Below are 52053 nucleotides of genomic sequence, written 5' to 3' on the forward strand. Positions count from 1 at the left end.
AAGACTAAGTTCGCACCTTGAATTTTGCGCCACCTCCGTGAGGTGGGGAGGCCGGCCAGATGATTCTCAGATTTATTTAAGCGAATAATCCGTCCTTCTCTATTCAGCTATTCAAACCACTCCCCCCGCTCGCTGAAAGTGCGCCTGATCAACTCAACCAGCACCTGCACCTCCCCCACCATCTCCGACTCACTATTCACCGCCAACCAAGCCTGCAACCGCATTGCCTCGTCAAACAACCCCGGCAACGCCACCAACCCGCGATCAAACCGGCTCATGTACATCGGCAACAACCCAATGCACGCGCTGCAACGAATCATCTCCAGCATCAGCTCATAGGATTGCATCTGCACCACCCCAGCCAGCCGTTGTTCAACCAGCTCATTCCACGGCCGAAAGCTGTCGATCTGCCGATCGTGCTGCCATTGCACCAGCATGAAATCGGCGAGGTCATCCGGACTTTCCGGGCGTGCGGTGACGCGGGAGTAACGTTTGGCGATGTGCGGCTGATATTCCAGTTGTGCAAGGCGTTGCGGTTCGCTGGTGGCGAAGGTCGGGCCGGGGTGCGGGGTGTCGCCGTGGGCCAGCCACAGCACGATGTCGGCGCTGACGGCGCGCAGGGCCAGTTCGCTGTCGAGGGCGATGATCTCGAGGCGCACGCTGGCGTTGCGGCGCAGCAGTGCGATGAGGTCGCGGCCGAGGATGTCGTGCAGGATCGATTCGGCGACGGCCAGCCTGATCAAGGGTTGCTCGATTACCGGGAGTTTACGTTCGTGGGCCAGCGCGATCAGTTGCGCCTGCAATTGCTGGCCTTCGCGGGTCAGGCTGAGGGCGCTGCCCTGAAAGCTGAACAGCGCGCATTGCAGTTGTTGTTCGAGCTGCGCCAGCTGTTTGCGCAGCAGGGTCGAGCGCACGTTGAGGCTACGGGCGGCCTGCATGAAGCAGCCGCAACGGGCGCTGACCAGAAAATATTGGGCGACGTCGCCGTCGAGCGTCGCAGCCTGCGCCAGCCAGGGTTCGTCCTTGTCCCGGGGGTAGCGGAAATCGGCGCTGCTCTGTCGTGCTGCGGGTTCGGTGAATGACATCGATGACTCCCTGTCGATCTTTGTTTTGGTGTGCAGCGCTTAAGGTTTGCTCTCCAGCACCTTATTGAGCTCGGCCCCGTCGATACTCAGCGTCGCGGTATTGAGCATGCCGTCCAGATAGGCCTGGGCGATCTGTTCCTGACGCTGTGCCCGCAAGGCCTGGGTCAGTTGATCGCGCAACTCGTCGAGGGTCGCGGTGCGGGCCGGTTGTTGTTCGGTGAGTTTGATCACGTGAAAACCGGCGCTGCTTTGAACGGGATCGGAGACCGCACCAACCTTGAGTCGTGCCACGGCGCCACGTACTTCCGGCACCAGTTGCTGCAACGGTTGCAGACCGGTGTCGCCGCCGCGTTCAGCGGTGAGTCGATCCTGGGAAAACTCTTTGGCCAACGCCGCGAATTCCGCCGGGCTCGACTGGGCTTTCTTGCTCAACTCCGTCGCCTGTTTGCGCACAGCTTCAATATTCTGTGGCTCATTCACCCCAAGGAAAATCTGGCTGACCCGATACAGCGCCGGCGTCTGCCAATTGGCCTTGCCCGCGTCATACGCCTGCTGCAATTCGGCAGCGCTCGGGTAATCCGCCGGCACCTGGCTCACCGACTGCAAATAGTCGCGAAACACGATCTGTTCGGTGGCGGCACGGGTTTGTCGAACCACGTCCGGACGCTGCGCCCAGCCCTGGGCGTCGGCCTGTTCCAGCACGGCTTTTTCGGCCAGACGTGAACGAATCCAGCGCTCGAGCGCCTCACGATTGCCACGCAGTTGCTCGCGGGTCTGTGGCGGCACGGTTGCCAGCAGCGCCTGCAATTCTTCCGGCGAGACCTGTTGATTGCCCAACCGCGCCACCGCCGGCCCGGCATTCGCCGCAATCACCGGCGCCGGTTGCTGGGCGGCGACCGGGTCATTGCCCGGCCGCACCACCAGCGCCACGGCCACCACCAACAGCGCCACCGCAGCGGCGCTGATTACCATGGCAGGTTTTGTCACAGCGCGACTTCCTCTTGCTCAACCTTTGGTGCCTGAGCGGCAGCAGCGTTCTGGGTGAAATCACGCAGGTACACGATGAACTCCTGAAGCAGGCGATCCCACAATTCCAGGTTGCCGCGCAGGTGGTCATTGCTGACGCCCGCCGCTACCACCACGTCCATTTCCATCACCAGAAACTCGCCCTGCAACGACAACCGGGCAAACCGGCGGGTCGCGTTCCACTGCTCGGCCACACCGGCCGGCAATTCACCCTGCACGCGCAAGGCGCAGCTGAAGGTGAAGTCGACGTAGCTGCCCTGCTCCGCCACCGCCGGGTTGCCGAAACGCACGGCATAACCGATGCCCTGGCTGGCGCTGAGCAACTGGACGATGCCGTTCTGTTCGGTCTGGTTGACGCGGTAACCGGCGGCTTGCAGTACGTCGGTCAGAGATTGCGGGGATACGTGGGAGATCAATTGAGTCATTACTTCTTCCTTGTCCATGAGTCTTTTAATCAGTGCGCGATCGCGGCTTGCGGCGCATCGAATTGAGTCTTGTACAGTTCGTCGCCAAAGCCCTGAGCCAGTTCATCGAACTTGACCCGGGCGCTGCCGGCGAAGGGCTGGCGGATCTTCATCACCTCGGCCACATCGATGTTTTCGTAGGCGGTGAGAATCTGCTTGGCCACGCCGTACATCTGCTGATTCTTGACCGAACATTGCTGCACTTGTGTGTCACGTTCAGCCAATTGCGCTTGAAGCTTAGACCGTTCTGCCTCTTTGGCACGGGCCATGACCAACAACTTGTCATAGGCTTTCTTGAATTTGCCGGTCTGCTCGTTGCTGGCCGCGACTTGCGCCTGGGCCTGGCTGTGCAGGCTTTGCTGCTGCCCGGCCAGTTGCTCGGCGAGGCCTTTGGCCTTGGCCAGTTCGGTGGTCAATTGCTTGATTTGCGCCTGCGCAGCCTTGGCTTCGTTCTGCGCCGCCAGTTGCGCGGCGCTGGTCTGGGCCTGCTGGCTTTGCAGGGTTTGCAGCTGCTGGGTGGTGCTGCGCAACTGGGTGCGCAGGCGTTCTTCCATGCCTTCGGCGCTCGCCCCGGTGGCAATCAACATCCAGAGCGCAAGCCATAAAAAGCGGATTTTCATTACCCTCTCCCGGCGCTTAGAAGCGCGTGTTGATCTCAAGCTGCATGACGTCGATATCGAACGGCGCGCCATACACCGCTTCCGAGCTCAACCAGCGGCCGGTGGCGTAGACGTTCTTCGCCAGACCGTAATTGCCCCCCAGAAAGTAACCCTTGGCGTTGGTGCCGCCGAGGTGGAACGACGAGTCGTTGAAGCCGTCCGGCAAGGCGTCCGGCTGGATGTACTTGTAGCCGGCGAACAGGTTCCAGTCGCCCTGCTTCTTCAGCTCCAGCGCATTGCCGAGAGTGAACTGGACCATCCACGCATTGGCACCGCTTTCGATGTTGCCGTTGCTGTCGAGGTTGTTGACCAGTTGCCCGGCCGAACGCTTGCGCATGTCGCCTTCGTCGTAGCCGAGGTTGTGGATGTAGTTGCCCTGGCTGCGCAGTTTGAAGTCTTCCGGCAGGTCGGCGTCCCACACCACGTTGAGGTCCAGCAGGTTGAACTCGGACGCCAGGCCAACGAATTGCGGTTGCGGCGTGGTGGTCGGGTTGAGCGGGTTCGGCGTGATGTCACGCAGCAGGAACACGCTGTTGCCCTTCTGCATGAACGCTGCGCGGGTGCCGTCACTGTCGCAGCCGGGTGCGCCAGCCCACGGTTCGCAAGGGCTCGAGCGCTGGCCTTCGATGTCGTCGAAGCGGTAGTAGGCCAGCGCACCTTTCAAGCGATTGTTGCTGTTGATCGCCCATTTGGCGCCGATCTGCGCACCGTACAGCCATTTGTTGTCGCTTTCTTCCTTGTCGAAGCCGTTGCTGGTGGTGGTGTCGTTGGTGTAATCCACCGGGAACGCGCCGACGGTGCCGAACACGCCCCAGTCGCGGCTGAGCTTGTGGTCGAAAATCGCCGCCACGCCGTCGAAGTTCAGGTCGTTGGAATACAGCATGTCGGTGGACATGAACGGATTGGCGAAGCGGCCACCGGTCAGGGTCAGTTCATCCGACGGCTTCCAGGTCAGGTAACCCTGATCGAGCCAGATGTCCTTTTTCGAGAAGCCGCCGCCGAGGTTCTGGGTGGTCGACACCGGGTTGTTGTCCGAGCCGGTGCCGATGCGGATGCCGGCGGTCCATTCCGGCGAGATCACCGCTTTCATGCCCAGCCGGGCGCGCAGGCGGAACAGGTTTTCGCGGTCTTCGCGGGTGTTGAGCAACGGCGGCAACGCGGTGCTGCTGTTGGGGTTCACGTCGTACGGGCCATTGTTGTTGAGCTTGGCGAAGTCGACGATTTCGTTGCTGTTGCTGCCCGAGTAGTAGCGCGATTCGTCACGCAGGCGAATGTCGCCGTCGAAGCTGATGCGCGACGCCCAGTCCGGGAATGTACTGGGCGCCGCCCAGTTTTCCTGCTTGGCGGTGGCCATGACCTCGGCCTTGACCTGATCACGGATCTGGTCGCGCACCGCGGCTGGCACGTATTGCACCCGCACATCGCCCGGCGCGGCGACCGGCCCGGCGGCCACAGCGGTAGACGCCGCAGCCTGTTTGGCCTGGGCCGCTTCGTTCTGGGCCTGGGCGATCAGTGCGTCGGCCTTGTCCTGTTTCAGAATGCCCTGCTCGACCAGCAAGCGGATCAGATTGATCGTGGCGTTCTCCGAGGGCGCAGGCGCTGCCGCGGCCTGACCGACCAGGGTCGCGATGACCATGCCGACCGCCAGGGACAATCGATTCACGTTGGAAATCATCTGCACACAACTCCTTTTCATACAGCTTTATGAATTCGGTTAACCCGGACGCCGCCCTTGCAGGGACATGCGCACAGGCAAGGTGATGGAGGCCGGTGGCCGCTCGCTCAGATGCGGCGCGTTACGCAATGCGGCCAACACCTGACTGTCGATCTCGGGGTTGCCGCTGGACTTGATCAGCTCGACCCGGGTGATCTCCCCGACGCTGCTCAGCCACACATCGGCCTGCAGCGAAAACGCCAGGTTGCGCAGGTCGGGGTTCTCGCGCAGCAGCTTCTGGAAGGTGAACGCGAGGAACTGGCTGTAGGTGCCGTTGCCAAGGCGCCCACCGCCGGAACCGGCCATGCCGCCGCCCTTGCCCGCGCCGATGTTGAAGGCGTCGCTGCCGCTCTGGGCGTCACCGTCAATCTGCATCGGGTTGGCCAGGTCGTCCGCCAGCGATGGCGGTGCTTCTTCCTCAGGCTTGACCTCTTGCGGCTCGGGCGTTGGCTCGGGCTCGACGATTTTTTCCTCGACCGGGGTTTCCGGCTCCGGCGGTTTTTCCGGCGGCGGAGGTGGCGGTGGCGGCAACGGGATGATCGTCGGCACCTTCGGCGCTTCCCGGCGGATGCCGCTCATGTCGTTGGCCCACTGCCACAACAGGAATGCCGCGACGGCGCCCAACAGCAGCCCGGCGCCCCACTTCACGTAACGCAGTGGCGACTTCTTCACCGGCAAAGGCTCGATTGGCAGTTGTGCAGTCATCACTCAGCCCTGCGTCGGTTTGCCGGTAACGAGACCGACCTGGGACAGTTCGAGCCGGCGCAGCAGATCCAGCACTTCGATGACCTTCTGGTACTGCACCGTGGCGTCGCCGCGCACAATCACCGGGAAGTCCGGGTTCTGCGCTTTCTCGATGCGCAGGCGTTCTTCCAGCTCCGGCAAGGTCACCGGGTAGGCGTCAAGGAACACCTGGCCGCCGTCGTTGACCGAAATCGCCTTGGTCTTGGCCTCCGACAGCGACACGGCGGCGCTGGCCTTGGGCAGGTTGATCTGGATCCCGGAGACCTGCGCGGTGGCGGTGAGGATGAACATCACCAGCACCACCATCAGCACGTCCACCAGTGGCGTGATGTTGATGCTGTCCACTGCGGCATCTTCGTCATCGTCGTGGGAGGCATTTACGGACGCCATGTCAGTGCTCCTCAGGCCGGTACGGAGTGGTTGGCGTGATGACCACGCTGATGCGCCGCTTCACTGGACTGGCCTTCGCCATGCATCTCCGCCAGACGAGTGATGAACTCGTCGACGAACACGCGCATGTCGGCGCTGACTTCCTTGTTGCGGGTGATCAGGCGGTTGTAGCCAAACAGCGCCGGGATCGCGACGAACAGGCCCATGGCCGTGGCCAGCAGGGCTGCCGCCATACCCGGCGCGATGGCGTTGATGTTGACGTCGCCGGCCATGGCCGTACCGAGGAACACCACCATGATCCCCAGCACCGTGCCGAGCAGGCCGATGTACGGGCCGCCGGCGATGGCGTTGGACAGGGTCGAAAGTTTCGAGCTGAGCTGCTGGTTTTCACGGGTGCGCACGCCGTCCATCGAACAGCGGATGGCTTCGATGGTTGCGGCGGAAACGGACGAGGTATCGGCGCCCTGCTCGCGGCGGGTGCGGATTTCTTTCACCGCCACTTGATACAGGCGCCACAGCGGCGAGTGCTGCAAACGCTGGGCGAGTTGGGTGTCGTCGGCGAACATTTCCAGACGGGTGCCGACCTTGGCGAACTGCACGCGAAAATCTTCGTTGGCGGCGGTGACGCGACTGAGGGTGCGGTTCTTGCGCAGCATGATGATCCACGACTGGAACATCATCAGCACCAGCACCGCGATGATCACCCAGGCGTCCACCGGTACCGCGTTGAGCAGGAAGCCGAGGCTGCCGAAACCGAAGCCGGACTGTTCTTCATCGACGCCAAAGGCGACCAGTTTCGACTCGGCACCCTGGGAAGTGGCGTCGGCCAAAAGCAGCGGCGCCGGGCGGGCGACTTTCGACAGCCGCAACTCGTCAATGGCGCCTACGAACGGCTGGAAAGGACCTTCATGAAGATCGGCGCCGATGGCCATGACCGAATTGAAGGCCGGCATCGCCTGAGCCAGTGCCGCGCCTTCGCGACCGTTGATGTACAGCGTCACTTTCGCGCCTTCAGCGGTCACTGCGACGTGCTGCCATTGGCCCGGATTCAGTGGCTGCGTAGCGACGGCGCGCTGGCCATCGATTTCCACAAATGGCACGCCCTGATTCACACCAACCAGCAGGCTGTTGGAGCCTTCGCGGCGGGCCAGGATCAGTTGCTCGCCATTGGCCTGATCCAGACGCAGCCAGGCACTGAAGGTGAAAGCGCTGCCAGCGTTGTGCTGCAGCGACGGACTGGCCGGCAACAGCAGCGGCTGGCCGCTGAACTGCAAGGCACGCCCTACTACGCCGTCGATGGCGGCGCCGGTCGCGCTCTGCGCGGTGTTGCCGTAAGCGGTGGTGTCTTTCGCCGGGGTGCCAGTAGCGCCGTCGAAGTGATAGAGCGCGGTGTAATTCGGATCGAACGTCAGTTGGCCATTGCCGGTGGCCGGCGCCTTCTGGTTGCCGTAGTACATCCAGATGTCCTGACGCTGACCGCCCTCGACATTCGGCACATCAACCCAGATCAGCGCCATGCCCATCAGCGCGTCGAAGCTTTCGATCTGGTGGTTGAGCACGGTCTTGTCATCGGCGGCGACGAAGCGCAGGTCCGAGCCGTCCTCTTTTACGCCATCAAACGTGAAGTTGCCGGTGTGCAGGCGCACCAGCAGCGCGGTACGACCGAGGGCCTGATTGATCGCGGCGCCTTGCGGCGTGGTGTCGACGGCGATCTGTTTGCGGTAATGCCAGTCGTCCTGCCACCAGGCCTGAGCCGTGGCCGGGAGCACGAAGCCCAGGCAGATCAACAACGAAAGGAAAAGGCGCTGCATGGAAGTGCTCCTTGTTAGAAAGTGGCCTGAAGGTTGAAGTGCAGGCGCGACTCCTGTTTCGAGGTGTTCGGCCCTTCGAGTAGCGGATAGCCCCAGTCGAGGCTGCCGGACAGCCATTTGCTCAGGCTGGCGCGGGTGCCGAGGCCGACACTGGCCAGGGCGTAATTGGCGTCCTGGTCCGGCAGTTCGTCGCGCAGGTAGAGTTGCGCGCCTTCGGCGAAGGCATAGAAGCGCCAGTCCTGCATCCAGCCGCCGACGTATTTGGCCAGCGACGGTGTGCGCAGCTCTTCGCTCAACAGGAAGCCGTCATCGGCGGTGCGTTCGGCAGCCAGATAACCGCGTACCGAAGTGGCGCCACCGGCGGAGAATTGTTCGTTGGAAACCAGCGGCCCCGACGCCAGCTGGAACGCGGCTTTACTCGCGCTCTGCCAGTCGCTGTCGAAGGTCCAGGTAAAGTTGGTATCGCCCTTGAGCACGGCGAAACTCGGGTTGGCGCGGTAGCGTTTGTAGTCGAAGTCTTCGTCGGAACTGCCGTAGCCGAAGATGCTGCGAGTGGCCGCGACCAGGCTCAGGCCGAGGCCGAGCTGGCTCTTTTCGCTGTAGCGGTAGCCGTTGTAGGCAAAGGTGAACGGCGCGTATTTCAGCGGCACCTTGTCGCTCTCGCCGGACAGGGTCAGGCGTTCGTCGAAGTCCTTGAAATCAATGCCGGCCGACAGCGAGTTCGACCAGTTGCCGCTCGACGGGATCGTGTAGATCGCCGCTACGCCGTAGGAATGGCCCTTGCCGAGCACGTTGCTGCCGCCGATGGTGGCGACGTTACTGTCGGACTGGTAACCGGAGAACTGCACACTCCAGCGCTCGGTCAGCGGCGCGGTGTAGGAGCCCGACCAGACCTTGGCGTTGTCGGTTTCCTGGGGTGCGGTGAAGAACGTCAGGTTGACGCTGTGCCCCAACTGCCAGAGGTTGTTGTAGCCGAGGCTGGTGACGGTTCGCAGCTTTTCGGTGTCGGCGCTGTAGTCGTTGTTCAGCCCCACGCTGGCGGTCCACGGGTTCTGGTCTTCGACCTGCAGGTCCACGTCCATGGTGCCGGGGCGCTGGCCTTCGCGCACGAGCGGCATCACCTGCCGGCCCGGGGTCTTGTTGAGTTGCGCCAGTTCGCCCTGGACCTTGGCGAAGTCCGGCACCTCGCCTTCTTTCAGCGCCGGGACGTTGTCGCGGATATCCAGCGGCGAATAGTGTTTGGCGCCGACCACGCGGACCCGGCCGACCTTGGTTTCGCTGACTTGCAGGTAGACGATGCCGTCGGCCACGGCTTGCTCCGGCAGTTCGACGAACACCGATTGATAGCCGCGTTCCTGATAGGCCTTCTGCAGGGCATCCCGCGCGCCTTCGATGTCGCTCAAGGCTTTTTGCGGGCCGAGGAACGGGTACACCGCTTCTTCGATCGCCCGCGCATCGAGCACGGTGTTGCCGCGCACGAAGTATTCGTTGACGTCCACCAGACGCTGCGCCGCTGCGTTCTCGGCCTCATCGGCGAACGCCGGCTGCGCGCCGGCCGTCACCAGCAGCCAGCCCCACAGCGCCAGCCGTGACGTGAAAATCTGATCCACACTACCCCCTGAAATTCGCGATGACCTGTTGGCGCTCATGCGCCTTGCGTGTGCGTCAGTTACTGGCGTTCTTGATTGCTGAAGTGCTGGCCCCGGTGTGCTTGCCCAGCCAGGTGTGCAGCAGCGCGAAGTTCAGCGAGAACTCGGGCATTTGCAGCAGCGCGCCGCAGAACACTTCACCGATGATTTTCTGGATGAGCTGCACCGCACGCGGCTCGTTGAGCAGCGTGGCGATGTCGCGACTGAGGACGTTGAAGCTCCAGACTTTCTGGTTCAGGCCCAGGCCAACGAACCAGCGGAACAGCAGGTTGTAATTGAGCTGTTCGTAGAGTTGCTGCTCGCTGGGCACCGAATACAGCAGTTGCAGCAGCAGGATGTGCATGACCGTCTGCGGGGCGATCAGCATGCCGGGCCGGGCATTGAGGTCGTGCAGGAGATCGCGGTGGGCATCGAGCAAGTCATCGATCTGCGGGCGCAGCAGCACCAGCGAATGCCCCGGCGGAATGTAGCTGGAGACCTCTTTCAAGGCGCCCTGCCAGTCATCCTGCGACACAATCCAGACCCACGGCGCGCCGTAGCGATACACCGAAACCGGCTTCTTGCGCGCGGCTTCGACGATCTTCGACAGGCGTTGATCGAGTTCCTGCATGCCCACTTTCGAGTAGCGTTCCATAGTCCCCATTGCCTCACTCCCGGCGTCCCGCCTCGGCTTGTGAAAAGCGCCCCTCAGGGCCCCTCAAGCGCGTTACATAGGCATGACCGGACTGGCGATGTGCTACCGAACTTTTGTCATAAAAGCTTCATTACAGAAATTGATCGGGGAATTGCAGACACCACAAATACTGTGGGAGCTGGCTTGCCAGCGATGGGGTCAGGTCAGCAACATTTACTTGGCTGACACACCGTCATCGCTGGCAAGCCAGCTCCCACAGGGTTATGGGGTGTTTTCAGAAAAACATTCCGTCAGGTGTAGACGGGCCAAATGTCGACGATCTTGCCGCCACGCACCGCCAGCAAATCACCAAACTGCAGCAACACCGCCTCGGTCTGGGTCGGGCGCAGGAACACTTGATCCTCTACCGTCAAACCTACGGCATTCGAACCATTGACCATTTCCTGATTCGAACTGCGCCCGTAAATACCATTGCTCTGCAATCCGGGCGGTGATTCGAACTCGGCCATCCAGTTACCGCCGTAGATGAAAAAGGTCTGCCGCTGGTTGGTGTCCCACCACGAAAACAGCTTCGATTTGTCATCCAGCGCCGGGATGTTCACCGCACCGGTGCTTTTCAACACCGGCGTTGCGATGTACGTGGCAGGTTCGTGCTCGACCAGCGACGGCAGGTCGTAATGCGTCGGTTTGAGCATCGCCGTCCCCACCGAGACTTCGCTGCTGAGATTTTCGTTTTCATGCATGCGGTAACTCGGACTCCCCGCAGTGTTCAGGCACAAGCCGTCATGCCACAGCGCCGGGTATTGCTGTCGGGTGAAATCGACGCAGCGCTGATAAATCACCATCACCTTGGCGAACAGTTCCTCGGGCGAACCGAGAATCCCCGGCACGCCCATGCCCACGAACGGGTCGTAGCCCATGAACCCGGCAAACTCCAGGTGCTGCGGGTTGGCGGCGATCAGCGCGAGCATCGGCCCGAGCACGTTCACGTCACTGACGCCGCCTCGGTGCAGGCCGACGTCCAGCTCGATGTTGATCCGCATGCGCGTGCCCAAGCCCTGGGCCAGTGCGAGGTATTGCTGCAAGCGCTCGGGGTTGTCGATCAGCCATTGCAGTTGTTTCGTCGGGTCGAACGGGCCTTTGTGGGTTTGATAGAACAGCTCTGCCGAGCGTACCGGCAACGGCTTGCCGAGCAGAATGTCGGACTGCGGAAACGTCACCGCATCGTGATTGAGGAACGGCTGATGAAACGACATCAGCCGCTGCGTCCCAGCCCTTTGACCGATGTAGCTGAGCAGGCCCGGCGATGGCAATGACTTCTCCACCAACCGCAACTGCTTGCCCGCGCGTTTGACCGAGCGCATCACTACGTCGATGTTGTGGTCGAGTCGATCCAGATCGATCAGCAACACCGGGCGCATCGGGCCTTTGGCCTTGAGTTCGTTGTTCAGCGCCCGGAAGTATTCGCTGTAAGGCCCGCCGCGATCCCCCGGCCTTAACAACGCACCCACGCCCACCAGCAAAGCGCCAACACCCAAAGTCCCGAGCACGAAATTGCGTCGATTGACCGCCATCAGCTCACCCCCAGAATCGACGACAGATGCCCGTTGAGAAACTTGCCGCTCGGGTCCAGCGCTTCGCGTACCTGAATGAATTCCTGCCAGCGCGGATAGAGCGTTTGCAACGTGCGGGCATTGAGCGTGTGCAACTTGCCCCAGTGCGGGCGGCCGTTGTACTTCCAGAAGATCGGCTCGACGGCGGCGAAGAAGTTGTGGTGGTCCATCTGGTAATGCTGGTGGATCGATATCGAGCAGCTGTCGCGGCCTTCGAACATGCTCAGCGGAATGTCGTCGGCCTTGACGTAGCGGTACTCGATGGGAAACCAGGTGCGCAGGTCCTTGTCGCGGATCAGTTTGAGAATCTCCCGCAGGCAGGCCGGGCCGTGTTCGGCGGGCACCGAATATTCCATCTCGTTGAAACGCACGGTGCGCACGTTGGCGTAGATGTCGAACGAGTCGCCGACCCGGTCATCGAAACTCGCCAGATGCCGCAGACTGTTGAGCAGCGAACTGCGCAAGTTCGGGAAATCGCTGCCGTACTTGTCGATCTTCTCGATCAGGGTCACGAACTCGTTGCCACCCTCCTCTTCAGGCGGAATCGGTGGCGTGGGCGGGTCGGTGGTTTCGTTAAGGGCAATCGACAAGGCGTAGTCGGAATGGGTGACGACGAGCATTTCCCAGTGCTGGTTTTCGCTCGTGTTCTTGTCCAGGTCTTCGAGCAGTTCTTCGGTTTTGGCGATCCACTGGGTTTCCCGCAGGCGATAGGCCGGGCGGTTTTGCAGGCGGATTTTGGTGGCCACACCCAGCGCGCCGAGGGACACCCGGGCGGCGTTGAACACTTCGGGATGACGCTGGCTGTCGCAGTCCAGCACCTCGCCACTGGCAGTCACCAGTTGCATCCCGCAGACGTGTGCGGAATAGGACTGGAAGGTTTTGCCGGTGCCGTGGGTCGAGGTGGAAATGGCCCCGGCGAGGGTCTGGTAATCGATGTCGGCCATGTTTTGCAGGGCCTGGCCGATGTCCTTGAGCGGCGTGCCCATGCGCGACATCGGCGTGCCGGCGGCGAATTCGGCTTGCAGGGTTTTCGGGTCGTGGTCGAGCAGGCCGTTGAAGTAGCTCAGCGACAGTAACGTGCCGTCGGTGGGCACCAGCGCGCTGAAGGAATGCGCCGAGCCGACCGGGCGAATCTTGCCCGGTGCCTGCTGAATCACCGCCGTCAATTCGTCCAGATTCTTCGGCGCCACCCGCGCCGCCGGAAGGCAACTCTGCCCGCCCGACCAGTTGCGCCAGGGAATCAGTCGCGGCGCGCGCATCAACTGGCCCAGCGCCGGATTGGAGGCCAGCGCGCTGAACGCGCCGACGATGCTTGCCCGTTGCAACAACTGCCGGCGTGTCAGATCTATCGGCATGCCAGGATCCTTATTGAGGGAGCGGCTGATCGGCCATGAAGCCGATCAACTGAAGAAATTGTTCTTCCGAGCACTCGACGCACTGACCCATCGGTGGCATGCCGTTGTAGCCGTTGATGGCGTGGTCGAGCAGCGTGTCGGCGCCCTGCTGGATGCGCGGTTCCCAGGCCTTGCGGTCACCGGTCAGCGGCGCATTGGCGGCGGGGTTGGCGTGGCAGAGCTGGCAGCTGTTGGCGTAGATCTGCGCCAGCGCCGGGTCTTTGGGAATGGTGTTGTTGGTGCTGGCCGGGGGTTTGGGGTCTTCGCCGCAGCCAGGCAGCGTCATGGCCAACGCCAGTAATAATGTGAGTCGGATTGCCCGCATAACGGCCTCGCTTATTGTTGTGGTCACACCTTAAGGCAGGCGGGTCGGCGGGTTGAGGGCATTGCGGGACATTGAGGGGGGCAAACGGGGCCAGCCCATTACCTGAAGACGATCGTTCCCACGCTCCGCGTGGGAATGCAGCCCTGGACGCTCTGCGTCCGCTTGGAACGCGGAGCGTCCCTTGAGGCATTTCCACGCAGAGCGTGGGAACGATCATGGTGGATGCCCGCTCTGCTGTGCGGTTTCGCGTGACATTCGCGTGACATTTGCGGGTTTAAATTTCCGCGCATTCAGGCGTATAACCTGTTGAGACTTTTTGATCTGCATGCGGACATCAACACGGGGTAGCGACATGACCACAGCAAACATCCTTGGCAACCTGTTCCCTTCTGTCAGCGACATCCCGGAAAAATACCGCCTCGACGGTCAGGTCGAGCAACGCGAATACCTGGTCGATGGCGAGTTGCGCCGCTGGGACGGCCCGCTCGCCACCGTACGCAGCCCGGTCTATCTGCACGGCGATAATGGCGACGAACAAGTGATCCTCGGCAGCACACCGCTGCTGGACGCCGACACCGCCCTCACCGCCCTCGACGCCGCCGTCCGCGCCTACGACCGGGGCCAGGGCCTGTGGCCGACCATGCGCGTGGCCGAACGCATCCAGCACGTCGAGGCCTTCCTCGGGCGCATGCGCCAGCAGCGCGACGCCGTGGTGAAGCTACTGATGTGGGAAATCGGCAAGAACCTCAAGGACTCAGAAAAAGAGTTCGACCGCACCTGCGACTACATCGTCGACACCATCAATGCGCTGAAAGAACTCGACCGCCGCTCCAGCCGTTTCGAGCTGGAACAGGACACCCTCGGCCAGATCCGCCGCGTCCCGCTCGGCGTGGCGCTGTGCATGGGCCCTTACAACTATCCGCTGAACGAGACGTTCACCACGCTGATTCCGGCGCTGATCATGGGCAACACCGTGGTGTTCAAGCCAGCCAAGCTCGGCGTGCTGCTGATCCGTCCTTTGCTTGAAGCCTTCCGCGACAGCTTCCCCACCGGCGTGATCAACGTGATCTACGGCAGCGGCCGCGAGACCGTCAGCGCGCTGATGGCCAGCGGCAAGATCGACATTTTCGCTTTCATCGGCACCAACAAGGCCGCCAGCGACCTGAAGAAGCTGCACCCGAAACCACACCGCTTGCGCGCCGCGCTGGGGCTGGATGCGAAGAACCCCGGCATCGTCCTGCCGGAAGTCGATCTGGATAACGCGGTCAGCGAAGCGGTCACCGGCTCCCTGTCGTTCAACGGCCAGCGCTGCACCGCGTTGAAGATTCTGTTCGTGCATGAAGATGTGGTGGACATCTTCATCGAGAAATTCAACGCCAAACTGGCCAGCCTCAAACCGGGCATGCCGTGGGACAGCGGGGTTTCACTGACGCCGCTGCCAGAGTCAGGCAAGGTCGATTACCTGCATGGGCTGGTGGCTGACGCGCAGAGCAAAGGCGCCCAGGTGGTCAACCCGAATGGCGGCGAAGCGCGGGCCTCGTTCTTCTACCCGGCGGTGCTGTACCCGGTGACGCCGCAGATGCGCGTGTATCAGGAAGAGCAGTTCGGGCCTGTGGTGCCGATCGTGCCGTACCGTCACCTCGATACCGTGATCGATTACGTGCTGGAATCGGACTTCGGCCAGCAACTGAGCATCTTCGGCACCAACCCGGTGGCGGTCGGCCGACTGGTCGATACCTTCGCCAACCAGGTCGGGCGGATCAACCTCAACGCCCAGTGCCAGCGCGGCCCGGACACTTACCCGTTCAACGGGCGCAAGAACTCCGCCGAGGGCACGTTGTCGGTACACGATGCGCTGCGGGTGTTTTCGATCCGCACCCTGGTGGCGACCAAGTTCCAGGAACCCAACAAGGATCTGATCAGCGAAATCATTCGCGGGCGCGATTCGAACTTCATCGCCACCGACTACATCTTCTGAGGAGGAATCAGCGCTGAGCACTTTCAGCCCCCACCGTTGGCCGCCGCTGTTGCGGCGGATCCTGCGGCCGTTGCTCGACCCGTATCGACGTTATCGCCATGCTCGAACAATTCACGCGGTGCGGGTCGCGTTGGGGTTGCTGGCGACAATCCTGCTGACCACCGGCATCAATCTGCCCCACGGCGAATGGGCGTCGGTGACCATGCTGGTGGTGATCGGCGGTTTGCAGCATCACGGCAACATCGGCAAGAAAGCCGCCGAACGCGCCACCGGCACCTTGATCGGCGCCGGCGTCGGTTTGTTGATCGTGGCGCAACAGGCGTGGCTGGGCATGCCGTGGCTGACCTATTTTGCGATGGCAGTGGTCTGCGGATTTTTCTCGTATCACGCCATCGGCAAGGGCGGCTACACCGCCCTGCTCTCGGCCATCACCGTGTTCATCGTCGCCGGGCATGGCGACAACCCGATCACCGACGGGCTGTGGCGCGGGGTCGATATCCTGATCGGTATCGCCCTGGCCCTGGCCTTCTCGTTCGCCCTGCCGCTGTACGCGGTGTACTCGTGGCGCTACAACCTGGCCGATGCGCTGCGCGATTGCGCGACGGTGTACGGACGGATTATCGGCGGCCAACCGGTGACCGCCGACGAACACTTGAAGTTGATGAACCGGCTGAACGCGGTGATGGTGCAACTGCGCTCGCTGATGCCGTCGGTGTCCAAGGAAGTCAAAGTCTCGATGACCGAACTGGACGCCATCCAGCGCAACCTGCGCATGTGCATCAGCACCCTGGAAATCCTCGGCAACATCCGCCCGGACGCCAACGACCCCGACGCCATGACGCACCTGCAAGCGGCGCTCAAGGCCGAACACCGGCACATTCGCGTGCAATTGATCGGCATGGCCCGAGCGTTGAAAACCGGTGCGTCCGGTCGATTGGGACGCCCGGTGGAATTGCCGGACGCCAGCCTCGACACGCCGGTCTACAGCCCGCTGGACGGCTACCGTTTGCTGACCCGGCAACTGGCGGCCAACATCGGCGAAATGCGCCAGCGCCTGGCGAAGACTGCGCCGCGCTGGAACATCTGAGATTTACTGCGCGGCCAGGCGCCGCGCCTTGAAGCCCCAACCCTGTTGCATGCCGGCAGCGGCCAACAGGATCGCTGCCACGCCGATCCATTGCAGGGTTTGCAGTTGATGACCGAAGGCAAACCAGTCGACGAAAATCGCCGCAATCGGGTAGATAAACGACAGAGCGCCGGTCAATGCAGTCGGCAGTTTCTGGATCGCACCGTAAAGCAGCACGTACATCAGACCGGTGTGGACGATGCCCAGCGTCACCAGACTGGCCCAGGCACTTGGCGCCTCGGGCATTGCTGAAAAATGCGCGAATGGCGCGAGCAACAGCACGCCGGTGCAGACCTGGATCAGCGCAATCAGATGCGGCGGCGTGCCGGTCAGGCGCTTGATGATCAACGCAGCTATGGCGTACAGAAACGCCGCCCCCAGCGCCAGCGCGATCCCCATCAGGTAATCACTTCCGCCCTCGCCCTGCCCGCCGTGGGCACTGACGATGGCCAGCATCCCCATGAAAGAAATCGCCAGCCAGAACAGCTTATGCAGGGTGATCTTCTCGCCTAGAAATAGCGCTGCCAACCCCACCAACATGAACGGCTGCACGTTGTACACCGCCGTGCCGATTGCAATCGAAGCCCGTGAATAGGAGGCGAACAGCAGCACCCAGTTGCCGACGATTGCCACCCCGCTGAGCACCGCTAGCAGGAAGGTGGTGCGGGTCAGAATGCCGGGGCGCAGAAAGCCGAAGGCGGCGCAGATCAGCAGCAAAGTCCCGGCGCCGAACACGCAGCGCCAGAACACCACGTCCAGCACCGGTTGCCCGGACACCAGCACGAACCAGCCAATCGTCCCGGATATCAGCATGGCGGCGGTCATTTCAAATGAGCCGCGACGGATTGTTTTGTCCATCATCAATCTCCTTAATGTGTGGCAAAAGTATGCCAAGCGTGACCGGGGCTTCTCCAGCGCAAAAAGCAGGCTAAACTCGATTTCTACCTTTTTTATCGAGGGTGGTTTGCATCATTCGCCTAATGCGGGAGTTTTTGTATGACCGACGATATCGACCAGATCCTGATCGGGGCCTTGATGGAGGACTCACGGCGCTCGCTCAAGGCGCTGGCGCAGATCAGCGGGTTGTCTTCGCCGAGCGTGGCCGAGCGTTTGCGCCGCCTGGAAGAACGCGGTGTGCTCAAGGGCTACACCGTGGAGATTGACCCGAAGTGCTTCGGTTATCAGTTGCAGGCGATTGTCCGGGTGCGGCCATTGCCGGGGCAATTGCAGGAAGTCGAGCGGCAGATTATGTCGATTCCCGAGTTCACCGAGTGCGACAAGGTCACCGGCGAGGACTGCTTTATCGCCCGCCTGCATGTGCGCTCGATGGAACAGCTGGACACCTTGCTCGACCGGTTGAATACGTTGGCAGAAACCAATACAGCGATCGTCAAGAAGACCCCGGTAAAACGTCGATTGCCGCCGATGGCGTGAGCGGCGTAGATTGAGTTTTTTCCGGCGAAGGATTGGCGGCATGAAAATTCAGGCAACGATGCTGGCAGCGTTGATGCTGGCTGGGTGCGGGACGGTGCAGACCGTAGCGTTCAGTGACAAGCATTCCACGGAGCAGTTGAAAGCGAACAAATCCTACTGCGGCGCTGTACCGCGCATCTACAGCGGCGTGACGTACGACTTCTGCATGCTGCACGCCGAAAAGCCGGATGACGTCGATGCGTTCAACTACAAGAACGCGACGCCGGGTCTGCTGGTGGACGCGGCCGTGTCGGGAGTGCTCGATACGTTGCTGCTGCCCTACACGATCTACAAGCAACAGGCCGATGGCAGCATCGTGATCAATTGATCGCCTGCTCTCTTTTTCGCAGGCAACAAAAAACCCGCTTTCGCGGGTTTTCTGTTTATTGCAGTGCAGCGATCAGTCGTCGCGGCTCATGATGCCGAAGATCTGCAACAGGCTGACGAACAGGTTGTAGATCGATACATACAGGCTGATGGTCGCCATGATGTAGTTGCGCTCGCCGCCGTGGATGATGGCGCTGGTCTGGAACAGGATGCAAACCGAGGAGAACAGCACGAAACCTGCGCTGATAGCCAGTTGCAGGCCGCTGATCTGGAAGAACATGCTCGCCAGCGTCGCGCCCAGCAGGACGAAGAAACCGGCGGTGATGAAGCCACCGAGGAAGCTCATGTCCTTGCGGGTGATCAGCACGTAAGCCGACAGACCACCGAACACCAGTGCGGTCATCGCGAACGCGGAGCTGACCACTTCAGCGCCGCCCTGCATGCCCAGGTAACGGTTGAGGATCGGGCCGAGCAGGAAACCCATGAAACCGGTCAGGGCAAACGCCGACACCAGGCCCCAGGCGGAATCACGAAGCTTGTTGGTGAGGAAGAACAGTCCGTAGAAACCGATCAGCACCACGAAAATATTCGGGTAGCCGACCCGCATCTGCTGGGCCACGAACGCCATCACACCGCTGAATGCGAGGGTGAGCGCCAGTAGACCGTAAGTGTTGCGCAGGACGCGGCTAACCTCTAGCTGCTCAGCCTGCACGCTGTTGTGAACTGCGTAATCCTGTTCGCGCATGGCGACACTCCTGTTGGTTTGAAACGTTCAGTCGCAAAGATCATAACAGACGCTCTGTAACAAGCCATGCACAGAGTTTGACAGTGTGTTTCATTCAGGTATTATGGCGCCCGCAACGCAACGGAGGTGTGGCCGAGTGGTTTAAGGCAACGGTCTTGAAAACCGTCGACTGTAACAGGTCCATGAGTTCGAATCCCATCGCCTCCGCCATATTTGATACGACAAAGCCCTGATTATTCAGGGCTTTGTCGTTCTGGCGTTCTGAAAAATCTGCGGTCATCGAGATGCGTTCCATAACTATTCTGGACGCGTTCCATAACTATCAGGTTTTCACTCCCTTCTCCGGCGTCCTGCCGAACGTAAAACACTCTTCATGTAACACGGTTCTACGCTGGGTTCTTTCACGGAGGAAACCCAATGTCGAATTCAGATCTGCTCCCTTCCCTTCTCTTCAAAATCAACGAAAACCAGCTCGCCCTCGAGGCCGCTATTATGAAACTCACCCTATGGGTGGAGCAGCGCGGATCCGCCGAGGTAGCCGACAACGTTCGCAGCTCGCTAGCCGCGCTTGACCGGAATGAAGAATTCATCAAGATGACGCTGGCAGTGCTGATGACTCCCGAATGACCGGACCGCTCCGATCAAAAGCTGTCTTGATTTCATGCAAAGCTTGCCAAGGATAAATTCTCGCCTGGTAGAGCTTACAGGTCGGGTGGTGCTCAAACAGTTCTGATTTCGCGGCTTCAGGTTGCAAGGCGCCGCAGTGTCTGCACTCGACTGTGGAATTCGAAACCCGCCAGTCCGAATGCCAGTTCAGAAGTTTATCCAGAGGGGTCATTCCGTTTAACTCTCAGAAAACTGTACAAATTAAATTTAGCCGTACAGCTTTTTGTCATCAAGCCAGTGACGTCATTTCGACGATCAGCGGTTACAGCTCGTCGCTTCACCCTCGCCCACCTTGCGCGACTCGATTACTGTACATACATACAGTTTTTGTGCAGTGAATCCGGCTCTATGAATTTCGACCAAGCCAAATCCATACGGCTCCAGCGATGGCGCGCCACTCTAGACGATCACGAATTTCGCCTGCAAAACCCAGAAGGACACCGGGAAAGCCTCCATGAAATGGCCGAGGCGCTGCACGCAGAGGGCCTGATCGACCAGCTTGAACAGTTCGACATGAACGAGATGGCTGACGCTGCCTACTGGCACGCCGTAGAAGAGCTGCAGAACTCGCCAGGCCAATACCGAGGAGCATCGACCTACGACGTTGTACACGTCGACGACGGGAAGCTGCTGGCAACGATCAGCCGCTCGATCTTCAACTTTGCTACCGAAAAGCCGCGCGGTGCATCCCGAACCTATGACGGGAAGGTGTATTCAAGCCCGGAAGGAATCCACCTCAGCCTAGGAATTTCTCGGAATGTCGGCACGATCTCAGGGCTGACACTGGAAATGCATGGGCAGCGCTACCATTTGATCGAAACCGAACGAGTCATTCGAGGCGTCGACTACCAGCCCATTGATGATCCAGATGCCTACCGCGCGCTCGTTGATGCTGGACAGGTCGCTCAGGAAGAGCGCGATCTGCGTGCATTTGAAAAGGTGCGCCCTCACATCGAATCGGCAGTGTTCTGCACATGTCCGGCATGCCTCGATCGATTTGGCGCGCGCGATGACTGCCAGACCTGTACCGGAAAAGGTTTTGTGACAAAGCCAGCACCAGCGGGTCTACGCTGAAAGCTCATGCGAGGATCTGACAATGTGCGGACGACTCTCCCAGTACAGCGGCATTCACGACTTCGTAGCAGCGCTCAGCATGCCGAACGCCTTGATCAACTCAACCGGCGAACAACCCTTCGAGCGATACAACGCCGCACCGACCGCTCAGCTTGCACTCTTCCATCAGGAGGGCCAGTTCCTGCACGCCGATATGGTTCGCTGGGGATGGCGCCCGCACTGGGCCAAGGATCGCGCCGCGCCGATCAACGCCAGGGTAGAGAAAGTCGCCCACGGCCCGTTTTTCCGCGCAATCTGGCCGCATCGGGCGATCATCGCCATCAACAACTGGTTTGAGTGGGTCGACGAGGGCGGGCCGAAGAAACAGCCGTACCTGATCAGGCATCGGGATCAGTCGCCAATTCTCTGCGCCGCCATCGGCCAATATCCGAACGATGAGCATGATCCAGGCGAGCATGACGGCTTTGTCATCATCACAGCCGACAGTGCCGGCGGCATGGTCGACATTCATGACCGGAGGCCGGTCGCCCTATCGCCAGATCTGGCCAGAGAATGGCTGGACCCGGCCACACCGAAAGAGCGCGCTGAGCAAATGGTGCTGCACCAGGGCGAGCCGACTGAGGTGTTTGAGTGGTTTAAAGTTGACCGGGCCGTGGGAAATGTCCGAAACCAAGGCCCGGACCTGATCGAACCGGTCGAATGATTCAGCCGCGCGACAATATTTTCAAGCGCTCCACCAGAGCCGCTTCAAAAATGATGTACAGCCTTTCAGCGTCGCCGGCGCGCAGAGCGCCGCCGGTTTCCAATCCCAGCACGAAGCCATCCGCACGTGCCCCAGCCTTCACCGCGATAATCATCGAATCGGCCCGGACAATTTCCGCCAGCAGCCGGTCCGCCTCTCGCTGCATCTTCTCGCCCAGCACCACGCCTTCCATATCGCTCACCATTACATTCATCTCGACATCCAATACATCACAGCGATTATCGCTGATACCCAGATGATCGTCAGTACTATTGAGTATCCAGCCAGCCGCTTGTCCATGGCACCGATTCATCAAAAGGAATCTAAATCATGGGTCAAGGTCGATCAGGTCGCAACTGTGGCTCCGAGCCACCGGTCAGCGCGCTGATATAGGCCTGACACGCCTGCAGCGCAATCAGTCCACGGTCGCCTTCGTCGGTGATGGCGACAATTCGTTGAGCATGCGCAGGGTCAAGTTCGGCTCGTACGGCTGCATGATCCACGCCGCCGGCGCCGGCGGAGGCAGGCACTGGGCAGCCACCGGTTGAACCCGCGTCGAGGAGGACTGACAGCCGCAGATCAGAAGTGGCAAGGCGATCGCGCAGAAGAGCCTGGTCTTTTTGAGCATTGGTCATTTTCTCGGTGTGGGTTTTGTCACTGGCCGCCAGCCGCTGCTCGAGCGCCAGCCGCTTGTCCTGCTCGGCCTGCTGCGCGGTGGCGGACGCCACAGCCAGTTGGTTGAGGGTTTCAGTGTGCAGCCGCGCCTGCTCCGCCAACTGCCCACCGTAGCGCCAGTTCTGGAACTGCCAGGCACTGCCGGCGCCGAGCAGCACCAGCGCGGCCGCACCGATCGCACGCCACGGCACAACCATCACGGGACATCCTTGAAGAAGAGGTGGCCGCCGAGCAACAGCGTCCGCTTTGCCTTCACCGCCCAACCGGGCGCGACCTTCATGCTGAGCGCGTAATAGTGCGTGGCGCCGCCGGTAGGATCCGGCACCTTGCCGTCGATCACCTGGTCGGCAGCGATCCGACACTGCGCCAGTTCGCGGAACGGGATCTCCCGCGCGCCACTCAGAAATGGATAGTTCGGGTCACCCTTGTTCCAGCAGCTGAACTGGTACGGCTTCTGGCACACGCCTGCGTACCCCTCACCCCACCACGAATTGGTCTTGCCGTCGAACACCCGGTTGCGAATCGTCCAGGCTACGGCAATCTTGCCGGCCGGCGATTCGCCGCGCGCCTCGCCCCATAGCGTACGCGCAAGAATTTCCCGATCTCGTTCGGTAACAGTCATCAGTTTTCTCCAGACAAAAAAATACCCGCTCGATGGCGGGTGTTCGATTGATGCTTTTTTCAGAACTCGTCGGGGGCTCGCGACATTGGCGCGGCCTCGATAACCGGGATGGGCGGTTCCGCCGGCCATGCTGGTGAAGTCGGCCAGGTTGGCAGTCCCGGAACCTTGCCCAGGGAAAACTTGTAGCCCTTCCACGCCTTGAGGCTAGTGATCAGCGCAGCCTGCTCAACCTCGTCGGCCGCCGTTGCCTCGCCTGCATCGATGCCATACCCCAGAGTGTCGACACGATCCTGAATTCTTGCGATTTGCGTAGCGGCTCGTGTGTTGCGTGCGGCAAGCTCAGATTTCATCTCTGCCAGATGTGCAGCCGACTGCGCTGCCGCCTTCATTTGTGCCGTCACCAGTTGCGACCAATCGACGCTTCCCTGCTGCTGGGGCCATTCGAGGGGAGCCGGCGCTGGCCCCGTTTCATCGGGCTCGAGCGGCAAGGGTCGGGGAAAGACGACATCACCGTCCGGCACACTCAGCAGCGGCGCCGGGAAAGCCTGCTCCGGGCTGTAATTGCTTGGGTTCGGCAGCAACAAGGTCAGTCTGAGTTGACCGCTCTTCCTTTCGACATCGCCGACGATCCATTCGGAATCAATCGCCCCACGCGGCAGCGTGTCGCCTTCGCCCACGCCTGAAAAGTCGAACGACTGTCCGTTCAGCACCATGGTGTCGCCGCGACACTTCGCATGCAGCGAGTCGTCACGCCGCTGCGGGATCAGCAAAATATCCATCAGAACCACCTCCCAACAACAAGAAATCGCATGTTGAACGTCTGAGCCATCGCGCCGTTACGGATGACGACATTGATTGAATTGGTGCCGTTCGGAATCGCGTTCGTCACGCCGTAATGGTCGTTCGAACTGTTCGGGCCGGCGGTTGCCGAGATGTTGAACTGAGCATTGGCAAAAGCGATTGGAAGCGTGAGCGTGACCACCGTACCCACGTTGTTCGCACCGATAACGCCAGTTGGGATGGACGCCGCCCCGCTCCAACAGATGAGCGTGCCATCGGCAAACTTCACCCATTCGCCACCAGCATTCGATTTGCGCTCAATGATCGATCCCGTAGGAAGACCACCGGACTGAGAGACGGTGCCCACCAGGTCTGCGGTGGCGGTGTACTTCAACCCCAGCGCTGTACGCGCATCACCGGCGGAAGTAGCTCCTGTACCACCCTGAGCGATAGATAATGCGGTGGTGAGGCCGAGCAACGACGTAATGTCTTCGTTTGCGCCTTTTTTGGCCCGGGCATTCATGCTCGCCTGCAGCTTGCCAAAGGCAGCTAGGATCGAGTCCGTGGCTACAACCGCTGTGGCGGAGGGCATCGAGAAACCATCGAGCACCACAGCCAGTACGCCGGCATTGGAGAGATATTTGTTGGTCGCGCCCTCCGGAAGGCCATCAGTGTCGGTCAGATCGAGAGAGTCCCGAACACCGGCCAGCGTGGCGACCGTGCCGAGCACGGCCATCACCCCGCCATACTGGTTGACGAGCGACCTTAACGCGTCTGCTGAGGCTTTGACGTAGCCCTGCATGGGGGCCAACGCATAGGTGCCTGCGGGATCGGTCACTCCCTGGTAGCTCGGATAAATCGACATCGATGTATCGCTGGCCAGGTTGATGACTTCGTACCAGCGCCCGTCCGGCCCTCGAAAGGCATCGCCCGTCCTGCTGTTGGAAATGAATGCAGTGTTGTTCCCGGCTACCACATTGGAATTTTGGACGACAGAAACCGTCCCGGTTTTGTACCAGGGCATCGATTTTTCTCCAGAAAGTGTTTGAGTCAGGCCAGCAATTTGGCGCAGAGGAACGGCCGGTGACCTTGGTCAATCCAGGCATTGAAGGCGAGGCTGTACATCATGATCCGACCGTTTGCGTAATCCACCCCAAGAGCACAACCGCCACCGGATCCTTCGTTGTGGCAGTTCATCGTGAAAGGGTTCAACGACACATACTCACCCGCCCCCAGACTTTTGTTGATGCCCCAAAAATACCTCCGTCCTACCGATAGCTGCTCCATACCGAGATAAGTCCAGTTACCAGCAGCGAACGTCACCACCACTGCCGGCGCTCCGCTGTCATAGACAAGCGCTGCGTTCTGGTCCCACAGGCGCAACCCGTAAGATGCCGTTCCCATCGAGGCCCAGGCAGCAACAAAATACTGCCCGCTTAAGGTGGAGTTTACGTTCGATGCCTTCATCGCGAATCCGGTCCAGTTTCCCGGGCCACCTGCGAACCAGACTGATATCGGTACCTGAATGCCGCCAGATTGATCCGGCCTTATGAAGACCAGCGGCGGGTCCTGACTCGTAATTGCTCTGGCAAAGGCCGCCGTCGCGGTATCCACCCCCGAGTAAGCTCCCTTCGTCAGCATGCAAAGCCTGGGCGCATCGGAATCGATTTGCACAAATGAATTGTCATTGATGCTTTGAAAGCCATAGCTCATGTGGCGTACCTGATGGCGTAAGCCTTGGCGACAATCCGACTGGCAACGGTGATTGCACTTGCGGACGGATTCTTGTTCCTGACGACAACCTGACCGGCCGATGGCGTGACATAGGGGTATGACTTGCTATTCCCTAAACCATCCGTTTCCGATGACTGCACATCCTGAATCCGGGTCGGGATGATCATGAACACGCAGTTCGCCGGGTTGAAGCCAGGAATGTTGAAGGTGTAAATGGTGGCGGCGCCACTGAAGTCGATCACACCCTGCCACAGCACCTGGTAAGTGAAGCTGTTCGTGTCCATGGCGAGCCGGCCGCTCTCGTCAAATACACGCAAGCCAAATAGAGCCATTTATTACCCCAGATAACCAAGACGGACGCGCAACACGTTGTTGGCGTCGTAGACCGAAACGTTCAGTGAGTTGATCACCAGCCGGCCCTGCCCTGGGACGATGCCGTTGATTTCCAACGTGCCGTCCTTGTTCAGAATCCAGCCCTGCAGGCCGGCGATGTAGTTAGTGGAACTGATGTAGTTGCCGATCTTGGCGTTGGTGATGGTGCCGTCGGCGATGAACGCCGAGTTCAGGAACGTCTGCCCACCCTGAACCGCGAACGGAACCGCAATGGCCCCGCCCGCGATTGTGTTGACGATGGCGAACCGATCGGCGCTGACCAGAAACTGGCTTTGAAGAACGCCGCTGCTGTTTTCAATTCCCAGCCCAATGCCTGCAGCGATGTACTGCCCCGTCCCGGAGTTGTACTGCATCTTCACCGACCAGCTCGCCGTGACCTTCCCGTTCACGTCGTTGATGATAGAGCTGTTCTGCTCGATCGCGGTCTGCTGCTGCCCGACCTTCGTGCTCAGTTGTGTGAGCTGCTGGGCGGTAGCCTGCTCGTTGGTGACCACCACTTCTTCGAGCAGCGTGATATTTGCCGAGTTCTCAGCAATCTTGGCGTCGAAGGTAGTGATTCTCCGGGCAGAAGCTTTGTTTTCCGAAGCTCTGACCCGACTCTCTTCGGCAATACTGGCGGTGCTGGTCCACCCTTTCAAAGCGTCCGCCAGTTCGCCCTCTCCGTCGTCATCTCGATAGGCCGCCCGCAACGCTTCGAATGCCGTAGCCTGGGCGGTGACCGCCCCGTCGAGCTCAACGATATCGGCGGTGTTGGTCGCTACCTGTTGAGCCAAGCCATTTGCCGTTTCCACGGTTTGACCCACATCGAGCCAATACGCAGGATTCGGCGGTGGAGTGTCGACAGGTACGGGCCCGGTAGCTTGATAGATGCGCTTGCCGACGACTACAAGGTCGTATTCATCGTAGGTGTCGTCCGGGTTATAAGTCTTCAGCCCATCCAGCGCATCGATCTGTGCCTGCAACCCCGGGATCTTGTCGATTTCGTCGAGGATGTCCTGCCCCAGCTCCGTGCGGCCGATCTCGCCGGCGATCATTTCCAGAATGGCAGCGGCGTCTGCACTCGACTGACCCTGAACACCCGTGCCAATCGGGAGCCAGGGCCCGATGTTGCCGATTTTGTCGACGATCCGCCCCCAGAAATAGAACGTCACGCCGGCGCGCAGACCGAGCATCGAGAAATCACTCTGCGGGTACGCGAGGTCAGTCAGTTTGGTAGCGGCGTCCAGTTCCGTGGTCGGGCCGTACCAGATCTCCGTCCGCTGGCTGTCCTCGGCGCCGGCCGGGAATCCCCACTTGAGGTAGATACCGAACAGCAGCGGCGTGGCCGTCAGATAACTCAGCGCCGGCGGCAGACCCTGCTTACCGCTGAGGTTGGTCAGGATCGAGTTGCGCCAGATCGAAGTGATGTCGTACGCACTCACCGCGCGAACGCGGGCCACGTAGGCACCGGCGTAGATCCCGACCACGTCCACGTTGGTCATGCCGGTACGCTGCAGCTTGATCCAGTTACCGCTGTCCTTGCGCCACTCCACGTCATAGCCGACCGCGCCATCCACGGCTGGCCAACTGATGGTCATGGTGGCCACGGCCAGCCCCTGCACCACCGACGACGTCGACGCCACAGTGACGCTGGCCGGCGGCGGCACCACGGTGATCGGAATCACGCTGATCGGCCGCTCTTCCAGGCGTGCGCCGGTGTCGATGTGCGCGAACTTGCTCGGCTCGAACTGCAAAGCGCTGATTTCGAAGTCGCCCTCAGTGGTGCGCTTGGTGCGAAGCACCCGATAAAGCGGGATCGCCAGGTCATCCGCATCGAGCGCCCATTGCAGTTGCGCGATCGGCGGCTGGCTGTAGTTGGTCGTGACGGTCACAGCGCGGCCGTTGACGCTCTGCACAGTGCGCCCTTCAGCGCGACCGCCGGGCAGGTTGATTATCAACCGATCACCGGCCTTGGCCTGGGTGTCTCGGTCGAGCGTCACCACGCGGCCGGAGGCCGTGGAGATGCGGCCGCCGACTTCCCGGCCGGCTAGCAACGAGTCCGCCACTGGGATGATGTGGCCCGGCAGTGGGATAACGCCTTCCATACCGGTCTTGAACGACACGGTGCGATCCTGATTGTTGCTGAGGATCGCCCACTTGCCACGGCGCTGAGCCTCGGAGGCACGGGTGCAGCCAATGGCGCTCAGCTCTGTAGGGCGGTCGCCGTAGCGGCGTTGCAGATCCAGGTCGGCGAACGGAATGACGTCGGTGTCGTAGTTGTTCGCAGGGTTGTCGTAGCTGACCAACGCCCGGGTGTACCGGGTCTTCGCCGATGCGCTGCCATACGAGAACTTCCCGTCGATGACGTTTGCCCGGGTGAAGACATAGTCGAAGTCCTGCGCGCGCGGCATGTCCGCCTGCATCACCAGCTGCCCCTGAGCCCAGTAGGTCATGCCCCGGTAAATCGCCGAGATGTCGCGCAGTAACGACCAGGCATCAGCCTTGCCCTGCAGGTTCATGTCACAGAGAAAGCGTGGCTCCTGACCGCCGAGCCCGTTCGGCACCAACTGGTCGCAATACTGCGCGATCCGGTACAGCTCCCACTTGTCGACCATGAACGGCTTGATGCGCTTGCCCAGGCCGAAACGCTCCTCGGTGCAGATCCCGTAAGTGATCCACGCTGGGTTGTTGGTCCAGGCCGACTTCATCGAGCCATCCCACGTCCCGGTATACGTGCGCAGGATCGGGTCGTAGTTGCTCGGCACCATCCAGCGTCGGGCCTTGCACTTCACAGTCACGGCCGGGATGTTGGTGAACTGCTCAGCGTCGAACTCGATGTAGAGCAGCGCGGTGTTCGGGTAACGCAGCTTGGCGTCGATCACCTCGGTGTAACCGGCCACCAGCATGGTGTCGGCGATCTTGTTGCTGTTCTGGTTCGGCGTCAGGCGGCGCACGCGGATCTGCCAGCCCGTGGTGGCGTCCGGCAGATCGATGCGGCGCGAGCGCTCGTAGCGCGTGGTGGTCTTGCCGTCGACAGCGTCCACCAGCACCTGCTGATAGGCGCCGCCATCAGTGGCCACGTCGATGGCGTATTCGATCCGGTACCCGCCGATATTGCCTTGGTCATCCGAACGCTGAAGCGCTGGCCAGGCCAGACGCATGCGCACGGCCGACAACTGGGTGTTGGTGATCGAGCGCACCCACGGCGAGTCGCTGCGTAACTCGATGTTCAGCGACGTCTCGTTCTCAACGGACGGGATGCCCGGGATGTAGGTCTGATCCACGGAGCCCGGGCGCCAGTCCCACTTCACGCCCTGAAAGTTGTAGTTGCCGCTGGCATCGCGGATCGGCGTGTTGTCCAGGTAGATGTCGTATTCAGTCGGTACAGCGTCGAACTCGCCCTCGCCCACGGCGATCAGCAGCTTTGCAAGGTTGGTCGAGCGCAGGCTGTCGCTGGCTTCGATCGGTGATTTCGGTTTGCTGCTGCCGCCCTTCTCGCCGAAGATTTCCTTTTGTGCTGCTGCACCCATGCTTTCCTCCAGGCATAAAAAAACCGCCTCACGGGCGGTTTCATTAAAAAATACGTCTAATGCGGTGCTTCCTTGGCGAGCGAATCTTCTAGATCCTTGATCTGGCTTGGAAGCACATACAGATAAGAAATCAAATATTTCAGCAGCTCAACCATCTGCTGCGCCATTAATTCCGTTGGTTCGTTTTCTTCGTCAAAGTGAGCACCAAGATTGCCACCGTCACGGATTGCATGAGCCAAGGTGGACAGGGGAGCTGCCAAATTATGTTGCTCCATCGCTTGTTTTATCAGCGCCGCCAAGCTTCCCTTTCTGCTCCCTTCCGGGAGTAGGTATTTAAAAATACCCTCCAATGTCCTACGAGCCATAACAGCTGTAGCTGGATAATTCTTGGTCATAAATGAAGTGGATGTGGACTCAAAAGATTTCCTTATCGCAACAGGTACGGACTCAGGGAAATCGGTAACAAGCGATGAAGGGCGCGATCTTGGATACATGAACACTTCGGCAGGGTTGCCATCGCTAACTTCCGATGCGGAAGACCTGATGGCCCAGAAGGAGACAAACTCGCTGCAAGATGGGCACGAAGAACGTAATCCGATGCTGCAAGTTGCAGAGTCATGATAAGCAATGGCAGTTGTATAAACTACCAAGTCTCCACAGCATGGGCACATTTGACTAATGGACTTCGGATACCTGCTGCCCCCGGTTGTTCCCCACTGTCGAACCATCTCAAACGAAATGCTTTCCATAGAATCCTTCACCACCTGTACGCTGATACTTGAGGATGTCATGTCTTATCTTCAGCGTAAATCGATGCGGAGATGATCATCCCGCCCCACCGGCGCTCGCCGATGCAGATCGGTACCGGATTGCCGCTGGCCGTGGTGTTCTTGGCGCTGCCGAAGGCGTAGGACGGTGCGTTTTCCGGGGAAGCGCTTTGCTTTAGGCCTGAGGCTTGAGGGCTGAGCATCTGGATGACACCGCCGGCGACAAGGCCGATACCGGCGCCAATCAGTGGCGCACCAAAGGGCGTGGTCGAAAGAAACGTACCGGCAACGATCAGAACAGCACCGACAATGGTTTGAATCAACCCAGCCTTCTTGCTTCCATGGATGACCGGCACAATACGGATATCGGTTGCGCCACCCAAGCCAAACTCCGCTTCGCCAACGTTCTTTCGATTGCGGAACACGGCGAAGCGCATGCCAAGTCGATCGAGGCGTTGAATCTCCTCTTTGAATCCCTCAAGTGTCGCCTTCAATGCTCGGAACGCCTCCCAAGCCTGGCCAGAATCCAGCACTCGACGATGAACCCTGCCAAACTTGGCCGCAAGAGACCCGGACAGCCTGATCGTAGTCATCGGCTGATAGTGAGCAACGCTCGATTGCATGACTTTCTCCAGACATAAAAAAACCGCCCGAAGGCGGCTGATTGCGAATTCATTTACTGATAATCGACGTACGGTCCGAGAAAGAAGCCGCTCATATCTCCACTGATTCGGTAGAGGCTTTCTTTGCCGCTTTGCACATTGGCAGAAATCGTACGAATGGCTGCCCCGCCACACAGCCCAGAGCCCGCAAGGCCCGCTCCGATACTTGGATTGCCCGGTGGCAGGTAAAAGGAGGCACGCTGACCGGTGCCGATTTTCGCAGCCTTCCGGCCATCGACATACACGACGATGTCACAACCTGATCCAACCATTCCCGAATCACGGACAACCGTTACCTTGCCGCTTTCGCCGGCTGGCTTGGTCTGAAACGCGTACAGCTCATCACGCGGTACCGGATCAGCCTGACTAACCGGAATAGCTGACGATGCACACCCCGCCAACAGCGCTACCGCCAGCGCTCCTACGATCAATTTCATGCAGGTCACTCCTGTGGGAAAGGTGAAAGATTACACCGGAACGCCGCTGTACGAATCACCAGTAACGTCAGTCGTAACCGTGTAGTAGCGTAATGCCCACATTCAAGGAGGCGAACATGAAGCGGAACGCTGACTTATCTGAGCAGTTCACGGAATCTCTTCGAAACACTCCGACAGGCGGAAAGCTCGTTTTCAACTTCCGAGGTGCGCCTACTCCTGTTGAGGTGAAATTTATCTTCACGGGGGGATGGGTCGTAACTCAGGTACTTCATCCGGGCGTTCCACTCGAAATAGTGAAGGGCGAAGACGGCCACCTTTTACAGGTTGACATCACCCTTATGCCGTACGACGGCCTGAAAGCAACCTGAGCAACGGATTCCCCAGTCCTTTGCCTGCAAGCCCAAGGACTGGTACTGCGCCAATTTCGGCGCGGATAACGCAAGGACGGAAATTCCTACATGCAAACAATCGATCAGCGCGTCAGTGATCTTGAGCTGGCACTCAAAACGGCCATCGTTTTCAACCTGAATGCCGCTTCAGTTCTGGGCCGGCGCATTTCTGCTGGCAATCCTGCGATCGCAGAGGCCATTGCAGACGACCTGCGCAGGCTGAAAGCCGAGAAGTGCGACGGCATCGACAACGACCTGCACAAGAGCTACATCGACAACCTTATTCTGGCTGTGACAAAGGGCGCTTGAATCCCGCCGCGTAATAAACGCCGCTGCGCGCGCTGCGCTTCATGCGCACGCGCCAGTGGTCCATGGCAGGTTCGTTGCTGTCACGCTTTTCATCATTCGCTGCTTCAGCCGATCGCTTCATGACTCCCTCCTACGGCTCAGCCGCATCATGTGGTTGGTTGTGCACCTTTGTGCCTGAGAATCAGGCGTGTGCGGTCGAGCCACGGCCCGCCGAAAACGATGACCTCAGACGGCCTGCCGTACAGGTGGTGCAGCAGAAACGGGCCGGGGCCGAACGTCGCGGCATCCTCCCCAGGCAGTACCGGATCGGCGCCGAGGAAGATTCCCGCGTGGTTCGGATAAACCGTCCGCCCCACTTCCATCACGATCATGTCGCCGCGCTGCGGCTGGTCGACTCGGTAGAAGCCGGCGGCCTCGTAGTTCGCCTCGTACAGGCTGGCGTTGCCCTTGCTCTCCCACCAGCCGTCGGCGCGCTTAAAGGCTTCGAACTCCAACCCCCACTCGCGCTTGTACCAATCGGCGCAGACCTGCCAGCAGTCCCAAGCGCCGTGCACGAACGGACGTTTCAACAGCGGCACTTCACCGGAAGGCATCACGGTGCGCAGGTCGCCCTCGGGCCAGCTCAGTATGTGCCAGGGCAACGCGGTCGCTTCGCACATGGCCAAGTCGCGCGGTGACGGCCTGCTGGTGGCGTCTGGATGCGAATGCGCCACACCGATCACCTCGCCGATGTCTTCAGCCGCCGCGTACTCCTCGGGATCGATCCGGAACTCTTCGTTCGGCTCGGTCGAGACGTTGCGGCACGGGTAGTACTGCTGTTTGCGGCCCACGGCGATCAACAGCCCGCAGCACTCTTTCGGGTACTCCGCCGCCGCGTGCACCTGGATCGCGTTGAGAATGTGTTTGCGCATGTCAGCTCCGTGCGATCAGTGAAACAGCGGGCATCCCACCGAATGACAGCGGGTTTCCCTCGCCGAAGCGTGGGATGCATCCCTTGCCCAGCGTGGCATCGCACTCGTCCAGTTCAGGGTTGTCCGTGACGACGCCGTCCTTGGTCACGTACGGGCCTGTGTAGCCACAGTTCGGCCCTCGGTATCCACCGGTGAGGCACCAGTGGCACAGCGTCGTCGCCTGCCGGCCGATGGACTCGTTACCGACGTCGCCCGGGCTGGCCAACTCCCAACTGACCGTTTCCCCATCCTCGTTCGTCTTCTGGTCGATGTACCAGACCTCGATCGTCTCCTGGGTTGGATCTGCCGTTGGGTTGCCGGCCGGGAAGTTCGCCGCGTCCAGGTACGTGCCCAGCGTATGGCGCATGGTCAGCTTGAACTCGAGCAGATCCTCGAACGCCAGACAGAGCGCGGTGATGCGCCCATTGACGTTGCCGACCGCCAGCGTGGGCCGAACGGCAGTGCCGTCGCCGTTTGCTTCAATGCCGTCGATCTGCATCGGCCAGGCGCTGTACTCGTTGCCCTGCCAGTAGATCGCCTTCGCCGGCAACTGGTCCGCATCGTCGCCGGCGGCGATCAACTCGGCCGCCGTGTGCGGGATCGCGTGCCCGTGGAAGCGCAAAACATCCGCACCGTAGTCCGTGCCGTCCAGTTCAAAGAGCAGCACTTCGCTGCCAGGCTCAAGCACCTGGATGTCACTGATCAGCGGCATGATTGCCCCTTATGGTTGGAATGCCCGCTCAAGCGTGGCGGTGAGTTTGAAGACGCCGCCGCCCATTGGTGTGGGAGCGGGATTTTTGCAGATGAACAGGCCGAGCTCCCCGAGCGGTGTTGTCCAGAGAAACGCTTTCGCACCGGCGTGCCGGTCGAGGAACGCCACGATCTCCAACACCTTGTCCTTCTGGCCGATGCAGGTAATCGGATAGGAGTCCTGTTTGTTGTTCGGGCCGTCGCCGACATTCTGCGCGTAGCCGTTGCCAAACTTCGAGGTGCGCACCCGGTATTTGATATCGGGTGTTTCCCCGCGCTCGGTTGGCCAGGTGAATTTCTCGATGGCCATCAGGCCCTCCCATTTGCATTTCGGAAGCTGGTACCGCCTGCGCGCCAAGAGTCGGCTACGGCCTTCTCGGCCACAGCCTGCATCTGCGATTGCAGGTTTCTCGACAGCGCCTGCTGGTCAATTTGCATGCCTTCGGAGCTGCGATCCTCGGTTACCACCGTCACCGGTGCGTTGATGCTGATTGCAGTACCGGATCCGCCACCGGCCGCGATGACACCCAACTTGCCGCTGGAGGTCCTGGTCAGCGGCATGATTGCCTCCGGCCCGGCCTCACCCATAACGCCAGACTGGCCGCCGGCCATCCCGAAGGCGGTCGGCGTGCTGACGATGCTGTTGGTGAAGGCGCCCCCGTTGGCGAACATCTGCACGCCGGATGACCATGCACCACCCAGGGCCTGAGGAAAGTAGCTACCGGAGTAGCCAGCCGAGGACGCGCCGAGATTCGACGACGCTGCACCAGCGGACCCTACCGCCAGCCCATTACCGCCGCCACCGCCAGTGAAGTAGCTTGTTGCGGCACCGACCAAGCTGCTCAACAACGCCGAGCTGGCTTGTCGAGTCGCGATCCGTGCCATGTCGGCCAGAATCGATTTGGTGAAGTCAGCAAACGATAGCTTCCCGGTCATGGCGAAGTTGACGATCGCGTCTTCCATCGAGCTGAAGGCGTTGCCGAACAAGGTTTTCGTTTGGCCGGCAATGTTGCTGGCCGAATCCAGATAATTGGCCCAGGCCGACGTCGCGCCCTTGGTCCAGTCACCTTGCGCTTTTTCCACATCCGCATAGTTCTGCCGGATCTGGTCAGTAGCGGCCTTGTTCGCGTCGGCGAGCGCCTGCGACTTACGGGCGAACTCCTCTTCCGACATATTCCGCGATGGATCGGACTTCTGGTTTGCAAGCTCCAGCGACTGCTGAGCGAACCGGTCTTGCTGGCTGTTCAGCTCGTTGTTGAGCGCGTTCTGACGATCGCCCTGGCTGACGCCGAGAACGGCGCGCTGTCCCGCCAGTTCCAAAGCCCGCTGCTGTTGGGCCAAGGCCTGCACGTACGTCGTGATCGACCGCTCTTGTCGAGCAAGGCGTCCGGTCTCGTTCGTGGCCAGAACCTCGAGCTGGCTGTCAGCCTCCTTCTGCGCCTTGACCATCCCGGCTCGCGCATCGGCGATCTTCTGGTCGAGCTGAATGCTTTGCGCAGCAGACGTGGTTTTCTTCGCCTTCGCGGCTTCCAGTGCGGCGATCTCAGCCTCGTAGGCTGCGGTCACCTCATCGCGCTCATTGCCGATCAGCGCTTCACGCTTCAGGGCATAGTCGGCCTGGGAAACAAGCCCGGCCTTCTGCGCCGCGTCCAGTTCCTTCTGGGCGTTTTTGTACTCCTCGCTGATGGCCGCCAGATTGTTTTTGGCGTTGTTGAAACCGGTCAGATCGACCTGGGTGCCAGCGGCTTTCGGATCCTTGAATTGGTCGTTGATGTTCGCCAGGTTCTTGTCGATCGCCGTCTGATTCAACCGCGGATCGTTGGGTGCGACCTTGCGGATGTCTTCGAGCTGTCGCTTGTACTCCTTGATCGCTTCGGTGCGCTTTTGCTCATTCGTCCACGCAGATTTGGTCAGGGAGTCGACCTTTCCCATTGCGGTAACGGCATCCTGCTGAGCCTTCGCTTGCTCGCCTTCCCATTTGGCAATATCGGCTTCCGCAGCCTTTTGATCCTCAAGCATGTTCAGGCGGTTGCGCCGGAACTCGATGAGAGCATCCTTCGACTTTTGGCTTTGAAACAAGCCGTCCATGGATTCAGCGTCACGGAGGTCGTTCTGTGCGGTCTCGATCTCTGCATTGATGTCGCGACGACCGATGTTCTTCAGTCCATCAGCGGCGCGGGCTACGGCGTTGTAACCCTTTTCCCAGAAACTCAGGTTCTCCAAGATCTTCGGCGTGCGTTGATTGATTGCATCGGCGTACTGCTCGGTCGCAAGCTTCACGGCGCCGGCGTGGTCACCCTGCTTCTCAAGTGCTGCAATCTGCGAGTAAACCGACGCGGTCAGGTAGTGGTACTGCTCGTTCAGCGCAGCGGACGCCTTGACTGGATCGTCGGCGAGCTTGGCGAACTCAGCCACGGTCTCACTGACTGCCTTGCCAGTTGCCTCCTGCATCGACACGGCAGCTTGGGTGATGCCGGTGAAGCTCTCGCCGGCAATTTTCCCGTTACCCGCCAGCAGCGCCAAAACCTCGGCCGCTTGCCCGGTAGTGCCGATCGTAGCGCTAACCTGGCGGGCCATGTCGCCCAGTTGCCCTGCGCTCACACCGGCAAAGTTACCGGTCAGGATGAGCGATTTGTTGTAGTTATCCTGCTCTTCGCTGCCCTTGTAGAAGGCGTAGGCCAAAACGCCAACCGCCGCAGTGGCTAGCGCAAGCGGCGCCAGCATCGCAAATAAGCCGGCGGCACCTTCGCCGGCGCCGGCGCCCAGCTGAGCCACCGCACGAACGCCACTGCCCCAGTCACCTGACGACAGCGCATTGCCAAGCTGAACGACGTTTTCCTGAGCCTGGCGGGTGCCGAGACGCAGCTTGTCGAAGCCGGTGGTTGTTTTGTTGAGCTTGTCGTAGTCCTTGTCGATCTTGCTCAGGGCGGAGTTGTACTCGTCCTGGCTGATCCGGCCGGCATCCAGGTGTTTGCCCAGTTGCTCGACCTGAGTATCCAGTTTCGCCAGCGCGGCGCGGGCCGGGTCAATGGCACCCAGCAGGCTGTTCAACGCCTTCTGCTCGTCCATGGCCGACTTGGCCAGGGCCATCTGCTGCTTATCGAGCTGTGCCGAGATCTTCGCGGCCTCAGCCTCGCCATATGCGCCGGTTTTGGTCAGTTTCGCGAGCGCATCACGCTGTTTCGCGAGATCCTGCGTGGTTTTGGCACTGGTCGAAAGCGACTTTTCCAGCGCCTGCATTTCGTTCATCAGCGAAACGGCGGACTGCTCGGCCCGGCCGCCAGCCTTCGCCATATTGTCCAGGCTGGTTTTTGCCTCGATTGCATCGGCCGAGTCGATCTTGATGCCGAGTTCGGAAATGTTCATCGACTCACCTTGAATAAGTGCCCGTGCTTACGGGCTGTTTTCCCTTTCCTCCGCCATGACGCGCAGGGCTTCGCCTTCCAGCACCTGCAGGTCAGGAAAGATTTCAGCGAGTTTCTTTTTCTTGATGCCGAGGAAGCCGGCAACATCGCGGATGCAGTTGTAATCGAGGCCGATGGCGCCACCGGCGCCTACGCGCCACTGCGTGGACATTCTGTTGAACAGGAGGAAGGCCGGCCAGTTGCATGGCCAAACCTCTACATCGTCACCCTCCATATCGGCAGCCGTCAGCCCGAGGACGGCCAACTGCTCAGCAGATGGCCCGCTTTCGTACAACGCCGCGGCTGCTTCCTTCAGTTTCCCAAGCGGGCCTGATTAAATGCGCTCTGATAGGCATTCACCACCGCTTCAGCGGTGCCCTGACAGGACTTAACTAGGGCGAGGATGCTCTTGTCGTCGAACTTGTCATCGAACGCCCAGCCCGTGACCAAATCTTTGATCTGCTGCACCTGAAACTCAGTTTCAGCAGCAACAACATCCGACAACGTGGTGCCCTCTCCGAATCCCTGGCGCATTTCTTTCGCCTTCAAATTCCATTCGTCGAACAGAGCGGCGAGTTCCGGGCGATCCCGATACTTGAAGGTGAATTCGATTGTCTCTGGCTCACACCCAACGATAGGGATGTGAACGGGAGCCTTGAAAGTAGGGTTCTGGGCGATCCTGATCTTTGCCATGGGAACTCCTCAGACGCTGGCCAGATAGCGGAGCGATCGAGCCGAAAGCCCGATGCTGATGGTTCGAGTCATGACGTTGTTTCGCTCCATCGTCGGATCTGGAGTGATGCTCACATAACCCGGGTAGAGGATCTGATCACCGTTGCGCAACTTCATGCGTACGACGGCCAGCTCTTTGGTGTCGTCGAAACCTTCAACAATCTCAACGTATTGTGCAGTCGGCTGATCCTCCACCACGATGGTGAGCGTCGTTGGGTTGCGGTTGGTTGGGAACTGCTTGTCGTCGTCATCTTCCAGGTAACCGACGGTTTGGTACTGCTGCTCGCCGCCGGAGGATGTGAAAGAAGTGACTTTCGAGATTTGCGTCCACCCGGACACCGGGATCACGGAGCCAGAACCCGCACCTACAGTGAATTTGTCGGTGTTGGTGGTATTGAGACCGGCCAACGCAAAGGCATCGGCAGTAACGCCGGATGCTTTTACTGCGCGATCGTTGATCAGCGCCCAACCGGAGTTGATCAGCAAAACGTCGCCGTTTTCAATGTCGTGCCCTACAGAGGCAGCAACCGGCGGTTTGGCGTTGGTCAGGGCGGCGAAAGCGACGGCGGTCCCCATAATGCTGGCAATCTCCAGCACAGCGCCGTTCGGCAGCGGAAAGCGTGCGGCCATGGTGTATTTCCTCTTGAGTGCCCGCCTGACGGCGGTAGGTTATGCCCCAGCGGGCGGTTGGTCTGCGACACCTGCGTAGGTGAAGCTGGTCGGGACCGTGTAGGTCGCCGACTCTGTGATGGTTGGCCCCTGATCTACCGGCTCAGTGATGAGGCCATCGAACCCGTTGCGAGCCAACGGCGTGTCTACGCGAAAAACCCGTGTCAGCTCTTCAACGAGCGTTTCTGCGGTGGCCATGGCCTGGGCAGCCGGACAGACGATGCTGATCTGATAAATGCCGGTGTACTCGTAGGCGTCCCCGCCGAGATAGCGGCAGGTGGTGCTGGCTGGTAATTGGAAGGCCCGCAGATAGGTTTCAGATGGATCCGGTGTAAATGGCTGATTCGAGTAGGCCACTCGTATAGGGCGTACAGCCGACCATGCGGCCAGCTTCGTTTCGATGGCCTGACGGGCGCGTGCGTGACTCATACCTGATTGTTCCTGATGGCCTCCTGCACGATATGCTGGAAGCGGGCCACGGTCACCCGAACCATGCCGCTCGGGGCCTGGGTCGAGTGTCCGAACTCCAACGGGATCGCATAGGGCAAATTGTTGATGAGGTAGACCATCTGGCCGGCGGTGAAGTCGCTGATGGCGGCAACCAATGCCGCGATAGTCTCGGTTCCGCTCGGATCCACCTCGTCGAAAGTGACGTTCTCGACAACGCCAATGGACAGATGCCAGTTCGCCCGGAATCGGCCGCCGCCGTAGTCCTCTCCGGCGACCAAGCCGTTCACATTGAAGTTCTGATCGCGCTCGGTTTTGGTCAAAGGCTTGGCGTACTTCACGCCGCGCTTCAGCTTCCCCGCCTTGGTGAAATTGCTTTCATCCAGGTTGATAAGCGTGTTCCGCACGGCCACCTTGAAATCGTAGTCGTCGGCCGCTCGGGTGTTCGCCTGCCGGTGCGCGACGTTCGCCGCCCAGATCTCAGGGTTACCCACGGGAGACATGCGGATCAGGCTGCTGCCCAACTCGATGATGATCTCGCGCACACTGGCGTCGATGGCTTCACTGGTTTGGGCCGCGAACTCGGCCAGGCTCAGCGCGAAGCTACCGGACTGGCCAGCGCCCGCCCTGCTCACGACCGCACCTGCAGCTCATACAGGATTGGGGTGCCGGCCGGGTTGACCTCTTTCAGCGGCGGCACGATGGACCAGGTGCGGCCCTGAATGATCACCTTGTTCATCAGGTCCGGCACCCACTCCAGTCCCTGCGCGGCGATCTTCAGCTTCCTGTCGCCCTGCTTGATGAGGCTGTTGTTCTGAAATTCCTGACCGGTGAAGTCGAGCAGGATGCCTTGGGCGGTCTGCTCTTTGGTGCTGTCGGGCGGTGCCGAACCCGTTTCCGGGTCGTACTCGCCGACAGTTGTCGCGCGGATGGTCACCGGCTGGCCGAACTCTGTAATCATCTCCAGAGCCATCACGGCCATTTCGTCGTAGAAGGCCATGGTGGCTCCGAGAGGGTTAGTGGTTACTGCTATCGCTTTTTGCGCTGCTCAAACATCAGGTCCGCGAGCGTCGCAGCTCTGTTCGCGATAGACATTGGAGTGCTATTCAAACTATCCAGTGGCGATCCCGTCTTTTCCAGAGGAATTGATGCGACCGCGATAACCGCTGCCGCGTAGTATTGATCCCACGCTGCTTTTTCTTCCTGCTGCATACTCACCTCCTATCAATGGAGGATTAAAAGTAGTTCAAGCGCGGATAGCGAACAAACCACGTCTCTGCAGATAGTCAGCAAACTGAGTTGCGCTCGGCCGGTCCGGCGCCGCCGGCAACAGTCGGCCGCTGGTGTTCGGGATCGTCGCGTACTCGCGAGTCACCGCGCCTTCGACACGCTCCAGCGTTATCGCGCCTTTGCGCTTCTCGATTGGGTCGACATCGTCAGTATGGATCTCCGCAGCCAGCGCCATCTGGCCGTACTGGATCCGCGCCGGCAGGTAGTTGTCGGGCTTGATCTCGCGATCCAGTTCGACACCCCGGCGCGGCCAGGACAAGGCCTGTTCGCTGTTGGTCTTCCGCCCTTTCCACGTCATGCCACCCATCGCCAGAGCGGCACGACGCAGCAGCGCTTCCTGTACTGGCACTTCCGCCGGAATGACCACGCCGAACTTCAAGGCGTACATGGCCAGATCCTCGGCAGATGCGTAGCTTTCGGCGTCAGGCTTGCCGGTACCGTCCTCAATGATGAGAGTCATGAATCAGCTCGCTCTTTGTTTGAATCGGGTGCCAGTGAATAGGCACCCGGATTATTACGCCTTCGGAAGCTCAGAGACCGCCTTTTCCAGCGACTCAACCGAAGCATTCGCCCGGTACGGCACATTGGCGGCGTCGAGTTGCGCTTTGAGGCCGGCGATCCTCTCGGCATTGTCGAGCGGCGCAGCTGCCACTTTGAGGCGTTCGACTTCGGCGCGTAAGGATTCAACCTCGCCCGCCAAGTTATCACGCTCACCCGTCAGCGCTTCAAAGCCTTCATGAATAGATTTCAACGCACCGAACAAGCGGATCGGCAGTTCGCCGGCGCCCGGGTGCTCCAGGTCCGACAAGCCTTCGGCAGCCTCGATCAGTCGCAAAATGCCGTCGCACTCAGCGCGCAGCGCGGCGTTGTCCTGTTCCAGACCGACAATGGCGTCAGCATTACCCGAATCAGCCGGCTGGCTGATCATAGGCTGTAATACCGAAACCTCAACGCCCAGCGCCTCATAGGCAGCAACCACCTTCGGCCAGTCGCCAATCACGACCGCATGGGTCACACCGGACTCTGGCCGATCAAAGTGAGCCGGATTGCGATATCGCTTTTCCGGATCGAAGTCCGAATTTTGAGTGGAGTAAACCAATTCCATAAAAGTCTCCGTAGCGGCCATTGCTGACCGCTGTCAGGGCCAGTATCAGCCGCCGGCTGGTGGCGTAGTGGTCAGGGTGATCATCACGCCGGCGGTGACCTTGTTGCTGTCGGCATGCTTGACCCAGTTGGCCGCTGAGCCGACCGCAGCCAGCGTCGGGTTCGAGCCGCCGGTAGCGTCCTTCCAGCTGTAGCCCAGCACGTCGATGTTCACGGTGCCTTCGGCGCGGTAGCCGATACCCAGGTTTTCTTCGTCGTCGACGGTGTAGGAGCGGAAGCCCGGGGCCTGGGACTCGGTGATCACCACTGCATTCGGCAACAGACCGAAAATCACGTCGGCCGGCGCGGTGTCGGTTACCAGCACAGGCTTGCCGAGGGTGCCTGGCAGGCCGCCGTAGATGACGACGCCTGCTTCTTCGTAAATCTTGTTGGTGATCGCCTCGTCGACGATGTCGAAGTAGGCGCTGGAGTGCATGACCCACAGGGCGATACGGCCGAACTTGTCGCCGAACTTGCGCATGCCGCGAGTCAGGGTCTTCTTGCCGTCGGTCTCGATGTTGGCGGAGACAACCATGCCAGCGTTGGAACCGATTGCAGCGCGCAGCGCGGCGGTGGCGTACTGGATGAAGCCCTCCAGAGTGGCGTCAGCAACGTCGGCACCGATGATCTGAGAGAACTCGTCCACCGGACGACCGCGGCGCTTGAACGCCTCTTCAGTGGTTTGGTACGGGCCGTATTTCCACGGTGCCTTGACGCCCACGGCTTCACCGGCGCCGATCTTCTTCGCGGTCACTTTGCCGGTGGAGTTGACGTCGCGATGCTCCAGCGAGCCGCCGATCTTGTAGAACGAGCGCTTACGGAAGTCGCCTTCGATCAGCTCGTTGTCGAGCACGATCGCACCGTTCGACGATGCGTTGAACACGTCGAGGTTGTCCTGGACACGCTCTAGGTATGCGGTTTGCGCCTCATCGTTGTAGATGATCAGGTCGCTGTTAACGGTCGTTGCCATCGGTGAATCCCCTTACTTGGGCAGTTGCAGATATGCAGTTTGGCCGTGCTTGCGCTGGTAATCGCGCTTCTGCTCGGCATTCATTTCGGAGCGCTTCAAAGCAGCCTGGCCGCCACCCCCGCCCGGGGCTTGTGTCCCTGAAGCCCTTGGCCACAGATGAGGTGCGCTTTCGCGCAGAGATTCCGCCCATTCGAGCGGGGTCAAAGGGGTCTTGCCGTCTTTACCGAGGATGACCTGGCCTGATTCATCAACGGCGACTGCTTCACCCTCTTCGTTCAGCGAGAACACGCCTTTGGCGCGCAGGATGATGTCGTCAGTTGCTTCCGGTAGTGCGCCGGCTTTCAGTGCAGCACCGCGTACCGAGTCGCCTAGGACTTTGCCCTGGAACTTGGCAGCGAATGCCTCGGCCTTCTCGGCGCGCGCGGTGACGGCTTTCAATTGCTTGTCGTTGTCCGCACGCAGCCGCTCGGTGCGACGGTTGAAAACCTCGTCCACTTTGCCCTCTGTCAGTAACTTGGTTTCTTCGTCTTGGCCGGCCCGGCTGAGTAAGCCTTTCACTGCGTCGATATCGATACCTTCGAATTGGGTTTCGAACTGCGACAGCTTGGTAGTGGTGTCTTTCAGCTTGCCCAGCAGTTCGGAGTTTTTGGTTTTCAGACCAGAAACGGAGGCCTCAACGGCAGTCGCGATAGCGGCCTTGATTGCCGGATTGTCCAGGTCGATTTCGTTTTCTTCTGCCACGTTGATGCACCCCTTGGGTATGTGCTGCCCGCTTTGCAGGCATAAAAAAACCCGGCGCTTGGCCGGGTTTGATGTGAATTAGCGTTTGGGTATTCGATCTTCTTCGAGAACCGTCTGGTTTATTCGCTTGAGCATTGGCATTAGCGCACCATGAAGTCCTGTCTTCGTGGCCTTCCGGCCAGATAGCGCCGCCTGGATAAAACGCCCCGGGCCGTTGTAGATCTCCTCAAACGTTCCATCCCGGTTCATTCGAATGCCGAGGTAATAATCAGGCACATGGTGCACCGGAAAAGTAAGGCTGGTGCCAAAGGTGGTTTTGATTTGCACATTCCGCCCATCACGCGTGACGGCGTCATGGTGCTTTGTCAGGCCTTCATTCAGCGTCAGGTCATAAGCCAGGCTCGCGACCACTTCTCCGATGTCGCCGACAAGTCGACCATCAGGAGTGAAAGGTTTGCCCGGAAAGGCTTCCTGAAGCATTGATACGGCGGTGAAAAGACCCTTCAACGCTTCTTCGATTTTCCTTTGAATAACCTGATCCATAACGGCTCCTTGATATGAGCCACAATCCTATATCAGATTCCCGCACGCTCGAATGCCAGAGGCTCAAGCCCTTTCATTTGAGCCAAGGTCAGCGGAGCGAAGTTGCGGTCAAGCTGCAGCTCTGCGAAGCGCTCGATGCTCAAACCGCCCTCGCGAAACAGCTTTGCCCGCACCGGTCCGATTGCTACGTCTTGAAACGACGCTGGCTGCAACTGAAGCCAGTGGTAATAGTCGAGGCTAGCACTGACTTGCCCTGCTCCATCAGCCCCCACCGAAGCCCGTGTGGCGCTCTTGGCGAACATCTCGCTGAGTTTGGTCAGCAAGACGAACGTGGTGCGACAATTCGGGTGAAACGGCGGCCTCGGCCCGGAATCGACCGGAAACCGTCGCTTATCCATTGATCGACACTGCTGGCTGGTCTTGCTGTCCAGCGTGGCGACCATCTCAACCTCGGAAACGATGTCCGTGTTGGCTTTCGCCACCTCCATGCGTGCCTGAGACGACACATGCTGAATCGCCGTGTGCACGACCGTGCTGGCATTGCGGTTGGTGGTGGCGAGAACCCCATCCTTGTACCCGGCTGCCTTGGTGCCGCGGATGTTGCGGATGATCTGGAAGTTCGTTTGGCCTTCGAAGAAGCCCTGCCGGATCGTACCGGTGACGCGGTCGCGCTCGGCACTGGTCCACCCCTTGATAAACGACTTCAGCACCTTACCGCCCCCGGTGCCGCGCACACTGAGGGGATTGGTCAGTACCGCCGTGCGGATAGCCGCTGCCGTCGGAGCAACCACATCAAACGAAACACCAAAGGGCGCCGACCGGGCTAGGCTCGACGCCTCAAATTCAGCCTCGTAGTTGGCGATGTCAATCAGGTCGAGGTTCAGTTGCGCGCTGTAGCGGTCGAAGATGCCCAACAGCAGACTATCGACCTCTTTCAGCAGCGCCTCCAGCCGCTTCACGTTGTACTCGGTCAGATCCGACTGGGTGAGCCGGTCACGGATCGAGCGGTCGATCTCTTTGAGGAAGGGAGCGAACTTGCCGACCTCCCCAGCCTTCAGCTTTTCGAGGAAGACCGCGTGCCGGATCGTGGCGTCAAGGATTGCTTGGTTTACCGCCATTTGCGTTGTCCTCATCGTCCAGGCCCAAGCCGTCGCCCTGCTCCGCCAGCTCGCCATCGATTTGCTGGTCTGTGCGCTCAGGCGCGATCAGGCCCAACTTGCGTAGGTACGCCCGAAGATCCGCCTTGGCGAATCCACCGTTCTGCCAGAGGCCGACCAGTGCGGTGATCATTTGCGGATCCGCCGTCAGCTCCACGAACTCCTGATTGATCTGGTAGGCGACCTTCGCGTCGTCGACGCCCATGTAGGTACAGCACCACATGATCGCCCGGGTGTAAGCCTCGCTGACGTTCGCCACGCAGCCGGCAAGGACCGACGTCGATGCAGACTGATCACCACGGGCTTCGGTAGCCGTCTTGGACGAGAGGGAAGCCACCACCATTCGGGCGCCCAGCTCGATCATCATCTGGTTCTTGTCGGCCATGGCCTCCTTCACCAGCGTGTTCGGCAATGGCTGGGCGTATCCGAACTGGCCACCGGCAGGCAGCATCATCGGTGCTCGAGACCCAACGTAAACGCCGTTCTTCTCCATCCAGTCGCGCCACTGCTCGTCCAGACCCGAAATCCATGGCTGAGCCTGGCCGCACCAGAAGACACTGTCTTCGTAGTCGGCACTGTTTCGGTAGTGGCCCAAGTTGATCATGGCGATGTCGTAGAGCGGCGACTCATCGATACTCGGATCGTTGTTCTGCGCACCGACGAAGGTGAACGGGATCTCTTTCAAGCGCCCGGCGGCACCGGTGGGCCGGAACTCCTCAATAACCGCCAGCGGCCCGCCACCCTTCGGCCCGGACCTGCGCCAAACTCGGCAAACAAAGCCGTCAGCCTCAAGTGCCAGCTCCCGGTACTGCTCGACCACTTTGAAACTGAAGCCATCTTCGATCTCCGGTGATTCGCGCAGCACAACCAGAGTCAGCACGCTGTGCCCGTTCACCATCCCTGTACGCCAGTTGATGATGTCCTCGGCGCAGTACGACAGGATCACAGAGTGACCACCGGCGCCGGCGTCTTGGTGATAGTCGACGTACAGGCCATGCCGCCCAGCCTCAAGCACCTTTTCCAGCGTGCCTTGCGAGTGCTGGTAGATGCTCACGCCGGACCCGTTGGCATTGTCCTGCAGATACTCCAGCTTTTTCGCAACAGCCAGCGTTGGATCTTTGTGGAAGGCCAGGCCGAGCAGCCCGTTTCGGGTATGGCCTGTGGCGTTCTTGAACACCGCCCGCTCGCGATAGGCCTTGTTGCGATCCTTATTCTCAGGCGACGTGTCGTGAGCGTTGATGTACGGCAGCCGATCGACAACGCGGTGCTGTCCTGCGCACACGTCGCGCACGGTGGCCCAGCGACTCAGCGCTTCGATGTAGTCCGCTCGCTTGAAGGAGACGTCGTTGCTCATCGGGCGTATCCCATTTTGATAGCGGTGACCGGTTTAACGATCGGGTACTCGCGGTGAATGAAGTAACCGCCGCCGTCGTTGGCGTGGTCGTTGCCTTGGCTCTTATCCGGCTCGCCGTTGGACGCCCAGATCTGCTGCTCTAGGCCGTCGGCGTATGTCGGGCAGGTGAACGGGTTGACCAGGTAACGCCGCTCGCCCTGCGCGTTGCAGAACATGGCGTTCATGGCGTTGATCCGGTCCTTAACCGGCGGGTTGGCCGCCGGCGCGATGACTGTGAAGCCTGCCTGCTTGAGCATGGCGATATCGGTGAGGCTGGCATTAACCGACTTGCGCGAATCGCCCGAGGCGTCCGGGTAGATCCGGATCTCGCAGGTTTTCCGGAAGTCGTTGCCGGTGTGCTCCCAGTAGCGTTCCTTGATGCGGCGGATCATGTCCGGCGTGTCGTAGCCATCCATCAACTCGTCCACGGCGCGCGGCAGGCCTTGTTCACGCTTTACATGCGTGATCGCCGCCATCTTGCCAACGTTGAAGTCCATACCGATGAACAGCGGTTCGCCGGCCTGCACGGTGTCGAAGCATTGGTTCAGCTTGCGGTCGTAGGCGTGGTAGATCGACCCGGACGTCAGGTTGACGAACTGGCCATTCAGGTACGCGCGGATCAGCTGCTCGGGATACGACTCCATCAGCGAGGCGATGTAGTCGTCCGGGAGGTTCAGCTCGTTGTCGAAGGTGCTGGCCTGGATCAGGCCATACATTTCCTTCAGCGCCGGTTTGTCGCGCAGCTGCTTTACGAACTGGAGGAAGACGAACTTGAAGCCTTCCGGCGTCGTGGTCACGTCCACGCCGTTCTTCAGCCCGGGGATGTTGTAACGCATCCGGGCAATGATCTTGCGCCAAGCCTGCTGCGCCTTGATCGACGTCAGCACATCCAGCTCGTCGACCAGTGCGTGACCGATCTTGAAGCCGACGATGGTCTGCGGCTTTTCCATCGACCGGCAAATCACGGTGCCGCGATACTGCCGGCCGCTGTAGATGTGAACCTCATGGTTCGCCTGGTTGATCTTGGTCTTCAGCCCCCAGTCGTAAGCCACCTCCTCCATCGTGGGATAGAAGATGTCGCGGATCTGCGGGTAAGTCGGCGCGAAGTAGCCAGCGTTGACGCCGGGCCATTCCATGAAATGCTTGCTCAGTGCTGAGCATCCGACCCAGGTCTTTCCGGAGCCGAACCCAGCAACGAATGCACGAAACTTGTGGGTCAACAGGAGGAACTGCGACTGCGGAACGTTAAGGCTCGGCATTCGGCTTCCTCGCATCCACTACGTCGACCTGAATGCGCGTCGGGATTGCTGGCTCATCGTCTGGCTCATCTTTCCGTTGGCGATTGACGTAGACGTCGCCGACTTCCTTCGCGGCCTGCTCCAGAATCTGCATGGCCAGGCCGATGTTCTTCATCGATTCGGCCTTCTCAACGAACCGGTTCATGGCGCGGAGGCGGTATGCTCGGTTGGCGATCGGGATCTCGGCGGTTTCCTCGCGGAAGCGCTTGCGGGCATCTTCAAACATCGTCACCCAGCGCTTGGCCAGGCCTTTCCCTGATGTCTTTGTGGGGTCGTGTGTCTCCACATGCTGGCGAGTCACCGATATCCCGTATTCCTTTTGGACGGCTTCAACAACCTGTGAAGGCGTGTCGAAGCACGCCAAGGCCTGAACGATAAAGGCCTTCACGTCGTTTTGAAGGGCTGCCATAGATTTTCATCCGTCCAGAGCCTGTCCAGAATCAGGCCGACTTGAGCAGACAGGTTCCGCAGGCCCTCGATATGTTTAATTTCGGCATCATTTCAGATGTGCGTCCATGTTCTTCTTGCTGCCACATCTCTAATGGTCGCCATGGACACGCCGAATTGATCAGCCAATTCAGCCTGAACTGATCTCGTCAGCGGCTTGGTCGCGCGAATGACGCGAACGTGATCTTCAGTCAGCTTGGAGTAGCCGTTGCGCTCCCCCTCAGCTACGTTGGCACCATGGTCATATCCGTGTTTCCGATTACCTGACGCGGTTACCCACTCCAGATTGAGCAGGTCGTTGTTGGATCGGGAGGCATCAATATGATTTACCTCGGTGGCGCCTTCCGGCTTTGGGAGGAAGGCTTCAGCGACGAGGCGGTGTACACGCACAGACTTCCGCTTTCCGGAATCGGTTAGATTCACCGATGGATACCCAGAGACTAGAAACTGCGAAAGAATTGCTCCAGCCACGCCGCTGTTTCGCGTCGTTAGCCTCTTGATTCGTCCGCGATCGCTGACCGCGTAGTTGGGCCAGCCCAGGATCTGCTTCCATTGCTCTTCCACCTACGCAACTCCTCTAATGCAAGTACCACAGGATCGGGCAATCGAAGCCTTTGAGACTTCCGGAGACCCGTTTGCCGCATCGACCATTCGCTGGACGTCACTTGGTGCCCCGTATCGCCTGACTACGCCGACAAATTCCTCGACATCATGCCCGCGGATACAAAGCTTTGGCGCACCCTCTTTTGTAAATTTTGGAGCCCCGTACTGATCAAGCTCTTGGGCTATATGAAATAACTCATGCTCGACCAAGGCACAGAAGTCAGCATCGGAACACTGGGCGCAGTAATCGGCAGCCAAGGTGATGATGTAGGCCGGCACGTCACCGAACCAATCCAGCATCTGCTGCTCCATCCGGGCCTTCTGCCAGCCACCGGCGCGGAACGCTACCTGTTCGGCCTGGCCGACCACAGTGCGCCCCTTCTTCGTGAAGGCAGCAGACGCCCACATCACTCGAATGTCCGCATCGATCAGATGGGCATGTTCTTCGTTGTGGATGCTGCCGGTGTCGGCGAGTATTTCGGCTTGGAGCCATTCCCGGACTTCGGGAGCCGGAATCAGGCGTATACCGGAGTCGGATAGATCGGACAGCTCAAGCAGCGATGATGGAGGCAATGGCCTGTGCATTTGGAGTGCGTCCTGTGACCTGGCCACACTAGCGTTAGAAACTACACGCAGTTGAGTGGCGAGCGTGCTGCGAGAGTGCTTCAATCGAGCCGCACTTTAAAAAGGAGATGTGCAATGGAGTTTCTTAAACCGCTCAGTATCTTTTCGCTGGGTTTTTACTCGGCAATCGGCGTCATTGCGCTGATTGCGCTGTACTTTCTGTTTTACGCAGCAAGGTGTGCAGATTCTTGGATGAAGCGTCAGCCGATGCCTACTGATCGCGTGTGGGCTTATGTTGTCATTGCGGCACTTTTGGGGCTGTGTATTGGAAGCTTCGTACAGGGCATAACCGACATCCACGCCGAATGCGCGGCTTATGGTCAACCTGTTGGTCCGTGCCTTTTCAAACACCTCAGCCCGTAGGTGAATGAACGCAGCCCGACAGAGGCGCGTTCGATTGCCTCCCCGTCGGGTTGCTTAGGTGAGATGGAGAGTCTTTTATCTTTCCAGGCGAGCGGCCAGTACTCGCTCCACCTCTTTAATCGAATGCGGGAAACCGCCAATGTTCTGATACTCGGCAAGCATCGCACGATACCCGTCAAGTGTTGGGTAATGGGAGTTCCAAGTACCCTCTCGGTTTGTTAGCCCCTGCCAGAGCCCCTGATCCTCCAGCAAATACAACGCGTAGGAGTGATGTGCCGGCTCTTCATTGCCGTCAAAACCAGGGAAAAGCGCCGATTTGGTCAACTCCTCATCCACGGCATGTTTTCGCAAGCTGTTCTGCAAATTGCGGAACATATCCAGAATACTTCTGACTTCCTGACATTCAGACATGGATACAGGCTCTACCGAAGCTCGTTCCATCAAGGTTTGGATTTCAAACTCATAGCCGCGATCAATGGCTTTGAGCGCGAGATGGTGATCGCGATTTTTCGGCTCGAGTAAAGCAAGAATTTCGTACTGCTTTTTCAAGATCAACAGTTGTAACCGGTCCATGTCACTCTCCCTATGGCGAAATGCCATAAAGAACATATGGGTAACTGTCGTGTTCTTCAAGCCATCAGCGCAATGTGGTGTAGGTCTGTGCGTGGGCGTGCCCGTGCAGCTCAGCGACGATCAGCCCCTGTAGAAGTCCTGCCGCTTTGGCAGCGTCGATAGCCTTCGCGATCGCGCTATCCAGATCGGTCAGTGCTTTGTTGATCTCCTGGCTCAGCGGCAGCGCGTGGCGCAGGCGAGTGACATTGGACTCACCGGCGGAATAGGAACTCTGGGCTACGCAGCGAACACACTGCCCGCAGCCCGTCCCGAGCTTCATGTCGCCTCTGCAAGTAGGATTGGTACGTCCGTGGCTCATAGCTCTCTCCTTAATGGTGTCGCGGCACAATTTGCCGATTCGCGAAACGTGTCGCGACTTACTTGCCTCGCCGTTCGATCCCGCCCGGCGCCTTTTCACAGCGCAGGCAGTGTTCGCAGTTCAGCGTCCGGCACAGCCAGGCCTTCACCTGCTGCCACCAGATGACCATGAAGATGTGACGCATACCGGCCAGAGCCAGCGACGCGTGCAGCGTGATCCCGGCCGTGGTCGGGCCCATCATGAAGATGTTCTGCTCCCGGCTCATCACGACGAAGCCGCTGATGGCGATCGCCGAATAGATAAGCTTGCCAATGACGCCGTCCCGTACTCGACCGCTCAGAACACACCAAGTCGCCCACAAGGCAATCAAGCCGCAGGCGATGGAGTTGATCAGTTCAAGATTCATGGGTTGCCTCCCCCGAACCGCTGGCGAATAAGCGCCCAGAGGTCAGCGGCTTTGATGGCTCGGTTGATGGCTGCGAGGAGCGATCCGCCGAAGGTGCCGAGCAGGAAGCCGATTCCGGCGACGATCTTCGGCTCGGTCACTCCCAGATAGGTGCTGACCATGCTCGTCAGGTATAGCGAGCAAGCGATACCAGTGATCAGGAAGATCAGCCAGGCGCGCCAGTCGGCCAGATCGTCCTTGTGCCACCAGCTTGCGACGACAGCGCCGATCAGTCCTGCGATCAGCAATTCAAACCTGTCGATCTTGTCGAGCAGGCGCTGCAATAACTCCATGCGCTCGACTCCGTGTGCATGATGGAAACGAAAAGGCCCCTGCGAATGCAGAGGCCCTGAATAGGTACGCTCGTCTTTCCTAGCTGTCCGCCAAAGGCCTTCTCAACGTCGACGCCCCTTTGCATCGATCTCGCTGATCCAGTCTCGCGCTGCCCTGAAGCAAATGGTGAGGTCAGGGTCCGCGGGCTGCCGGTGTTGATTCCGTACGTCGCACTATCCGGCTATCGACGTCCAGGCCTTCCCGAGGGCTGCCCTGGCTACAGGTAAATTCGAGGCATAAAAAAACCGACGCATTGGTCGGTTTGGCAAATCGAGATCAATCGTGATAACAAGTCCTCTCTCAGGAGGGGCCGTTGGGGCGCCACCATGGAAGAGGAACTGCAATGCTCGTAGACATTTATCGCGACGAAGTCCTGGATAAAATCCTTATCGTAGAAGACGGGAAAGGGATCCCTCGAATTTCCGGCAAAGGCTCGCAATTCTTGAAAGATCTTACGTTTCAGCGGCAGGTCGACTTCAAAGATCTTCCAACTGGACTTCAGAGCGAAGAGGTAATGGCGTCACTCAAAGAGCGCGGCTTTTACGCTGCCCGTCAAACTGTGACTGTTACTGAGGTTGAGATCCAAGACTGATTGGTCAACAAAAAACCCGGCGCGGTGGCCGGGTTTCTGAATAGTGCAGCGGTTTAACGCTGCGTCCCGCTAAGCGGGTGGGCTTACGCCCGAATTGTCACTGCGGTTACACCGTTGACCAACAAGCCGGCGCTCAATACTTGAACCGTTTCCACAACCGCCAGGTCAACACATTTCACATTCTGTTCTTCCATACCATTTCCTCCAGTAGTCATTACTTCTGTTTTCAACAACATTTTGTTCTTAAGCCAACTGGTAGCTGCGACTACCAGAAATCCCAAAATGCCGACTACCATCGTTAACGGCGTAAAA

At 59.8% G+C, this 52053-nt stretch carries 65 protein-coding genes and 1 tRNA gene (1 of these 66 only partly in view); 12 read left to right on the forward strand and 54 right to left on the reverse strand.

The annotated features are described in order from the left end of the window. Window positions 1-107 precede the first annotated feature (107 nt). From AC07XZ_RS22655 to AC07XZ_RS22715, 13 genes are all read right to left on the reverse strand, one after another. Window positions 108-1085 carry a LysR family transcriptional regulator gene (locus AC07XZ_RS22655; RefSeq protein WP_102687635.1) on the reverse strand — a complete coding sequence of 326 codons (978 nt, stop codon included), beginning with the start codon at window positions 1083-1085 and terminating at the stop codon, window positions 108-110. Between the two features lie 39 nt (window positions 1086-1124). Further along, window positions 1125-2072: a peptidylprolyl isomerase gene (locus tag AC07XZ_RS22660; RefSeq protein ID WP_102687636.1), complete on the reverse strand. Its 948-nt coding sequence runs from the start codon at window positions 2070-2072 to the stop codon at window positions 1125-1127. Then, entirely contained in the window at window positions 2069-2536 is a 468-nt protein-coding gene (locus AC07XZ_RS22665) for a YbjN domain-containing protein (protein WP_085700718.1), read from the reverse strand. Before AC07XZ_RS22665 ends, AC07XZ_RS22660 begins: the two co-directional genes overlap by 4 nt. Window positions 2537-2565: 29 nt before the next feature. After that, entirely contained in the window at window positions 2566-3195 is a 630-nt protein-coding gene (locus AC07XZ_RS22670) for a DNA repair protein (protein ID WP_102687637.1), read from the reverse strand. Between the two features lie 16 nt (window positions 3196-3211). Continuing rightward, window positions 3212-4909, reverse strand: coding sequence for a putative porin (locus AC07XZ_RS22675; protein ID WP_102687638.1), 1698 nt, complete (start codon window positions 4907-4909; stop codon window positions 3212-3214). 39 nt (window positions 4910-4948) lie between these two features. Further along, window positions 4949-5653: an energy transducer TonB family protein gene (locus AC07XZ_RS22680; protein WP_102687639.1), complete on the reverse strand. Its 705-nt coding sequence runs from the start codon at window positions 5651-5653 to the stop codon at window positions 4949-4951. A gap of 3 nt (window positions 5654-5656) precedes the next feature. After that, window positions 5657-6082 (reverse strand): ExbD/TolR family protein, encoded by a 426-nt coding sequence (locus tag AC07XZ_RS22685; RefSeq protein WP_007955109.1) that lies wholly within the window; start codon window positions 6080-6082, stop codon window positions 5657-5659. An 11-nt stretch (window positions 6083-6093) separates the two neighbouring features. Next, window positions 6094-7893 carry a DUF2341 domain-containing protein gene (locus AC07XZ_RS22690; protein ID WP_102687640.1) on the reverse strand — a complete coding sequence of 600 codons (1800 nt, stop codon included), beginning with the start codon at window positions 7891-7893 and terminating at the stop codon, window positions 6094-6096. Between the two features lie 14 nt (window positions 7894-7907). Next, on the reverse strand, window positions 7908-9503 hold the full coding sequence (locus tag AC07XZ_RS22695; RefSeq protein WP_102687641.1) for a ShlB/FhaC/HecB family hemolysin secretion/activation protein: 1596 nt from the start codon (window positions 9501-9503) through the stop codon (window positions 7908-7910). A gap of 55 nt (window positions 9504-9558) precedes the next feature. Next, window positions 9559-10185, reverse strand: a complete 627-nt coding sequence (locus tag AC07XZ_RS22700) for a transposase (protein ID WP_085747274.1) — start codon at window positions 10183-10185, stop codon at window positions 9559-9561. Between the two features lie 281 nt (window positions 10186-10466). Then, window positions 10467-11750 (reverse strand): DSD1 family PLP-dependent enzyme, encoded by a 1284-nt coding sequence (locus AC07XZ_RS22705; protein ID WP_102687642.1) that lies wholly within the window; start codon window positions 11748-11750, stop codon window positions 10467-10469. Further along, complete coding sequence (locus AC07XZ_RS22710; RefSeq protein WP_173892783.1) at window positions 11750-13078, reverse strand: D-arabinono-1,4-lactone oxidase; 1329 nt, start codon at window positions 13076-13078, stop codon at window positions 11750-11752. The genes AC07XZ_RS22705 and AC07XZ_RS22710 overlap by 1 nt, the downstream gene beginning before the upstream one ends. A gap of 76 nt (window positions 13079-13154) precedes the next feature. Continuing rightward, window positions 13155-13508, reverse strand: coding sequence for a c-type cytochrome (locus tag AC07XZ_RS22715; protein WP_102687644.1), 354 nt, complete (start codon window positions 13506-13508; stop codon window positions 13155-13157). Between the two features lie 352 nt (window positions 13509-13860). On the opposite strand from AC07XZ_RS22715, the gene AC07XZ_RS22720 reads away from it, so the two are divergent. Both AC07XZ_RS22720 and AC07XZ_RS22725 read left to right on the forward strand, forming a co-directional pair. Then, the gene (locus AC07XZ_RS22720) at window positions 13861-15486 is read left to right on the forward strand and encodes an NADP-dependent glyceraldehyde-3-phosphate dehydrogenase (protein ID WP_102687645.1); all 1626 of its coding nucleotides are present in this window, start codon (window positions 13861-13863) and stop codon (window positions 15484-15486) included. 46 nt (window positions 15487-15532) lie between these two features. After that, window positions 15533-16573 (forward strand): FUSC family protein, encoded by a 1041-nt coding sequence (locus AC07XZ_RS22725; RefSeq protein WP_173892785.1) that lies wholly within the window; start codon window positions 15533-15535, stop codon window positions 16571-16573. A 3-nt stretch (window positions 16574-16576) separates the two neighbouring features. Here AC07XZ_RS22725 and AC07XZ_RS22730 read toward each other — a convergent pair whose 3' ends face one another. After that, window positions 16577-17470 (reverse strand): DMT family transporter, encoded by an 894-nt coding sequence (locus tag AC07XZ_RS22730; RefSeq protein WP_102687647.1) that lies wholly within the window; start codon window positions 17468-17470, stop codon window positions 16577-16579. A 138-nt stretch (window positions 17471-17608) separates the two neighbouring features. Between AC07XZ_RS22730 and AC07XZ_RS22735 the strand changes: the two genes are divergently transcribed. Beyond that, a complete protein-coding gene (locus AC07XZ_RS22735; protein ID WP_007955121.1) occupies window positions 17609-18046 on the forward strand; it encodes an Lrp/AsnC family transcriptional regulator in 438 nt (145 codons plus the stop codon). A gap of 40 nt (window positions 18047-18086) precedes the next feature. Further along, window positions 18087-18413, forward strand: a complete 327-nt coding sequence (locus AC07XZ_RS22740; protein WP_102687648.1) for a YceK/YidQ family lipoprotein — start codon at window positions 18087-18089, stop codon at window positions 18411-18413. A gap of 72 nt (window positions 18414-18485) precedes the next feature. Here AC07XZ_RS22740 and AC07XZ_RS22745 read toward each other — a convergent pair whose 3' ends face one another. Then, a complete protein-coding gene (locus AC07XZ_RS22745) occupies window positions 18486-19157 on the reverse strand; it encodes a Bax inhibitor-1/YccA family protein (RefSeq protein ID WP_007955123.1) in 672 nt (223 codons plus the stop codon). Window positions 19158-19279: 122 nt separating this feature from the next. On the opposite strand from AC07XZ_RS22745, the gene AC07XZ_RS22750 reads away from it, so the two are divergent. From AC07XZ_RS22750 to AC07XZ_RS22765, 4 genes are all read left to right on the forward strand, one after another. Continuing rightward, a tRNA-Ser gene (locus AC07XZ_RS22750) sits at window positions 19280-19367 on the forward strand. Window positions 19368-19574: 207 nt separating this feature from the next. Then, window positions 19575-19784 carry a hypothetical protein gene (locus AC07XZ_RS22755; protein ID WP_102687649.1) on the forward strand — a complete coding sequence of 70 codons (210 nt, stop codon included), beginning with the start codon at window positions 19575-19577 and terminating at the stop codon, window positions 19782-19784. A 387-nt stretch (window positions 19785-20171) separates the two neighbouring features. Further along, entirely contained in the window at window positions 20172-20897 is a 726-nt protein-coding gene (locus tag AC07XZ_RS22760) for a hypothetical protein (RefSeq protein ID WP_102687650.1), read from the forward strand. 22 nt (window positions 20898-20919) lie between these two features. Further along, window positions 20920-21600, forward strand: coding sequence for an SOS response-associated peptidase family protein (locus AC07XZ_RS22765; RefSeq protein ID WP_102687651.1), 681 nt, complete (start codon window positions 20920-20922; stop codon window positions 21598-21600). 1 nt (window position 21601) lies between these two features. On the opposite strand, the gene AC07XZ_RS22770 is transcribed toward AC07XZ_RS22765, so the two are convergent. The 11 genes from AC07XZ_RS22770 to AC07XZ_RS22820 form a co-directional block, all read right to left on the reverse strand. After that, window positions 21602-21952: a hypothetical protein gene (locus tag AC07XZ_RS22770; RefSeq protein ID WP_256590570.1), complete on the reverse strand. Its 351-nt coding sequence runs from the start codon at window positions 21950-21952 to the stop codon at window positions 21602-21604. A 22-nt stretch (window positions 21953-21974) separates the two neighbouring features. After that, window positions 21975-22511 carry a lysis system i-spanin subunit Rz gene (locus tag AC07XZ_RS22775; protein WP_102687653.1) on the reverse strand — a complete coding sequence of 179 codons (537 nt, stop codon included), beginning with the start codon at window positions 22509-22511 and terminating at the stop codon, window positions 21975-21977. Next, complete coding sequence (locus AC07XZ_RS22780) at window positions 22511-22936, reverse strand: cell wall hydrolase (protein ID WP_102687654.1); 426 nt, start codon at window positions 22934-22936, stop codon at window positions 22511-22513. The genes AC07XZ_RS22775 and AC07XZ_RS22780 overlap by 1 nt, the downstream gene beginning before the upstream one ends. A 59-nt stretch (window positions 22937-22995) precedes the next feature. Next, window positions 22996-23325 carry a phage tail protein gene (locus tag AC07XZ_RS22785; RefSeq protein WP_256590576.1) on the reverse strand — a complete coding sequence of 110 codons (330 nt, stop codon included), beginning with the start codon at window positions 23323-23325 and terminating at the stop codon, window positions 22996-22998. 389 nt (window positions 23326-23714) lie between these two features. Beyond that, a complete protein-coding gene (locus tag AC07XZ_RS22790; protein WP_256590571.1) occupies window positions 23715-24740 on the reverse strand; it encodes a phage tail protein in 1026 nt (341 codons plus the stop codon). 26 nt (window positions 24741-24766) lie between these two features. Next, complete coding sequence (locus tag AC07XZ_RS22795; RefSeq protein WP_102687656.1) at window positions 24767-25429, reverse strand: hypothetical protein; 663 nt, start codon at window positions 25427-25429, stop codon at window positions 24767-24769. Next, complete coding sequence (locus AC07XZ_RS22800) at window positions 25426-25782, reverse strand: hypothetical protein (protein WP_102687657.1); 357 nt, start codon at window positions 25780-25782, stop codon at window positions 25426-25428. The genes AC07XZ_RS22795 and AC07XZ_RS22800 overlap by 4 nt, the downstream gene beginning before the upstream one ends. Before the next feature lie 3 nt (window positions 25783-25785). Continuing rightward, complete coding sequence (locus AC07XZ_RS22805) at window positions 25786-29352, reverse strand: TipJ family phage tail tip protein (RefSeq protein WP_102687658.1); 3567 nt, start codon at window positions 29350-29352, stop codon at window positions 25786-25788. A 56-nt stretch (window positions 29353-29408) separates the two neighbouring features. Beyond that, window positions 29409-30143, reverse strand: coding sequence for a DUF4145 domain-containing protein (locus AC07XZ_RS22810; RefSeq protein ID WP_102687659.1), 735 nt, complete (start codon window positions 30141-30143; stop codon window positions 29409-29411). Next, window positions 30140-30742, reverse strand: coding sequence for a tail assembly protein (locus tag AC07XZ_RS22815; RefSeq protein WP_102687660.1), 603 nt, complete (start codon window positions 30740-30742; stop codon window positions 30140-30142). Before AC07XZ_RS22815 ends, AC07XZ_RS22810 begins: the two co-directional genes overlap by 4 nt. A 53-nt stretch (window positions 30743-30795) precedes the next feature. Then, window positions 30796-31218 carry a hypothetical protein gene (locus AC07XZ_RS22820; protein WP_102687661.1) on the reverse strand — a complete coding sequence of 141 codons (423 nt, stop codon included), beginning with the start codon at window positions 31216-31218 and terminating at the stop codon, window positions 30796-30798. A 116-nt stretch (window positions 31219-31334) separates the two neighbouring features. Between AC07XZ_RS22820 and AC07XZ_RS22825 the strand changes: the two genes are divergently transcribed. Both AC07XZ_RS22825 and AC07XZ_RS22830 read left to right on the forward strand, forming a co-directional pair. Further along, window positions 31335-31586 carry a hypothetical protein gene (locus AC07XZ_RS22825; RefSeq protein WP_102687662.1) on the forward strand — a complete coding sequence of 84 codons (252 nt, stop codon included), beginning with the start codon at window positions 31335-31337 and terminating at the stop codon, window positions 31584-31586. A 90-nt stretch (window positions 31587-31676) separates the two neighbouring features. Beyond that, a complete protein-coding gene (locus tag AC07XZ_RS22830) occupies window positions 31677-31916 on the forward strand; it encodes a hypothetical protein (RefSeq protein ID WP_102687663.1) in 240 nt (79 codons plus the stop codon). Here the strand turns inward: AC07XZ_RS22830 and AC07XZ_RS22835 are convergent. The 23 genes from AC07XZ_RS22835 to AC07XZ_RS22945 form a co-directional block, all read right to left on the reverse strand. Continuing rightward, entirely contained in the window at window positions 31888-32037 is a 150-nt protein-coding gene (locus tag AC07XZ_RS22835; RefSeq protein WP_158247729.1) for a hypothetical protein, read from the reverse strand. The two genes, AC07XZ_RS22830 and AC07XZ_RS22835, sit on opposite strands and share 29 nt — an antisense overlap. Window positions 32038-32062: 25 nt before the next feature. Next, entirely contained in the window at window positions 32063-32827 is a 765-nt protein-coding gene (locus AC07XZ_RS22840) for a C40 family peptidase (RefSeq protein WP_102687664.1), read from the reverse strand. Between the two features lies 1 nt (window position 32828). Continuing rightward, window positions 32829-33578: a phage minor tail protein L gene (locus tag AC07XZ_RS22845; protein WP_102687665.1), complete on the reverse strand. Its 750-nt coding sequence runs from the start codon at window positions 33576-33578 to the stop codon at window positions 32829-32831. Window positions 33579-33587: 9 nt separating this feature from the next. Beyond that, window positions 33588-33926: a phage tail protein gene (locus AC07XZ_RS22850; protein ID WP_102687666.1), complete on the reverse strand. Its 339-nt coding sequence runs from the start codon at window positions 33924-33926 to the stop codon at window positions 33588-33590. Continuing rightward, window positions 33926-36982, reverse strand: coding sequence for a phage tail tape measure protein (locus AC07XZ_RS22855; RefSeq protein WP_102687667.1), 3057 nt, complete (start codon window positions 36980-36982; stop codon window positions 33926-33928). The genes AC07XZ_RS22850 and AC07XZ_RS22855 overlap by 1 nt, the downstream gene beginning before the upstream one ends. Before the next feature lie 27 nt (window positions 36983-37009). Further along, window positions 37010-37255 (reverse strand): DUF1799 domain-containing protein, encoded by a 246-nt coding sequence (locus tag AC07XZ_RS22860; RefSeq protein ID WP_371921033.1) that lies wholly within the window; start codon window positions 37253-37255, stop codon window positions 37010-37012. A 77-nt stretch (window positions 37256-37332) separates the two neighbouring features. Beyond that, the gene (locus tag AC07XZ_RS22865; RefSeq protein WP_102687669.1) at window positions 37333-37713 is read right to left on the reverse strand and encodes a phage tail assembly chaperone; all 381 of its coding nucleotides are present in this window, start codon (window positions 37711-37713) and stop codon (window positions 37333-37335) included. 9 nt (window positions 37714-37722) lie between these two features. Then, complete coding sequence (locus AC07XZ_RS22870; RefSeq protein WP_102687670.1) at window positions 37723-38382, reverse strand: phage tail protein; 660 nt, start codon at window positions 38380-38382, stop codon at window positions 37723-37725. A 39-nt stretch (window positions 38383-38421) separates the two neighbouring features. Beyond that, a complete protein-coding gene (locus tag AC07XZ_RS22875) occupies window positions 38422-38850 on the reverse strand; it encodes a phage tail terminator-like protein (protein ID WP_102687671.1) in 429 nt (142 codons plus the stop codon). Further along, complete coding sequence (locus AC07XZ_RS22880; RefSeq protein WP_102687672.1) at window positions 38847-39503, reverse strand: hypothetical protein; 657 nt, start codon at window positions 39501-39503, stop codon at window positions 38847-38849. Before AC07XZ_RS22880 ends, AC07XZ_RS22875 begins: the two co-directional genes overlap by 4 nt. Further along, on the reverse strand, window positions 39500-39868 hold the full coding sequence (locus AC07XZ_RS22885; RefSeq protein ID WP_102687673.1) for a hypothetical protein: 369 nt from the start codon (window positions 39866-39868) through the stop codon (window positions 39500-39502). Before AC07XZ_RS22885 ends, AC07XZ_RS22880 begins: the two co-directional genes overlap by 4 nt. 29 nt (window positions 39869-39897) lie before the next feature. Beyond that, entirely contained in the window at window positions 39898-40080 is a 183-nt protein-coding gene (locus tag AC07XZ_RS22890) for a hypothetical protein (protein WP_102687674.1), read from the reverse strand. A gap of 34 nt (window positions 40081-40114) precedes the next feature. Further along, entirely contained in the window at window positions 40115-40618 is a 504-nt protein-coding gene (locus tag AC07XZ_RS22895; RefSeq protein ID WP_102687675.1) for a DnaT-like ssDNA-binding protein, read from the reverse strand. A 54-nt stretch (window positions 40619-40672) separates the two neighbouring features. Beyond that, complete coding sequence (locus tag AC07XZ_RS22900; protein ID WP_102687676.1) at window positions 40673-41263, reverse strand: hypothetical protein; 591 nt, start codon at window positions 41261-41263, stop codon at window positions 40673-40675. A 45-nt stretch (window positions 41264-41308) separates the two neighbouring features. Then, entirely contained in the window at window positions 41309-42271 is a 963-nt protein-coding gene (locus tag AC07XZ_RS22905; RefSeq protein WP_102687677.1) for a major capsid protein, read from the reverse strand. Window positions 42272-42283: 12 nt separating this feature from the next. Continuing rightward, window positions 42284-43012: a hypothetical protein gene (locus AC07XZ_RS22910; RefSeq protein ID WP_102687678.1), complete on the reverse strand. Its 729-nt coding sequence runs from the start codon at window positions 43010-43012 to the stop codon at window positions 42284-42286. Window positions 43013-43090: 78 nt separating this feature from the next. Continuing rightward, on the reverse strand, window positions 43091-43555 hold the full coding sequence (locus AC07XZ_RS22915) for a DUF6998 domain-containing protein (RefSeq protein WP_102687679.1): 465 nt from the start codon (window positions 43553-43555) through the stop codon (window positions 43091-43093). Window positions 43556-43587: 32 nt separating this feature from the next. Beyond that, the gene (locus AC07XZ_RS22920) at window positions 43588-44673 is read right to left on the reverse strand and encodes a minor capsid protein (protein WP_102687680.1); all 1086 of its coding nucleotides are present in this window, start codon (window positions 44671-44673) and stop codon (window positions 43588-43590) included. Beyond that, entirely contained in the window at window positions 44648-46066 is a 1419-nt protein-coding gene (locus AC07XZ_RS22925; RefSeq protein WP_102687681.1) for a DUF4055 domain-containing protein, read from the reverse strand. The genes AC07XZ_RS22920 and AC07XZ_RS22925 overlap by 26 nt, the downstream gene beginning before the upstream one ends. Continuing rightward, entirely contained in the window at window positions 46063-47364 is a 1302-nt protein-coding gene (locus tag AC07XZ_RS22930; RefSeq protein ID WP_102687682.1) for a terminase large subunit domain-containing protein, read from the reverse strand. Before AC07XZ_RS22930 ends, AC07XZ_RS22925 begins: the two co-directional genes overlap by 4 nt. Beyond that, window positions 47351-47812 carry a DUF2280 domain-containing protein gene (locus AC07XZ_RS22935; RefSeq protein ID WP_102687683.1) on the reverse strand — a complete coding sequence of 154 codons (462 nt, stop codon included), beginning with the start codon at window positions 47810-47812 and terminating at the stop codon, window positions 47351-47353. Before AC07XZ_RS22935 ends, AC07XZ_RS22930 begins: the two co-directional genes overlap by 14 nt. A gap of 92 nt (window positions 47813-47904) precedes the next feature. Beyond that, the gene (locus tag AC07XZ_RS22940; RefSeq protein WP_102687684.1) at window positions 47905-48414 is read right to left on the reverse strand and encodes an NUMOD4 domain-containing protein; all 510 of its coding nucleotides are present in this window, start codon (window positions 48412-48414) and stop codon (window positions 47905-47907) included. Next, window positions 48415-49038: a putative metallopeptidase gene (locus tag AC07XZ_RS22945; protein WP_102687685.1), complete on the reverse strand. Its 624-nt coding sequence runs from the start codon at window positions 49036-49038 to the stop codon at window positions 48415-48417. It abuts the gene before it with no gap. Window positions 49039-49152: 114 nt separating this feature from the next. On the opposite strand from AC07XZ_RS22945, the gene AC07XZ_RS22950 reads away from it, so the two are divergent. Continuing rightward, entirely contained in the window at window positions 49153-49440 is a 288-nt protein-coding gene (locus AC07XZ_RS22950; protein WP_102687686.1) for a hypothetical protein, read from the forward strand. 75 nt (window positions 49441-49515) lie between these two features. On the opposite strand, the gene AC07XZ_RS22955 is transcribed toward AC07XZ_RS22950, so the two are convergent. The 4 genes from AC07XZ_RS22955 to AC07XZ_RS22970 all read right to left on the reverse strand — a co-directional run bounded on the left by AC07XZ_RS22955 (window position 49516) and on the right by AC07XZ_RS22970 (window position 51109). Further along, window positions 49516-50013 carry a YfbU family protein gene (locus tag AC07XZ_RS22955; RefSeq protein WP_158247730.1) on the reverse strand — a complete coding sequence of 166 codons (498 nt, stop codon included), beginning with the start codon at window positions 50011-50013 and terminating at the stop codon, window positions 49516-49518. Between the two features lie 64 nt (window positions 50014-50077). After that, window positions 50078-50371, reverse strand: coding sequence for a hypothetical protein (locus AC07XZ_RS22960; RefSeq protein WP_102687688.1), 294 nt, complete (start codon window positions 50369-50371; stop codon window positions 50078-50080). Window positions 50372-50429: 58 nt separating this feature from the next. Beyond that, the gene (locus AC07XZ_RS22965; RefSeq protein ID WP_102687689.1) at window positions 50430-50777 is read right to left on the reverse strand and encodes a hypothetical protein; all 348 of its coding nucleotides are present in this window, start codon (window positions 50775-50777) and stop codon (window positions 50430-50432) included. Then, on the reverse strand, window positions 50774-51109 hold the full coding sequence (locus tag AC07XZ_RS22970) for an MFS transporter (RefSeq protein WP_102687690.1): 336 nt from the start codon (window positions 51107-51109) through the stop codon (window positions 50774-50776). Before AC07XZ_RS22970 ends, AC07XZ_RS22965 begins: the two co-directional genes overlap by 4 nt. A 383-nt stretch (window positions 51110-51492) precedes the next feature. Between AC07XZ_RS22970 and AC07XZ_RS22975 the strand changes: the two genes are divergently transcribed. After that, the gene (locus tag AC07XZ_RS22975) at window positions 51493-51741 is read left to right on the forward strand and encodes a hypothetical protein (RefSeq protein ID WP_102687691.1); all 249 of its coding nucleotides are present in this window, start codon (window positions 51493-51495) and stop codon (window positions 51739-51741) included. Between the two features lie 83 nt (window positions 51742-51824). Here the strand turns inward: AC07XZ_RS22975 and AC07XZ_RS22980 are convergent, their stop codons facing one another. After that, window positions 51825-52053: the 3' portion of a hypothetical protein gene (locus AC07XZ_RS22980; RefSeq protein WP_146024025.1), read on the reverse strand. 44 nt of this gene lie beyond the right edge of the window; only the last 229 of its 273 coding nucleotides appear in the window; the start codon falls outside the window, past its right edge; its stop codon occupies window positions 51825-51827.

Source organism: Pseudomonas sp. GW458-11-26-14-LB4 (genome assembly GCF_059423925.1).

What these genes read in the sequence shown, in the direction of transcription:
- AC07XZ_RS22915 (WP_102687679.1), bottom strand. Translation starts at nt 43,555, where the DNA reads ATGGATCAGGTTATTCAAAGGAAAATCGAAGAAGCGTTGAAGGGTCTT.
- AC07XZ_RS22960 (WP_102687688.1), bottom strand. Translation starts at nt 50,371, where the DNA reads ATGAGCCACGGACGTACCAATCCTACTTGCAGAGGCGACATGAAGCTC.
- AC07XZ_RS22720 (WP_102687645.1), top strand. Translation starts at nt 13,861, where the DNA reads ATGACCACAGCAAACATCCTTGGCAACCTGTTCCCTTCTGTCAGCGAC.
- AC07XZ_RS22820 (WP_102687661.1), bottom strand. Translation starts at nt 31,218, where the DNA reads ATGAAATTGATCGTAGGAGCGCTGGCGGTAGCGCTGTTGGCGGGGTGT.
- AC07XZ_RS22670 (WP_102687637.1), bottom strand. Translation starts at nt 3,195, where the DNA reads ATGAAAATCCGCTTTTTATGGCTTGCGCTCTGGATGTTGATTGCCACC.
- AC07XZ_RS22935 (WP_102687683.1), bottom strand. Translation starts at nt 47,812, where the DNA reads ATGGCAGCCCTTCAAAACGACGTGAAGGCCTTTATCGTTCAGGCCTTG.
- AC07XZ_RS22815 (WP_102687660.1), bottom strand. Translation starts at nt 30,742, where the DNA reads ATGCAATCGAGCGTTGCTCACTATCAGCCGATGACTACGATCAGGCTG.
- AC07XZ_RS22675 (WP_102687638.1), bottom strand. Translation starts at nt 4,909, where the DNA reads ATGATTTCCAACGTGAATCGATTGTCCCTGGCGGTCGGCATGGTCATC.
- AC07XZ_RS22765 (WP_102687651.1), top strand. Translation starts at nt 20,920, where the DNA reads ATGTGCGGACGACTCTCCCAGTACAGCGGCATTCACGACTTCGTAGCA.
- AC07XZ_RS22690 (WP_102687640.1), bottom strand. Translation starts at nt 7,893, where the DNA reads ATGCAGCGCCTTTTCCTTTCGTTGTTGATCTGCCTGGGCTTCGTGCTC.
- AC07XZ_RS22970 (WP_102687690.1), bottom strand. Translation starts at nt 51,109, where the DNA reads ATGGAGTTATTGCAGCGCCTGCTCGACAAGATCGACAGGTTTGAATTG.
- AC07XZ_RS22775 (WP_102687653.1), bottom strand. Translation starts at nt 22,511, where the DNA reads ATGGTTGTGCCGTGGCGTGCGATCGGTGCGGCCGCGCTGGTGCTGCTC.
- AC07XZ_RS22885 (WP_102687673.1), bottom strand. Translation starts at nt 39,868, where the DNA reads ATGGCCTTCTACGACGAAATGGCCGTGATGGCTCTGGAGATGATTACA.
- AC07XZ_RS22760 (WP_102687650.1), top strand. Translation starts at nt 20,172, where the DNA reads ATGAATTTCGACCAAGCCAAATCCATACGGCTCCAGCGATGGCGCGCC.
- AC07XZ_RS22770 (WP_256590570.1), bottom strand. Translation starts at nt 21,952, where the DNA reads ATGAATCGGTGCCATGGACAAGCGGCTGGCTGGATACTCAATAGTACT.
- AC07XZ_RS22665 (WP_085700718.1), bottom strand. Translation starts at nt 2,536, where the DNA reads ATGACTCAATTGATCTCCCACGTATCCCCGCAATCTCTGACCGACGTA.
- AC07XZ_RS22840 (WP_102687664.1), bottom strand. Translation starts at nt 32,827, where the DNA reads ATGCGCAAACACATTCTCAACGCGATCCAGGTGCACGCGGCGGCGGAG.
- AC07XZ_RS22895 (WP_102687675.1), bottom strand. Translation starts at nt 40,618, where the DNA reads ATGACTCTCATCATTGAGGACGGTACCGGCAAGCCTGACGCCGAAAGC.
- AC07XZ_RS22870 (WP_102687670.1), bottom strand. Translation starts at nt 38,382, where the DNA reads ATGGCCGCACGCTTTCCGCTGCCGAACGGCGCTGTGCTGGAGATTGCC.
- AC07XZ_RS22905 (WP_102687677.1), bottom strand. Translation starts at nt 42,271, where the DNA reads ATGGCAACGACCGTTAACAGCGACCTGATCATCTACAACGATGAGGCG.
- AC07XZ_RS22780 (WP_102687654.1), bottom strand. Translation starts at nt 22,936, where the DNA reads ATGACTGTTACCGAACGAGATCGGGAAATTCTTGCGCGTACGCTATGG.
- AC07XZ_RS22945 (WP_102687685.1), bottom strand. Translation starts at nt 49,038, where the DNA reads ATGCACAGGCCATTGCCTCCATCATCGCTGCTTGAGCTGTCCGATCTA.
- AC07XZ_RS22860 (WP_371921033.1), bottom strand. Translation starts at nt 37,255, where the DNA reads ATGGAGGGTGACGATGTAGAGGTTTGGCCATGCAACTGGCCGGCCTTC.
- AC07XZ_RS22890 (WP_102687674.1), bottom strand. Translation starts at nt 40,080, where the DNA reads ATGCAGCAGGAAGAAAAAGCAGCGTGGGATCAATACTACGCGGCAGCG.
- AC07XZ_RS22730 (WP_102687647.1), bottom strand. Translation starts at nt 17,470, where the DNA reads ATGGACAAAACAATCCGTCGCGGCTCATTTGAAATGACCGCCGCCATG.
- AC07XZ_RS22800 (WP_102687657.1), bottom strand. Translation starts at nt 25,782, where the DNA reads ATGGCTCTATTTGGCTTGCGTGTATTTGACGAGAGCGGCCGGCTCGCC.
- AC07XZ_RS22900 (WP_102687676.1), bottom strand. Translation starts at nt 41,263, where the DNA reads ATGGAATTGGTTTACTCCACTCAAAATTCGGACTTCGATCCGGAAAAG.
- AC07XZ_RS22865 (WP_102687669.1), bottom strand. Translation starts at nt 37,713, where the DNA reads ATGGCAAAGATCAGGATCGCCCAGAACCCTACTTTCAAGGCTCCCGTT.
- AC07XZ_RS22950 (WP_102687686.1), top strand. Translation starts at nt 49,153, where the DNA reads ATGGAGTTTCTTAAACCGCTCAGTATCTTTTCGCTGGGTTTTTACTCG.
- AC07XZ_RS22955 (WP_158247730.1), bottom strand. Translation starts at nt 50,013, where the DNA reads ATGGACCGGTTACAACTGTTGATCTTGAAAAAGCAGTACGAAATTCTT.
- AC07XZ_RS22875 (WP_102687671.1), bottom strand. Translation starts at nt 38,850, where the DNA reads ATGAGTCACGCACGCGCCCGTCAGGCCATCGAAACGAAGCTGGCCGCA.
- AC07XZ_RS22930 (WP_102687682.1), bottom strand. Translation starts at nt 47,364, where the DNA reads ATGCCGAGCCTTAACGTTCCGCAGTCGCAGTTCCTCCTGTTGACCCAC.
- AC07XZ_RS22850 (WP_102687666.1), bottom strand. Translation starts at nt 33,926, where the DNA reads ATGGCCATCGAGAAATTCACCTGGCCAACCGAGCGCGGGGAAACACCC.
- AC07XZ_RS22810 (WP_102687659.1), bottom strand. Translation starts at nt 30,143, where the DNA reads ATGACATCCTCAAGTATCAGCGTACAGGTGGTGAAGGATTCTATGGAA.
- AC07XZ_RS22740 (WP_102687648.1), top strand. Translation starts at nt 18,087, where the DNA reads ATGAAAATTCAGGCAACGATGCTGGCAGCGTTGATGCTGGCTGGGTGC.
- AC07XZ_RS22680 (WP_102687639.1), bottom strand. Translation starts at nt 5,653, where the DNA reads ATGACTGCACAACTGCCAATCGAGCCTTTGCCGGTGAAGAAGTCGCCA.
- AC07XZ_RS22965 (WP_102687689.1), bottom strand. Translation starts at nt 50,777, where the DNA reads ATGAATCTTGAACTGATCAACTCCATCGCCTGCGGCTTGATTGCCTTG.
- AC07XZ_RS22755 (WP_102687649.1), top strand. Translation starts at nt 19,575, where the DNA reads ATGTCGAATTCAGATCTGCTCCCTTCCCTTCTCTTCAAAATCAACGAA.
- AC07XZ_RS22655 (WP_102687635.1), bottom strand. Translation starts at nt 1,085, where the DNA reads ATGTCATTCACCGAACCCGCAGCACGACAGAGCAGCGCCGATTTCCGC.
- AC07XZ_RS22830 (WP_102687663.1), top strand. Translation starts at nt 31,677, where the DNA reads ATGCAAACAATCGATCAGCGCGTCAGTGATCTTGAGCTGGCACTCAAA.
- AC07XZ_RS22855 (WP_102687667.1), bottom strand. Translation starts at nt 36,982, where the DNA reads ATGAACATTTCCGAACTCGGCATCAAGATCGACTCGGCCGATGCAATC.
- AC07XZ_RS22835 (WP_158247729.1), bottom strand. Translation starts at nt 32,037, where the DNA reads ATGAAGCGATCGGCTGAAGCAGCGAATGATGAAAAGCGTGACAGCAAC.
- AC07XZ_RS22845 (WP_102687665.1), bottom strand. Translation starts at nt 33,578, where the DNA reads ATGCCGCTGATCAGTGACATCCAGGTGCTTGAGCCTGGCAGCGAAGTG.
- AC07XZ_RS22975 (WP_102687691.1), top strand. Translation starts at nt 51,493, where the DNA reads ATGCTCGTAGACATTTATCGCGACGAAGTCCTGGATAAAATCCTTATC.
- AC07XZ_RS22825 (WP_102687662.1), top strand. Translation starts at nt 31,335, where the DNA reads ATGAAGCGGAACGCTGACTTATCTGAGCAGTTCACGGAATCTCTTCGA.
- AC07XZ_RS22805 (WP_102687658.1), bottom strand. Translation starts at nt 29,352, where the DNA reads ATGGGTGCAGCAGCACAAAAGGAAATCTTCGGCGAGAAGGGCGGCAGC.
- AC07XZ_RS22700 (WP_085747274.1), bottom strand. Translation starts at nt 10,185, where the DNA reads ATGGGGACTATGGAACGCTACTCGAAAGTGGGCATGCAGGAACTCGAT.
- AC07XZ_RS22795 (WP_102687656.1), bottom strand. Translation starts at nt 25,429, where the DNA reads ATGAGCTATGGCTTTCAAAGCATCAATGACAATTCATTTGTGCAAATC.
- AC07XZ_RS22685 (WP_007955109.1), bottom strand. Translation starts at nt 6,082, where the DNA reads ATGGCGTCCGTAAATGCCTCCCACGACGATGACGAAGATGCCGCAGTG.
- AC07XZ_RS22925 (WP_102687681.1), bottom strand. Translation starts at nt 46,066, where the DNA reads ATGAGCAACGACGTCTCCTTCAAGCGAGCGGACTACATCGAAGCGCTG.
- AC07XZ_RS22785 (WP_256590576.1), bottom strand. Translation starts at nt 23,325, where the DNA reads ATGAAGGCGGCAGCGCAGTCGGCTGCACATCTGGCAGAGATGAAATCT.
- AC07XZ_RS22705 (WP_102687642.1), bottom strand. Translation starts at nt 11,750, where the DNA reads ATGGCGGTCAATCGACGCAATTTCGTGCTCGGGACTTTGGGTGTTGGC.
- AC07XZ_RS22745 (WP_007955123.1), bottom strand. Translation starts at nt 19,157, where the DNA reads ATGCGCGAACAGGATTACGCAGTTCACAACAGCGTGCAGGCTGAGCAG.
- AC07XZ_RS22790 (WP_256590571.1), bottom strand. Translation starts at nt 24,740, where the DNA reads ATGCCCTGGTACAAAACCGGGACGGTTTCTGTCGTCCAAAATTCCAAT.
- AC07XZ_RS22920 (WP_102687680.1), bottom strand. Translation starts at nt 44,673, where the DNA reads ATGGCGGTAAACCAAGCAATCCTTGACGCCACGATCCGGCACGCGGTC.
- AC07XZ_RS22715 (WP_102687644.1), bottom strand. Translation starts at nt 13,508, where the DNA reads ATGCGGGCAATCCGACTCACATTATTACTGGCGTTGGCCATGACGCTG.
- AC07XZ_RS22735 (WP_007955121.1), top strand. Translation starts at nt 17,609, where the DNA reads ATGACCGACGATATCGACCAGATCCTGATCGGGGCCTTGATGGAGGAC.